56 protein-coding genes and 1 tRNA gene (2 of these 57 only partly in view) are annotated in these 54,745 nt (G+C 62.9%); 28 read left to right on the plus strand and 29 right to left on the minus strand.

All coding sequences use genetic code 11. From position 1 onward, the window contains the following. Nucleotides 1-65, minus strand: the 5' portion of a protein-coding gene (locus JL2886_RS17805; protein ID WP_082996122.1) for a DUF6455 family protein. It extends 205 nt beyond the left edge of the window; 65 of the gene's 270 nt are visible here — the first part of the coding sequence; its start codon is at nucleotides 63-65; the stop codon falls past the left edge of the window. A 791-nt stretch (nucleotides 66-856) separates the two neighbouring features. Between JL2886_RS17805 and JL2886_RS17810 the strand changes: the two genes are divergently transcribed. The 4 genes from JL2886_RS17810 (at nucleotide 857) to JL2886_RS17825 (ending at nucleotide 5,760) form a co-directional block, all read left to right on the plus strand. Further along, on the plus strand, nucleotides 857-3,655 hold the full coding sequence (locus JL2886_RS17810) for a glutamine-synthetase adenylyltransferase (RefSeq protein WP_065273220.1): 2,799 nt from the start codon (nucleotides 857-859) through the stop codon (nucleotides 3,653-3,655). Next, nucleotides 3,648-3,917 carry a hypothetical protein gene (locus JL2886_RS17815; protein WP_065273808.1) on the plus strand — a complete coding sequence of 90 codons (270 nt, stop codon included), beginning with the start codon at nucleotides 3,648-3,650 and terminating at the stop codon, nucleotides 3,915-3,917. The genes JL2886_RS17810 and JL2886_RS17815 overlap by 8 nt, the downstream gene beginning before the upstream one ends. Before the next feature lie 79 nt (nucleotides 3,918-3,996). Beyond that, on the plus strand, nucleotides 3,997-5,211 hold the full coding sequence (locus tag JL2886_RS17820; protein ID WP_065273221.1) for an RSP_2647 family RNA methyltransferase: 1,215 nt from the start codon (nucleotides 3,997-3,999) through the stop codon (nucleotides 5,209-5,211). Nucleotides 5,212-5,217: 6 nt separating this feature from the next. Further along, a complete protein-coding gene (locus JL2886_RS17825) occupies nucleotides 5,218-5,760 on the plus strand; it encodes an RSP_2648 family PIN domain-containing protein (RefSeq protein WP_065273222.1) in 543 nt (180 codons plus the stop codon). 2 nt (nucleotides 5,761-5,762) lie between these two features. Here JL2886_RS17825 and JL2886_RS17830 read toward each other — a convergent pair whose 3' ends face one another. From JL2886_RS17830 to JL2886_RS17855, 7 genes are all read right to left on the minus strand, one after another. Further along, nucleotides 5,763-6,755, minus strand: coding sequence for an LLM class flavin-dependent oxidoreductase (locus JL2886_RS17830; RefSeq protein WP_065273223.1), 993 nt, complete (start codon nucleotides 6,753-6,755; stop codon nucleotides 5,763-5,765). A 105-nt stretch (nucleotides 6,756-6,860) separates the two neighbouring features. Further along, nucleotides 6,861-7,547, minus strand: a complete 687-nt coding sequence (locus JL2886_RS17835) for a M48 family metallopeptidase (RefSeq protein WP_065273224.1) — start codon at nucleotides 7,545-7,547, stop codon at nucleotides 6,861-6,863. Between the two features lie 31 nt (nucleotides 7,548-7,578). After that, nucleotides 7,579-9,021, minus strand: a complete 1,443-nt coding sequence (locus tag JL2886_RS17840) for an HD-GYP domain-containing protein (protein ID WP_065273225.1) — start codon at nucleotides 9,019-9,021, stop codon at nucleotides 7,579-7,581. Nucleotides 9,022-9,169: 148 nt separating this feature from the next. Continuing rightward, nucleotides 9,170-10,354: a vWA domain-containing protein gene (locus JL2886_RS17845; protein ID WP_065273226.1), complete on the minus strand. Its 1,185-nt coding sequence runs from the start codon at nucleotides 10,352-10,354 to the stop codon at nucleotides 9,170-9,172. Nucleotides 10,355-10,373: 19 nt separating this feature from the next. Then, nucleotides 10,374-10,541 (minus strand): hypothetical protein, encoded by a 168-nt coding sequence (locus tag JL2886_RS19625; RefSeq protein ID WP_165832664.1) that lies wholly within the window; start codon nucleotides 10,539-10,541, stop codon nucleotides 10,374-10,376. Nucleotides 10,542-10,588: 47 nt separating this feature from the next. Continuing rightward, on the minus strand, nucleotides 10,589-11,974 hold the full coding sequence (locus JL2886_RS17850) for a DUF2927 domain-containing protein (RefSeq protein WP_065273227.1): 1,386 nt from the start codon (nucleotides 11,972-11,974) through the stop codon (nucleotides 10,589-10,591). A 180-nt stretch (nucleotides 11,975-12,154) separates the two neighbouring features. Continuing rightward, nucleotides 12,155-12,997 (minus strand): AAA family ATPase, encoded by an 843-nt coding sequence (locus tag JL2886_RS17855; protein ID WP_065273228.1) that lies wholly within the window; start codon nucleotides 12,995-12,997, stop codon nucleotides 12,155-12,157. Between the two features lie 198 nt (nucleotides 12,998-13,195). Here JL2886_RS17855 and dksA point away from each other — a divergent pair, with 198 nt between their 5' ends. Beyond that, nucleotides 13,196-13,618 carry an RNA polymerase-binding protein DksA gene (gene dksA, locus JL2886_RS17860; RefSeq protein WP_065273809.1) on the plus strand — a complete coding sequence of 141 codons (423 nt, stop codon included), beginning with the start codon at nucleotides 13,196-13,198 and terminating at the stop codon, nucleotides 13,616-13,618. A 99-nt stretch (nucleotides 13,619-13,717) separates the two neighbouring features. Then, nucleotides 13,718-14,896 (plus strand): FAD-dependent monooxygenase, encoded by a 1,179-nt coding sequence (locus JL2886_RS17865; protein ID WP_065273229.1) that lies wholly within the window; start codon nucleotides 13,718-13,720, stop codon nucleotides 14,894-14,896. Nucleotides 14,897-14,927: 31 nt separating this feature from the next. On the opposite strand, the gene xth is transcribed toward JL2886_RS17865, so the two are convergent. After that, nucleotides 14,928-15,734 (minus strand): exodeoxyribonuclease III, encoded by an 807-nt coding sequence (xth, locus tag JL2886_RS17870; protein WP_065273230.1) that lies wholly within the window; start codon nucleotides 15,732-15,734, stop codon nucleotides 14,928-14,930. 396 nt (nucleotides 15,735-16,130) lie between these two features. Here xth and JL2886_RS17875 point away from each other — a divergent pair, with 396 nt between their 5' ends. From JL2886_RS17875 to JL2886_RS17885, 3 genes are all read left to right on the plus strand, one after another. Continuing rightward, a complete protein-coding gene (locus JL2886_RS17875; protein WP_065273231.1) occupies nucleotides 16,131-16,490 on the plus strand; it encodes a DUF6749 family protein in 360 nt (119 codons plus the stop codon). A 153-nt stretch (nucleotides 16,491-16,643) separates the two neighbouring features. Then, nucleotides 16,644-17,705: a DUF6902 family protein gene (locus JL2886_RS17880; protein ID WP_065273232.1), complete on the plus strand. Its 1,062-nt coding sequence runs from the start codon at nucleotides 16,644-16,646 to the stop codon at nucleotides 17,703-17,705. Then, complete coding sequence (locus JL2886_RS17885) at nucleotides 17,705-18,661, plus strand: DMT family transporter (protein WP_065273233.1); 957 nt, start codon at nucleotides 17,705-17,707, stop codon at nucleotides 18,659-18,661. The genes JL2886_RS17880 and JL2886_RS17885 overlap by 1 nt, the downstream gene beginning before the upstream one ends. Nucleotides 18,662-18,756: 95 nt before the next feature. Here the strand turns inward: JL2886_RS17885 and JL2886_RS17890 are convergent, their stop codons facing one another. Continuing rightward, entirely contained in the window at nucleotides 18,757-19,080 is a 324-nt protein-coding gene (locus JL2886_RS17890) for a HesB/IscA family protein (protein WP_065273234.1), read from the minus strand. Between the two features lie 92 nt (nucleotides 19,081-19,172). On the opposite strand from JL2886_RS17890, the gene JL2886_RS17895 reads away from it, so the two are divergent. The 7 genes from JL2886_RS17895 to JL2886_RS17925 all read left to right on the plus strand — a co-directional run bounded on the left by JL2886_RS17895 (nucleotide 19,173) and on the right by JL2886_RS17925 (nucleotide 26,367). Beyond that, nucleotides 19,173-20,324 (plus strand): deoxyguanosinetriphosphate triphosphohydrolase, encoded by a 1,152-nt coding sequence (locus JL2886_RS17895; protein WP_065273235.1) that lies wholly within the window; start codon nucleotides 19,173-19,175, stop codon nucleotides 20,322-20,324. Between the two features lie 152 nt (nucleotides 20,325-20,476). Then, the gene (argS, locus tag JL2886_RS17900; protein WP_065273236.1) at nucleotides 20,477-22,222 is read left to right on the plus strand and encodes an arginine--tRNA ligase; all 1,746 of its coding nucleotides are present in this window, start codon (nucleotides 20,477-20,479) and stop codon (nucleotides 22,220-22,222) included. Between the two features lie 93 nt (nucleotides 22,223-22,315). After that, a complete protein-coding gene (locus JL2886_RS17905) occupies nucleotides 22,316-23,572 on the plus strand; it encodes an SPOR domain-containing protein (RefSeq protein ID WP_065273237.1) in 1,257 nt (418 codons plus the stop codon). After that, nucleotides 23,569-24,576: a beta-N-acetylhexosaminidase gene (nagZ, locus tag JL2886_RS17910; protein ID WP_065273238.1), complete on the plus strand. Its 1,008-nt coding sequence runs from the start codon at nucleotides 23,569-23,571 to the stop codon at nucleotides 24,574-24,576. Before JL2886_RS17905 ends, nagZ begins: the two co-directional genes overlap by 4 nt. Then, on the plus strand, nucleotides 24,569-25,366 hold the full coding sequence (locus JL2886_RS17915) for a segregation and condensation protein A (RefSeq protein WP_065273239.1): 798 nt from the start codon (nucleotides 24,569-24,571) through the stop codon (nucleotides 25,364-25,366). The genes nagZ and JL2886_RS17915 overlap by 8 nt, the downstream gene beginning before the upstream one ends. Continuing rightward, complete coding sequence (scpB, locus tag JL2886_RS17920) at nucleotides 25,366-26,043, plus strand: SMC-Scp complex subunit ScpB (RefSeq protein WP_065273240.1); 678 nt, start codon at nucleotides 25,366-25,368, stop codon at nucleotides 26,041-26,043. Before JL2886_RS17915 ends, scpB begins: the two co-directional genes overlap by 1 nt. Nucleotides 26,044-26,127: 84 nt before the next feature. Next, a complete protein-coding gene (locus JL2886_RS17925; RefSeq protein ID WP_065273241.1) occupies nucleotides 26,128-26,367 on the plus strand; it encodes a hypothetical protein in 240 nt (79 codons plus the stop codon). 28 nt (nucleotides 26,368-26,395) lie between these two features. Here the strand turns inward: JL2886_RS17925 and JL2886_RS17930 are convergent, their stop codons facing one another. The 8 genes from JL2886_RS17930 to JL2886_RS17965 form a co-directional block, all read right to left on the minus strand. Beyond that, a complete protein-coding gene (locus JL2886_RS17930) occupies nucleotides 26,396-27,481 on the minus strand; it encodes a 2'-deoxycytidine 5'-triphosphate deaminase (RefSeq protein ID WP_065273242.1) in 1,086 nt (361 codons plus the stop codon). A 136-nt stretch (nucleotides 27,482-27,617) separates the two neighbouring features. Further along, nucleotides 27,618-27,694, minus strand: a tRNA-Pro gene (locus tag JL2886_RS17935). Nucleotides 27,695-27,766: 72 nt separating this feature from the next. After that, on the minus strand, nucleotides 27,767-29,374 hold the full coding sequence (locus JL2886_RS19755; RefSeq protein WP_082996124.1) for a MerR family transcriptional regulator: 1,608 nt from the start codon (nucleotides 29,372-29,374) through the stop codon (nucleotides 27,767-27,769). 44 nt (nucleotides 29,375-29,418) lie between these two features. Continuing rightward, nucleotides 29,419-29,721, minus strand: a complete 303-nt coding sequence (gene ihfA / locus JL2886_RS17945) for an integration host factor subunit alpha (protein WP_065273243.1) — start codon at nucleotides 29,719-29,721, stop codon at nucleotides 29,419-29,421. Nucleotides 29,722-29,813: 92 nt separating this feature from the next. Next, a complete protein-coding gene (locus JL2886_RS17950) occupies nucleotides 29,814-30,785 on the minus strand; it encodes a beta-ketoacyl-ACP synthase III (protein WP_065273244.1) in 972 nt (323 codons plus the stop codon). A 21-nt stretch (nucleotides 30,786-30,806) separates the two neighbouring features. Beyond that, entirely contained in the window at nucleotides 30,807-31,916 is a 1,110-nt protein-coding gene (gene plsX, locus JL2886_RS17955; RefSeq protein WP_065273245.1) for a phosphate acyltransferase PlsX, read from the minus strand. 39 nt (nucleotides 31,917-31,955) lie between these two features. After that, on the minus strand, nucleotides 31,956-32,162 hold the full coding sequence (gene rpmF, locus JL2886_RS17960) for a 50S ribosomal protein L32 (RefSeq protein WP_065273246.1): 207 nt from the start codon (nucleotides 32,160-32,162) through the stop codon (nucleotides 31,956-31,958). A gap of 238 nt (nucleotides 32,163-32,400) precedes the next feature. Next, a complete protein-coding gene (locus JL2886_RS17965; protein ID WP_065273247.1) occupies nucleotides 32,401-32,937 on the minus strand; it encodes a YceD family protein in 537 nt (178 codons plus the stop codon). A gap of 98 nt (nucleotides 32,938-33,035) precedes the next feature. On the opposite strand from JL2886_RS17965, the gene JL2886_RS17970 reads away from it, so the two are divergent. The 3 genes from JL2886_RS17970 to JL2886_RS17980 all read left to right on the plus strand — a co-directional run bounded on the left by JL2886_RS17970 (nucleotide 33,036) and on the right by JL2886_RS17980 (nucleotide 36,276). Next, nucleotides 33,036-33,506 carry an outer membrane protein assembly factor BamE gene (locus JL2886_RS17970; RefSeq protein WP_065273248.1) on the plus strand — a complete coding sequence of 157 codons (471 nt, stop codon included), beginning with the start codon at nucleotides 33,036-33,038 and terminating at the stop codon, nucleotides 33,504-33,506. Nucleotides 33,507-33,635: 129 nt separating this feature from the next. Next, nucleotides 33,636-34,397: a GNAT family N-acetyltransferase gene (locus tag JL2886_RS17975; RefSeq protein ID WP_065273249.1), complete on the plus strand. Its 762-nt coding sequence runs from the start codon at nucleotides 33,636-33,638 to the stop codon at nucleotides 34,395-34,397. 91 nt (nucleotides 34,398-34,488) lie between these two features. Beyond that, complete coding sequence (locus tag JL2886_RS17980) at nucleotides 34,489-36,276, plus strand: ABC-F family ATP-binding cassette domain-containing protein (protein ID WP_197492376.1); 1,788 nt, start codon at nucleotides 34,489-34,491, stop codon at nucleotides 36,274-36,276. Between the two features lie 156 nt (nucleotides 36,277-36,432). On the opposite strand, the gene JL2886_RS17985 is transcribed toward JL2886_RS17980, so the two are convergent. Both JL2886_RS17985 and JL2886_RS17990 read right to left on the minus strand, forming a co-directional pair. Continuing rightward, complete coding sequence (locus tag JL2886_RS17985; protein WP_065273251.1) at nucleotides 36,433-37,188, minus strand: SDR family NAD(P)-dependent oxidoreductase; 756 nt, start codon at nucleotides 37,186-37,188, stop codon at nucleotides 36,433-36,435. A 51-nt stretch (nucleotides 37,189-37,239) separates the two neighbouring features. Next, nucleotides 37,240-38,181 carry a GNAT family N-acetyltransferase gene (locus JL2886_RS17990; protein WP_065273252.1) on the minus strand — a complete coding sequence of 314 codons (942 nt, stop codon included), beginning with the start codon at nucleotides 38,179-38,181 and terminating at the stop codon, nucleotides 37,240-37,242. A gap of 48 nt (nucleotides 38,182-38,229) precedes the next feature. On the opposite strand from JL2886_RS17990, the gene JL2886_RS19630 reads away from it, so the two are divergent. Next, nucleotides 38,230-38,367 carry a hypothetical protein gene (locus tag JL2886_RS19630; RefSeq protein WP_165832663.1) on the plus strand — a complete coding sequence of 46 codons (138 nt, stop codon included), beginning with the start codon at nucleotides 38,230-38,232 and terminating at the stop codon, nucleotides 38,365-38,367. Between the two features lie 162 nt (nucleotides 38,368-38,529). On the opposite strand, the gene tyrS is transcribed toward JL2886_RS19630, so the two are convergent. Then, entirely contained in the window at nucleotides 38,530-39,783 is a 1,254-nt protein-coding gene (gene tyrS, locus JL2886_RS17995) for a tyrosine--tRNA ligase (protein WP_065273253.1), read from the minus strand. Nucleotides 39,784-39,925: 142 nt separating this feature from the next. On the opposite strand from tyrS, the gene JL2886_RS18000 reads away from it, so the two are divergent. After that, nucleotides 39,926-41,038 (plus strand): anhydro-N-acetylmuramic acid kinase, encoded by a 1,113-nt coding sequence (locus JL2886_RS18000; protein ID WP_065273810.1) that lies wholly within the window; start codon nucleotides 39,926-39,928, stop codon nucleotides 41,036-41,038. 121 nt (nucleotides 41,039-41,159) lie between these two features. Here the strand turns inward: JL2886_RS18000 and JL2886_RS18005 are convergent, their stop codons facing one another. Next, nucleotides 41,160-41,579, minus strand: a complete 420-nt coding sequence (locus JL2886_RS18005) for a cupin domain-containing protein (protein WP_065273254.1) — start codon at nucleotides 41,577-41,579, stop codon at nucleotides 41,160-41,162. A 70-nt stretch (nucleotides 41,580-41,649) separates the two neighbouring features. Here JL2886_RS18005 and JL2886_RS18010 point away from each other — a divergent pair, with 70 nt between their 5' ends. After that, complete coding sequence (locus JL2886_RS18010; protein ID WP_065273255.1) at nucleotides 41,650-43,068, plus strand: protein adenylyltransferase SelO; 1,419 nt, start codon at nucleotides 41,650-41,652, stop codon at nucleotides 43,066-43,068. 167 nt (nucleotides 43,069-43,235) lie between these two features. On the opposite strand, the gene JL2886_RS18015 is transcribed toward JL2886_RS18010, so the two are convergent. Further along, nucleotides 43,236-44,144, minus strand: a complete 909-nt coding sequence (locus JL2886_RS18015) for a DMT family transporter (protein WP_065273256.1) — start codon at nucleotides 44,142-44,144, stop codon at nucleotides 43,236-43,238. Between the two features lie 148 nt (nucleotides 44,145-44,292). Here JL2886_RS18015 and JL2886_RS18020 point away from each other — a divergent pair, with 148 nt between their 5' ends. Beyond that, nucleotides 44,293-44,994: an endonuclease/exonuclease/phosphatase family protein gene (locus JL2886_RS18020; RefSeq protein ID WP_065273257.1), complete on the plus strand. Its 702-nt coding sequence runs from the start codon at nucleotides 44,293-44,295 to the stop codon at nucleotides 44,992-44,994. A gap of 77 nt (nucleotides 44,995-45,071) precedes the next feature. On the opposite strand, the gene JL2886_RS18025 is transcribed toward JL2886_RS18020, so the two are convergent. Next, nucleotides 45,072-46,403 carry a DEAD/DEAH box helicase gene (locus JL2886_RS18025; protein WP_065273258.1) on the minus strand — a complete coding sequence of 444 codons (1,332 nt, stop codon included), beginning with the start codon at nucleotides 46,401-46,403 and terminating at the stop codon, nucleotides 45,072-45,074. Between the two features lie 364 nt (nucleotides 46,404-46,767). Here JL2886_RS18025 and JL2886_RS18030 point away from each other — a divergent pair, with 364 nt between their 5' ends. From JL2886_RS18030 to eno, 3 genes are all read left to right on the plus strand, one after another. Further along, nucleotides 46,768-47,181 (plus strand): Fur family transcriptional regulator, encoded by a 414-nt coding sequence (locus JL2886_RS18030; protein WP_065273259.1) that lies wholly within the window; start codon nucleotides 46,768-46,770, stop codon nucleotides 47,179-47,181. A 150-nt stretch (nucleotides 47,182-47,331) separates the two neighbouring features. Beyond that, nucleotides 47,332-48,213 (plus strand): DMT family transporter, encoded by an 882-nt coding sequence (locus tag JL2886_RS18035; protein ID WP_065273260.1) that lies wholly within the window; start codon nucleotides 47,332-47,334, stop codon nucleotides 48,211-48,213. 160 nt (nucleotides 48,214-48,373) lie between these two features. Beyond that, the gene (gene eno, locus JL2886_RS18040) at nucleotides 48,374-49,648 is read left to right on the plus strand and encodes a phosphopyruvate hydratase (RefSeq protein ID WP_065273261.1); all 1,275 of its coding nucleotides are present in this window, start codon (nucleotides 48,374-48,376) and stop codon (nucleotides 49,646-49,648) included. Nucleotides 49,649-49,719: 71 nt separating this feature from the next. On the opposite strand, the gene JL2886_RS18045 is transcribed toward eno, so the two are convergent. The 5 genes from JL2886_RS18045 to mazG form a co-directional block, all read right to left on the minus strand. Continuing rightward, on the minus strand, nucleotides 49,720-49,968 hold the full coding sequence (locus JL2886_RS18045) for a DUF2798 domain-containing protein (RefSeq protein ID WP_065273262.1): 249 nt from the start codon (nucleotides 49,966-49,968) through the stop codon (nucleotides 49,720-49,722). Nucleotides 49,969-50,219: 251 nt separating this feature from the next. Beyond that, the gene (locus tag JL2886_RS18050) at nucleotides 50,220-50,495 is read right to left on the minus strand and encodes a glycine zipper 2TM domain-containing protein (RefSeq protein ID WP_065273263.1); all 276 of its coding nucleotides are present in this window, start codon (nucleotides 50,493-50,495) and stop codon (nucleotides 50,220-50,222) included. Between the two features lie 139 nt (nucleotides 50,496-50,634). Next, nucleotides 50,635-51,090 carry a GNAT family N-acetyltransferase gene (locus tag JL2886_RS18055; protein WP_065273264.1) on the minus strand — a complete coding sequence of 152 codons (456 nt, stop codon included), beginning with the start codon at nucleotides 51,088-51,090 and terminating at the stop codon, nucleotides 50,635-50,637. Next, nucleotides 51,087-52,028 (minus strand): nucleoside hydrolase, encoded by a 942-nt coding sequence (locus JL2886_RS18060; protein ID WP_065273265.1) that lies wholly within the window; start codon nucleotides 52,026-52,028, stop codon nucleotides 51,087-51,089. Before JL2886_RS18060 ends, JL2886_RS18055 begins: the two co-directional genes overlap by 4 nt. Nucleotides 52,029-52,060: 32 nt before the next feature. Beyond that, the gene (mazG, locus tag JL2886_RS18065; RefSeq protein WP_065273266.1) at nucleotides 52,061-52,885 is read right to left on the minus strand and encodes a nucleoside triphosphate pyrophosphohydrolase; all 825 of its coding nucleotides are present in this window, start codon (nucleotides 52,883-52,885) and stop codon (nucleotides 52,061-52,063) included. A gap of 62 nt (nucleotides 52,886-52,947) precedes the next feature. Between mazG and JL2886_RS18070 the strand changes: the two genes are divergently transcribed. Then, nucleotides 52,948-54,123 (plus strand): M20 aminoacylase family protein, encoded by a 1,176-nt coding sequence (locus JL2886_RS18070; RefSeq protein ID WP_065273267.1) that lies wholly within the window; start codon nucleotides 52,948-52,950, stop codon nucleotides 54,121-54,123. 108 nt (nucleotides 54,124-54,231) lie between these two features. Next, nucleotides 54,232-54,745, plus strand: the 5' portion of a protein-coding gene (gene speB, locus JL2886_RS18075; RefSeq protein WP_065273268.1) for an agmatinase. Its footprint extends 458 nt past the window's final position; only the first 514 of its 972 coding nucleotides appear in the window; its start codon is at nucleotides 54,232-54,234; its stop codon lies beyond the right edge, outside the window.

Genomic DNA, 54,745 nt, shown 5'->3' on the forward strand with positions numbered 1-54,745 from the left:
GTGGACATCAGGCCGATGGATTTGCTGAGGTACCCCGGCCTTGTCAGTTTTTCTGCTGTACTCATCAAAAAAGTGTCTCCGACCCACGCCAAAGGCGCGGCTGCTGTTGGTTCGTCGCGTGTTCAAGGCGACCATTCATGTCGAGACCGGCGGAGGAGCCGACCACGTCATCAGTTGCGTTTCCAATCTGACCGACAGCGACAGTTAAGGTGAAGAACGCGGCACGAATGGGGCACCAAAGCGCCAATCGGTAAGTTTCCGTAAAGACTAGTTACGATTTTATTCGAGCTGTCCTTATGGCGGTCACGCGACACGGCCTGAGAGAGAACCGGAGGATGGTACTCTCGCGCTCTCGGCCCGGTCTGTCCGTGTTCTGAGCTGGGGGTGTTTCTTGGACTTTTACGCCACGATGGGGGCGACCAGCCTGGTCAATGGGCGTTGCAAAAGAGATAGGCTTTTCTTGCGCGCTGCCCGCCCATTCCCCCGGCGCGGCCATGCTCATCGATGGTCCGGTTTGAACGACGGCTACTCGGTACGATACTCGCTACATCCGAAAGCCAAACCCTTTGGGAAGGCCCCAAAGGTGGGCATTTGGCTCTGGTTCCTGACAACGGCATACTGATTACTGGCACATTCGGGCAAGGGAGAGGAGCACAGCCACACCTCACTATAACGTGATACAACCCTGGGTGGTTATGGGGGTATTCCAGACCTCTGCGTGGTTTGCTGCTCCGCCTGGTCGTTGGCACCAGATTACCGCGCCCTTATGACCTGGTTCAGCGGGCCGGGGAGAGGGTGGGCAGGCGCCGCCAAAAGGCGCATTGACGCCGGTTTCACGGCAGCACAGAGTCCCGATATGAATGCTGCCTTTGACATCACCCGCCTGCCGCGCCCCTTTGATTCCGAACTGGGTGCAGAAACCCGTGCTCTGGTGCCGTCGGCTTCGGCCGAAGTGGCTGAGCTTCTGGCCGGGACCGGCGGCTCCAGCCCCTATCTGAAAGGTCTGATCACGCGGGAGGCAGCCTGGCTGCCCGAAGCCCTGGCAGATCCCGAGACGGCGCTGGAGGCCGTGTTTGCCGACTGCCGCGCCATGGCGCCCGATCAGCTGAAACCGGGGCTGCGTCAGGCCAAGCGGCGTGTGGCCCTGCTGACGGCGCTTTGCGATCTGGGCGGTGTCTGGCCGCTGGAACGGGTGACTGGCGCGCTGACCGATTTCGGTGCGCTTTGCGCCGATGTGGCGATCAAGTCGGAAATCGCCGCGCTGATCCGCCGCAAGAAACTGCCGGGAATGACTGAGGCAGATGTGGAAACTGCAGGCGGGTTGACCATCCTCGCGATGGGCAAGATGGGCGCGCATGAGCTGAACTACAGTTCTGACATCGATATGATCTGCCTCTTTGATGAAACCCGGTTCGACCCGGATGATTTCTATGAGGCGCGTCAGGGCATGGTGCGGGCTACTCGCAATATGTGCGCGCTGCTCAGTGACAAGACCGGCGATGGTTACGTCTTCCGTACCGATCTGCGCCTGCGCCCGGATCCCTCAGTGACGCCGGTCGCCATGGCGATGGAGGCGGCGGAGCGGTATTATGAGAGCCTCGGGCGCACCTGGGAACGTGCCGCCTATATCAAGGCGCGCGCCTGCGCCGGGGACATTGCCGCAGGCGAGCGGTTCCTTGCGGCATTGCGGCCCTTTATCTGGCGCCGCCATCTGGATTTCGCGGCTATCCAGGACGCCCACGACATGCGGCTCAGGATCCGGGAAAACAAGGGCACCGGCGGTGTGATCACCGTGCCGGGCCATGACATGAAACTGGGACGTGGCGGTATCCGCGAGATCGAGTTCTTCACCCAGACCCGGCAACTGATCGCGGGCGGACGCGATGAAAGCCTGCGCCTGCGTGGCACGGTCGAAGGGCTGGCGGCGCTGGCGGCGCGGGACTGGATCCCCGCCGATGTCGCTGCAACTCTTACCGATCACTACCGGTTCCACCGCGAGGTGGAGCACCGCATCCAGATGGTGCATGACGCCCAGACCCACCGGATGCCGCAATCCGAGGATGGCATCGCCCGCGTCGCCTGCCTGATGGGGCGCGATCCGGCTGAGCTTCAGTCGGAAATCCGCGACCGGCTGACCGAGGTGCATACCTTGACCGAAGGCTTTTTCGCCCCGGATGCAAAACCGGCGGCGGCGCCTGCGCTGCCCGAGGGGTTGGATGAGGCAGTGATTGCCCGCTGGCCCACCTATCCGGCGCTGCGCTCGGCCCGGGGCGCGCAGATCTTTGATCGGTTGAAACCGGATCTTCTGGCGCGTCTGGCGCGTACCGCAAAACCGGCTGAGGCGCTTTTGGCGCTGGATGGCTTCCTCGCTGGTCTGCCCGCCGGGGTGCAGCTGTTTTCCCTGTTCGAGGCCAATCCGCAGCTGCTGGATTTGCTGGTGGATATCGTCGGCACCTCTGGCGAGCTGGCGGCCTTCCTGTCGCGCAACGCGGGCGTGTTCGACGCGGTGATCGGCGGCTCCTTCTTCGATCCCTGGCCGGGCGGCGCCAAGCTGCAGCAGGATCTGGAGGCGCTTCTGGCCGCCGAAGGCGACTACGAAACCCAGCTCGACACCACCCGGCGCTGGTGCAAGGAATGGCATTTCCGCATCGGGGTGCATCATCTGCGCGGTCTGATCGATGCCGAGGCCGCGGGCGTGCAATACGCCGAATTGGCCGAGGCGGTGATCGCCGCATTGGTGCCCTGCGTCGAGGCGCAGTTTGCCGAAAAACACGGCGCCGCGCCCGGGCGCGGCGCGGCAGTGGTGGCGATGGGCTCGCTTGGGGCCGGGCGTATCAATGCGCAGTCCGACCTTGATGTGATCGTGATCTACGATCCGCAATCGGATGAAGGATCCGAAGGCAAGCGACCGCTGGCGACGCGCCCCTATTTTGCCCGGCTGACGCAGGCACTGATCACCGCGCTGACTGCGCCGATGGCGCAGGGGCGTCTTTATGAGGTCGACATGCGCCTGCGTCCCTCGGGCAATCAGGGGCCGGTGGCGACCAGTCTCGCCAGTTTCACCAACTACCAGCAGAACGAAGCCTGGGTCTGGGAGCATCTGGCGCTGACACGGGCACGCAGCATCGCCGGGCCTGCGGATCTGATCGCCGATATCGAAGACCTGCGTCGCGCGGTGCTGAGCGGCCCGCGTGAGCGGCTGCAGATCCTCACCGAGGTGGCCAACATGCGCGCCCGTATCGCGGCGGCCAAGGCCCCGGCGGGGGTCTGGGATGCCAAGACCGGGCCGGGCAGGATGATGGATATCGAACTCGTCGCGCAGGCTGGCGCGCTGCTCTCTGGTTCTGGGGCGCGGGATGTGGCGACTGGTCTGGACGGCGCCGTCGCATGTGGCTGGCTGGATGCCGCAGAAGGTACCAGACTGGCGCAGGCCTATCGCCTATTCTGGTCAGTGCAGACGGCGGCGCGGCTGCTGTCGGCCAAGGCGCTGGATACCGCAGCAATCGGTGAGGGCGGCGCGCAGTTCCTGTGCCGCAGCACCGGATTTGAAACGCTGCAGGGTTTGGAGCAGGACTTGGAAGACAGCTATGCGGCCTGTCGTGCGATGATCGACGGGGCGCTTGATCGGGAAGGTGCAAATGGCGCAGATGAGTGAGCAGGACCAGATGGACCCCAAGGGGCTGATCCGGGAATCCTTCCGGATCGACGGGATCGACATGTCGCAGTGCCGCAGTATCTTTCTGGACTGGGCGCTGAGCCTGCCCGGAGGGATTGACAACCGCGATGCGATGCAGCGCCTGCTTGCCAAATATGAGGACGGACAGCCGGACCACCCGATGGTCATCGTTCTGCGTGAGGGGCTCGCCGAGGTCGTGAAGCCGCGTCGGCGCGGCGGCTGGCGCAGTCGGGATCGCTAGGCGTTCGGTACCGCGCGCTATTACCGACTGGCGCGCTGCGGCCTCTTCCCCTCTATCTGCCTTGCAGCTATGAGGGGGCATGACAGACACAGCCTCCGCGCCGCAGCGCCCCCGCGTAAAACTGAAGCCCAAGGCCAATGCCCGTGCGATCCGGCATGGGTTTCCCTGGGTTTATGCCAATGAACTGGTCACCGACCGGCGCACCCGGAAACTGGCGCCGGGCACATTGGCAGTGCTTGAGGATGAGGCGATGCGGCCGCTGGGGCTGGTCTCGGTCAATCCTGACAGCAAGATCATCGGCCGGATGCTGGACCGCAACCCTGAGGCACAGATTGATCAGGCCTGGTTCGAGGCGCGCCTGTCGCGGGCGCAGGAAATGCGGACACAGCTATACGATGCGCCCTTCTATCGACTGGTCCACGCCGAGGCAGACGGGTTGCCGGGCATCGTAATCGATCGGTTTGGCGACTCTTGCGTGGTGCAGCCCAATGCGGCTTGGGCCGAAGCGCATCTTGAGGCGCTGACCGCCGCACTGGCCACCGTCACCGGCGCAGAGGTGATCCTGAAGAATGCCTCCGGCCGCACCCGGGGGCTGGAGGGGCTGGACGATGTCAATGCCACCCTGCAGGGCGAGACGCCGGACGCTCCGGTGCCGGTTCAGATGAATGGTGCCACCTATATGGCGGATCTGACTGGCGGGCAGAAAACCGGCCTGTTCTTCGATCAGCGCGAAAACCACGCCTTTGCTGCCCGGCTGGTGGCACCGGGCGCGCGGGTGCTGGATGTGTTTTCCCATGTCGGCGGTTTTGGCCTTGCCATGCTGGCGGCTGGCGCAGCCGAGGCAACCTGCGTTGATGGGTCTGCCGCGGCACTTGATCTGGCGGGGCAGGGCGCGGCTGCGTCGGGCTGGCAGGACCGGTTCACCGCCCGGCAGGGCGATGCCTTTGACGTTCTGGCGGCGCTGGGCAGTGAGGGCGCGCAATTTGACGTGGTAATCTGCGATCCGCCCGCCTTTGCACCGTCCAAGAACGCGCTTGAGGCGGGCCTGCGTGCCTATGAACGGGTGGCCAAACTGGCCGCGCCGCTGGTGGCGCCGGGCGGCTATCTGGGGCTCTGTTCCTGTTCGCACGCGGCGGATCTGACCCGCTTCCGCAACGCCTCGGCGCGCGGGATCGGCAAGGCCGGGCGGCGCGGGCAGCTCATTCACACCGGATACGCCGGGCCGGACCATCCGCAGATGCCACAGCTGGCCGAAAGCGGTTACCTCAAGGCCGTGTTCTTCCGGCTGGACTGATCGCGCGTGAAACTGCTCCTTGATACTTGCGTTCTTTATCCCACGGTGATGCGGGAGATGCTGCTGGGCGCGGCCCGGCTGGGGCTTTATGCGCCGCTCTGGTCCGAGCGTATCCTGGAGGAATGGCGCCGCGCGGCGCTGAAACTCGGCCCCGAAGGGGCGGCGCAGGCCGCGTCCGAAGTTGCGCTGTTACAGGCGAACTGGCCCGGTGCACTTGTGGCGCCCGCACCGGGAGTGGAGGCGCGGCTGTGGCTGCCGGATGCGGCGGATGTGCACGTGCTGGCCGCCGCCATTGCGGGGCATGCCGATGGCATCGTCACCATGAACGCCAAGGATTTTCCGCGCCACACCCTGTCCGAGGAAGGGTTGAAACGCATCGGCCCGGATGAGCTGCTTTATGATCTGTGGCTCAAGGAGCAGGCCGGGATGCAGTCGGTGGGCGAGGCCGTTCTGGATGAGGCTAACCGCCTGTCCGGCGGTGGCTGGCAGATGCGCCCCTTGCTGAAAAAGGCACGCCTGCCACGGCTGGCCAAGGCGCTGGCGGGCTGAAGCTAGATCTCTTTCAGGATTTCTGCGGCGATCTCGAACGAGTGCATCCGGGCCTGATGATCGTGGATCTGCCCGGTCAGGATCACCTCATCGGGCTGATAACGTGCAATGATCTCCGATAGCTGGCTGCGCACACTCTCTGGGCTGCCCACGGCGGTGATGCGCAGCGCCTCGTTCACACCTGCCAGAACATGCGGCTCCAGATGCGCGTTGATGTCATCCACCGGGGCGGGCAGCTTGCCCGGGCGACCCAGCCGCAGCCGGGCAAAGGCCTGCTGCATGGTGGTGCGCAGCCGGATGCCTTCGGCGTCGCTGTCGGCGGCAAAGACGTTTATCGCCATCATCGCGTGCGGCTTGTCCAGGAAGGCCGAAGGCTGGAAAGAGCGCCGGTAGACCTCCAGCGCCTCCTCCAGCGCCTGCGGCGCGAAATGGGAGGCAAAGGCATAGGGCAGGCCCAGATGCGCGGCCAGCTGCGCGCCATAAAGGCTGGAGCCGAGGATCCAGACAGGCACATTGGTGCCTTGGCCCGGGAAGGCGCGCACCGGCGCCTGCGGGTCCTCCGGCGCCATGAAGCCGATCAGATCGATCACATCCTGCGGAAAACTGTCGCCACTGGCAGCAGCCCCCATGCCGCGGCGCAGGGCACGGGCGGTCTGCATGTCGGTGCCGGGCGCCCGGCCCAGCCCCAGATCAATCCGGTCACCATAGAGGGAGGCCAGAGTACCGAAGGCCTCCGCCACCATATAGGGCGCATGGTTCGGCAGCATGATGCCGCCCGCGCCGATACGCATGGTGCTGGTCTGGCTGGCGATATGGCCGATCAGAACGGCAGTCGCGGCGCTGGCGATGCCGGGCATGTTGTGATGCTCGGCCAGCCAGTAACGGTGATAGCCTAGGCTTTCGGCCTTTTGCGCCAGTTCGGTGCTGTTCTTTAGCGCCTGCGGGATGGCAGAGCCTTCCGGAACCGGGGCAAGATCGAGCAGGGAATAGAGCATGAGCGCGGCCTTTTGATCGAGTGTTTTCCAAGATGTGGCGCCTCTTCCTGCGGGGCGCAAGGCGTGTGGCAGAGCAGGGAGGTACAAAGGCGGTATGACCTTCCGTCAGGCCTTGGCCCAGTCCGCCTCCAGCCGTTCGATGGCGGCGATGCGCTGTTCGGTCTTGGGGTGGCTCATCAGCCAGGCTGGTGCCATGCCCGCGCGCGACTGGGTCAGTTCCTCAAGCTTGCGGAATAGACTTTTTTGCGGTTCGACCCCGATGCCTGCCTTCATCAGCAGGGCGGCTGCATATTCATCCGCCTCGTATTCATCCCCACGCGACAGCCGCGCTGCCAGAAGATTTGCCAGAAGCCCGGCAATCCAGGGGCCGACAAAGGGGATATAGCGCCCGAGGATCATCATCAGCGCGGTCCTGAGGGCGTTCTGGCCGGAAAAGTCGATGATGCGTTTCTTTGAATGCCCCAGCGCCACATGCCCCAGTTCATGCGCGATGACCGAGGCGAGCTCTGCATCGCTGACATCGCCCGCCTGATACTTGGCGTAGAACCCGCGGGTGATGAAGATACGTCCATCGGGGGCTGCAAGACCGTTCACAGGGTCGACCTCGTAGATGAAGACGGGGATATCCGCCACCTCCAGCGCCGCCGCCATCTGGTCGGTCAGCCGTTTCAGTTTCGGGTCCGCAAGCCGGGTTGAACGGGCATCAAGTTCGCGGTGGGTCCGCCAGACCGAAATCCGGTAGGAGACGAGGCCATAGAGCACGGCCAGCAGAATGGGAGTGAGACGCAGCATGAGGTAGATATGGGGCGGGCAAGCCCCGCGCTCAAGCGGATTGTTGGCCGCTTTTCGTTGAAACCTGCGCGAGGCTATCCCATTCGCAGTCGCCCTGCAGGGACGTCGCAGGCCAGCCGCTGGCCGTGATCGCATCCTGTAGCGCGGCATAGCAATCCGGATCGATACCGGTGCCGGACATCTTGTCCATGATCTTATAGGCTTCCTCCAGTGGCATCGCATCGCGATAGGGGCGGTCGGCGGTCAGCGCGTCAAAGACGTCGGCAACGGCCATGATCCGCATGTCCCGCGTCAGCGCCTCTCCCTGAAGCCCATAGGGATAGCCCTTGCCATCGGGGCGTTCGTGGTGGGCCACGATCACTTCGGCCATCCGCCGGAAGGCGCCAACCCGGCTCAGCACGTCATAGCCCCAGACCGGATGCTTGCGGACGATATCCATCTCGTCCATCGTCAGCTTGCCCGGCTTGTCCAGAATGGTGTTCGAAATGCCCAGCTTGCCAATATCATGCAGCAGCGCGGCGCGGGTCATCCACCGGGTGTGGCAGGTCGCCAGCCCCAGCTGTTCACAGATCATGCGGGTATAGCGGGCGACACGTTGGGAATGGCCGTGGGTAAAGGGACTTTTAGCGTCGATCACCAGCGAAAAGGCATGACTGATCTCATCAAGGTAGTCCTCGTTCACCTCTGCCGTGTGCAGGGCATGGGCGCAGGAGAACACCTGTTGCTCCAGTTCCGGTGACAGCAGGTCATGGGCGAAACCGGGGTCACGGATCAGGCTGGTGAAGACGCGGACCAGATCGGGGTCGAACCAGACGCCGGCGCGGTTTTCCATCTCCCGCGCGGCAGCTTCGGCGCCGAAATCCAGGGTAAAAACATCCGTCACCTGCGCCATCAGGGCGATGCGCGACAGGAGCGGGATCTGATCGCCCTGCTGGCCCAGAGGCCGCCCACCGCCGTCCCAATGTTCATCAAGTGAGGCGATCGCTTCGGCCACCTCTTCGGAAAACCGCATGCGGCGGGCGATTTCCGCCCCGCGGCCGCAGCGATTGCGGACCAGCTCCTGCCCGATTTCGTCCCGGTGTCCGATTACATGGCGCAATGTCTTCAGCCGCGTCAGGGGCGACGCCCCCCGGGCTGCGCTGCGCAGCACGAAGGGCATGCCTTCGCGGCAGCCTTTGACGCGTTTGAAGGTCCGTTTGAAGGCCAGATCATCCATCATGTAGAGTTCGTTGATCCGGGCCGCGTTAGAACTGCAACCGGTGTCTTTCATCAGCAGGGTGAAATACAGATCGGTGCGCATTTGCGGCGGCAGGTCCAGCGCCTCGGCCACCTGCATGCCGATCCAGGCGCAGCGGATGCAATGGCCCTTGGGCTGGCCTTCGGTCATATCCAGCGCGTGGCTGAGTGCGCCAAGGACTTCTCCAAGATGAAGCTCCGGCCCGGCGGTGCCGTCAAAGTTTGTGCCAGTGGTCATTAAATGGCTGTACTCGATAGGGATGCAGAACTGGGCATCGACGCTAATCGCGCGTGTTTGACGATTGATTAACGGTTTCCCGCGTCCGAAATCAAAATACGCAGGAATTTATTTAAGTTGGTGTGAAGTGCAGCCTGCAAGCCGGAGCTTACCGGGTCAGCTCGCGCATGCCTTTTTCCAGCCCGTGCAGAGTCATCGGCACCATGCTGTCCTCGAAAATCTCGCGGATCATGCCGATGGAATGGGTATGGTCCCAGTATTTCTCTGGCACCGGGTTGATCCAGAGATTGGATTTCCAGTGTTCGCGCGCGCGTTGCAACCACACCTGTCCAGCCTCCTGGTTCCAATGCTCATTGGCGCCGCCCGGATAGGCGATTTCATAGGGCGACATCGAGGCATCGCCGACGAAGATGCATTTGTAGTCCGGCCCATAGGTGCGCAGCACCTCGTGCGTCGGCGTTTGTGCATCCCAGCGGCGGCGGTTGTCGCGCCAGACGCCTTCGTAAAGACAGTTGTGAAAGTAGAAGTATTCCAAGTGCTTGAACTCAGACCGCGCGGCCGAGAACAGCTCTTCCACCACCTTGATATGCGGATCCATCGAACCGCCCACGTCAAGGAACAGCAGCACCTTCACGGCGTTGTGCCGCTCGGGCCGGGTTTTCACGTCCAGATAGCCATGTTCGGCGGTGGCGCGGATGGTATTGTCGAGATCAAGCTCTTCTTGCGCCCCTTCGCGGACCCAGCGGCGCAGGCGCTTCAGGGCGACCTTGATGTTGCGGGTGCCAAGCTCCACATCGCCATCGAGGTTCTTGAACTCGCGCTTGTCCCAGACCTTCACCGCGCGGCGATGGCGGCTTTCCTTCTGGCCGATGCGCACCCCTTCGGGATTATAACCATAGGCGCCAAAGGGCGAGGTGCCGGCGGTGCCGACCCATTTGTTGCCGCCCTGATGGCGCCCTTCCTGTTCCTTCAGGCGCTCTTTCAGGGTTTCCATCAGCTTGTCAAAACCGCCAAGCGCCTCGATCTCAGCCTGTTCTTCTGGCGAAAGATGCTTTTCCGCCATCTTGCGCAGCCAGTCTTCGGGGATGTCCACGGCGTCCAGAACGGCTGAGGCGGGCAGTGCCTCCAGCCCTTCGAATGTGGCGGCAAAGGCGCGGTCGAACTTGTCGATATTGCGCTCGTCCTTCACCATGGCGGCGCGCGCCAGGTAGTAAAAGGCGTCAAGATCGTAGGTCACCAGCCCTTTTTTCATGCCTTCCAGAAAGGTCAGGTACTCCCGCAGCGAAACGGGGACCGAGGCCTGGCGCAGGTTTTCGAAAAAGGGTTGAAACATCTGGGACCTTTCTGGGCAGTTACACCGCCATCCGGTGAATGATCAGGGTGGCGAGCATCCCGACAATACCAAAGGCAATGGCATAGACAGCGCCATATTGCAGCATGTCGGCGAGATTGCCGTTACGTTTCCGGGCCGTCAGCGCACCTGTCAGCGCCCCCAGCAGCAATGCAGCGATTACGATCATTTTGTCAGTCCGCCTGTGTCATATGTTCCATGGATCCCCGGCCGGTCTTAGTGCGGGCGCAGATTTGCGACCTCCCGCAGCTTGGCCCGGACGGCCCAATCCGGGCCGAACCCGTAGCGTGCCCATCCAAGGCTGTCCAGCCTGACCGCGGAGGCGGCGTCGAATTGCCCCGCAAGGTCTAGCGCTTCGGCCTGCATCATCAAGGCCGTGGACAGCAGCGCGGCGTTTTCATAGCGGGCTGCGATCTCGGGAACCGGTTCCAGCAGCGTCAGGGCCGCATCGGGCTGGCCTCGGGCGATGGCGTAGGCCGCCATGCGTGGGCGGATGCGGGCCTGGTGCAGCTCCGTGCCGGGCTGACCGCGCAGGATTTCCATTGCGGAGGCAAACAGGGCCTGGGCGCTGTCTGGGGCATCGGCCTGTATCAGGCGGCCCAGAACATAAAGCCCCTGTGCTTGCCTATGGTCCCGCCAGCCACTGGCGCGGCCGATTTCCACGGCGGTGCGGGCCGCCAGCCTGCGCTCTGACAGGCGGGTGTCGGGGCCAAGCGCGGTTTCGATGGCGGCGATCCAGCGGCGCGGCGTTGCGGGCAGCGGGCGGGGCGGGATGCCCTGGCCGCGAGGGTTCAATCGCGCCAGGATGCCGGGCAGGCGGGCGGCGACCTCGGCACGGGTCATGCCCGTCCTCAATTCCGGCGCATAGGTGGCGCGCAGGATCAGCATGTCAAAGCCGGTCAGAACGGTGTGCACATTGTCATCGTTAAAGACGGAATCCGACAGCCGGTACAGATCGTTCAGCGGGCCAAGCGCCTGCGCCAGCTCTTCGTGCAGGCAGTCGCGCAGCTCTTGTGGGCTGACGTCGCTGGGCAGGAACAGCGCCAGATTGTCCCGCTGGCGCATCCGGGTCCAGTCGGTGTCCGGGCTGCGCCGCTTGCGGCGGAAATCCCTCAGCGATGTGACGTTAGGCACCACGAAACAGGCCGCCTTGGGCAGAGCCTTGCGGATCGCCTTGCGCGAGACGGTTTCGATTGTGATCCGGGCGCTGTCACCATTCGCCCGGGTGATGTCGATCCCGGCCTCATTGCGCAATCGTGCCAGAAGGCGGGTCAGTTCGTGCTCGAAGCCGGGGGGCGGGGCGCCTGTTACCCGCAGCGTGATGGGGCCGTCAAACCGGGTAAAGACGGGCAGGGTGCCGCCGCCTTCGAGATTGAAATGCAGATCCAGGAAATCCCGCGCGATATCGCGGTTTGCCCGTTGTGGTGGCTGAGGGTGCGCGGCGGCGAATGCCTTGGCCGGGGGCAATGTGCTGTCGGCGATGGCAGCGCGGCCGGGCTGGCTGCCGTCAAAGGTGCCGGTGCAGCCCACAAGCGCAGCGCAGGCGAGGGCAAGCAGGATCCGGGGCGCCCGGGCAGTGTCACGATGCGTTCTTCTGAACAAAAACGGCGGTCTCCGGAAAAACGGGCTGGCGGGATGCTGCGGTGCCATCAGGCGGCGACGCCCCGGCAAGGATAAGCTATCGCGAAAATAAGTAAACGCAGCATCAAAACGCAGGAACGACCGCCGCTACTGCCGAAATGGGCGGCAGCGGTGAGGTCAAGAGTGGTGCCCTGGTAAGCGTCAGCCTCGGCGCCCGCGTGCCATGAAGGCCAGCCGTTCGAACAGATGCACGTCCTGTTCATTCTTCAAGAGCGCCCCATGCAGCTTAGGCAGCGCATCGGCGCCGTCGCGCGCGAGATCCTCGGGGGTCAGATCCTCGGCCAGCAGCAGCTTCAGCCAGTCGATGACTTCGGAGGTCGACGGCTTCTTCTTCAGACCCGCGGTGTCGCGGATTTCGTAGAACTGGGTCAGCGCCGTGGTCAGCAGGCTTTCCTTGATGCCAGGATGGTGCACTTCGACGATCTTTTTCATCGTCTCGGCATCGGGGAAGCGGATGTAATGGAAGAAACAACGGCGCAGGAAGGCGTCCGGCAGTTCTTTTTCATTGTTCGAGGTGATGATCATGATCGGGCGCTGCTTGGCGCGGATCGTCTCGCCGGTCTCGTAGACGTGGAACTCCATCTTATCGAGTTCCTGCAAGAGGTCGTTGGGGAATTCGATGTCGGCCTTGTCGATCTCGTCGATCAGCAGCACCACCTTTTCGTCGGCCTCGAAGGCCTCCCAAAGCTTGCCCTTCTTGATGTAGTTCTTGACGTCATGCACGCGTTCATCGCCCAGCTGGCTGTCGCGAAGGCGGCTGACGGCATCGTATTCATAAAGGCCTTGTTGCGCGCGGGTGGTGGATTTCACGTTCCACTCGATCATCCGCAGACCCAGAGCGTCCGCCACCTGTTTGGCCAGCTCGGTCTTGCCGGTTCCCGGCTCCCCCTTGACCAGCAGTGGCCGCTCCAGCGTGACGGCGGCGTTGACCGCCACTTTCAGGTCATCTGTTGCAACGTAATCCTTGGTGCCCTGAAATTGCATGTCTGTCCTGCGTCCTCTGGTTACTCTGTGCCCGTTTCCGGGCTGCAATGATGCGGTTTGGTCGCTTTTAACCCGGCTGGTTTACTATTGTGTAGTGACAATCTGCGCGGCAGGGGATAAACGCTGCGGCATGGGGAGCCGCAATGTTTGGAACGATTTGAAGAGACCAGCATTATGGGCCAGACCGAAGGAGCCGAGATGAAGCAAGAAATGTTTCTGCCGGAAGACTATCGTCCGGCCGAAGACGAGCCTTTCATGAACGAAAGGCAATCTGAATATTTTCGTCGTAAGCTGCTGAACTGGAAGCACGAGCTGCTTGCAGAGAGCCGCGACACTATCGAAGGATTGCAGGACAACACCCGAAACATTCCCGACGTTGCAGACCGCGCAAGCGAAGAGACGGACCGTGCTCTTGAACTGCGCACCCGCGACCGCCAGCGCAAACTGGTTGCAAAGATCGACGCGGCCATCCGGCGCATTGATGAAGGCGAATACGGTTATTGCGAAGTAACCGGCGAACCGATCTCGCTGAAACGCCTGGACGCCCGCCCCATCGCCACCATGAGCCTGGAAGCGCAGGAACGCCACGAGCGCCGCGAAAAAGTTCACCGCGACGACTGATCGTCTCTCGGCGAAGGCAGAAACATTGACGTCGGGGCCTGTGGCTCCGGCGTTTTTCGTTTAAGGGAAACCGGACCGGAGAATCTGCGTAGGCGACCCATGGAACTGACGGATAAGAAAATCACCATTGTGGGCGCTGGTATTGGCGGTCTTGCGGCGGCGGTCGCCCTGCGCCGCAAGGGTGCGCGGGTCACGGTTCTGGAGCAGGCCGAGGCGATTTCCGAAGTGGGTGCCGGGTTGCAGATCACCCCGAACGGTCTGGCGGTGCTGCAGGCGCTTGACCTGGCCGAGGATCTGGCCTGGACTGCCCCGCGGGCCCGCGCTGTGGTGCTGCGCAGCCATGCCAAAGGGGATGAGGTTCTGCGCCTCGATCTGGAGCAATACGCGGCGGATCTGCGATACTATTTTGTGCACCGGTCGGATCTGATCGGCCTTCTGGCGGATGCCGCCCGGCAAGAGGGCGTGAAGGTGCGCCTATTGCAAAAGGTCGAACGGGTCGAACCTGGGCCGGAGCCGATGGTGCATCTGGCCAATGGGGCGGGCTGTGGCGGTGATCTGGTGATCGGCGCAGACGGGCTACATTCGCGGGTGCGCGCGGCACTCAACGCCCCGCGGCAGCCGTTCTTCACCGGGCAGGTCGCCTGGCGCGCCATCGTGCCGAACCATATCGGCCTGACGGCTGAGGCGCAGGTCTTCATGGGGCCGGGCCGCCATCTGGTGGCCTATCCGCTGCGGGACGGCTCCATCGTCAACCTTGTCGCCGCGCAGGAGCGGCGCGGCTGGGCCGAGGAAGGCTGGAACTTCAAGGACGATCCGGACAATCTGCGCCGCGCCTTTGCCGGATTTGGCGGCGATGCAAAGGATCTCTTGGACGCGGCCGAGGATGTGGCGCTCTGGGGGCTGTTCCGGCACCCGGTGGCAGAGCATTGGTATGGCGACTCCATGGCGCTGTTGGGCGATGCCGCCCATCCGACGCTGCCCTTTATGGCGCAGGGGGCCAATCTGGCGCTTGAGGATGCCTGGACGCTCTGCGCCGCGCTGGAAGAGGCCACTGACATGCAGACCGGATTGGCGCTTTATCAGAACCGTCGCCGCGCCCGCGCGGAAAAAGTGGTGGCCGCCGCCACCGGCAATGCTTGGAAATACCACCTGCGCCCGCCGCTTAACTGGCCTGTGCACCGGGTGCTGAAACTGGCTGGACGGCTGGCGCCGCAGATGATGGTGGGGCAGTTCGACTGGATCTACCGCCACGATGTGACAGCGCCGCAGCCGGGCTGACCTGGCCGGGCGGAGGCACCGCGCCTGGGCCTCAGATGTCGAGGTCGACCCAGACGGGTACGTGATCCGACGGTTTTTCCCGCCCGCGCACGTCCTTGTCGATCTGGCAATCCGTCAGCAGATCCGCCGCCTGCGGGGTCAGCAGGAAATGGTCGATGCGGATCCCGTCGTTGCGGTTCCAGGCCCCGGCCTGATAATCCCAGAAGGAATAATGGCCCGGCCCCTGATGGCGGGCGCGGAAGGCTTCGGTAAAGCCGAGGTTGACGATCCGCTGGAAGGCGGCGCGGCTTTCGGGGCGGTGCAGGGCGTCCTCGGCCCAGGCCTCGGGGCGTTTTGCATCCTCGGGCTGGGGGATGATGTTGTAATCCCCGGCCATCAGTGCGGGCATCTCATCGGCCAGAAGATCCTTGGCGCGATTGCGCAGCCGCTCCATCCACGCGAGTTTATAGGCGTATTTGCCGCCGGGCAACGGGCTGCCATCGTCGGTCAGCTCCACCGGGTTGCCGTTGGGCAGGTAAAGCCCACAGATGCGGATCGCCTGTTTTCCGACCACGGTGGCCTCGATCCAGCGTGCCTGCTCGTCGCTGTCATCGCCGGGCAAGCCGCGGCTGACATCTTCCAGCGGCAGTTTTGAAAGGATCGCCACTCCGTTGAAGCTTTTCTGACCATGGGTTTCGACGTTGTAACCACGTTCTTCGAAAATCTCGCGCGGGAAGGCGCCGTCGACCGATTTGATTTCCTGCAGCAGAACCACATCCGGCTGCGCCTCATCAAGCCAGTCAGGCAGGGCATTGGCGCGGGCTTTGATGCCGTTGATGTTGAACGTGGCGATTTTCATGTCGGATCTCCAGGCGCGCCCGGCGACCGCAGGGGTGCGGGCGGGGCATTTGGGGTTGCCGATCTATCGCCCAAACAGGGGGCCAGAGCAAGGGCTGGCCACGGAGGGGCGAATCACTTATGCGGGCTGGCGCTGACGGGTGAAAGGCTCGTTTTGCGACTTTGCATGTATCCACCTAGGGTTGTTGTTTTTGGCCTTGCAGGACTGCCTTTGTGGATAAGGATTAGTATAAGGTGTGTATGGTTTTAAATACCTGTAATTAAACGGTAATTTGCAATTCAAAGTTAAAGTGATTGTCGCGGAAAAAGCAACCTGAAATTGCAGATTCCGGTTTTGGAATTGCCAACTCCGTGCCAGCGTTTTGGTGGCGATAATGCCCAACACTCGGAGGTTTCCATGACTGCTTTGCTCAAGAAAAATGACGTTCAATCTGCCGCTACTTCATCCGCTGAGGCTGCTGCTGCCAGCCTGTTTGGCGGCGAAGCTGTCGAGATGTTTTCGTCCGGATCGGCGCCCTCTGCAGACCTGATGACAGGCGGCGGTGCGGAGATGTTCAGCTCCGGTTCCGCGCCGTGTGCGGCGGATAGTTTTGGCGGTGAGGCGGTTTCGCTGTTCAGCTCGGGCTCTGCACCGGTTGCGGATGGCAGCCAGTCCAGCGGCGCGCTGACCGGTCTTTTTTCCTCTGGCTCGGCGCCGCAGGCCCGGGCGCGCACCGATCAGGGGGATGTCACCGGCCTGTTTTCCTCGGGCAGCTGAGGCAGGTGCCCCTATAAAACCGCACCATAAACAGGGGCGATGATCATGACCTGATCATCCAAAAGCGGGGGCACCGCCGATCCGATCCGGGGGTGCCCGCAATACCGATCCTTCCACCACCCACTGCACAGCGCACAAAAGGAGCTCGCCTCCATGGCACAGGTTCTTGCCTTTCCGACAGACCGTATTCGGCCCCAGGGGGGCAATCTGGCTGTGCTAAGCGATACCTTCGCGCGGCAACGGCACAGCCGGGAGAATGTGTTCTGGCTGAAGGAAAACGCCGAACTGCTGAATATTCTCGAATGCACGGGGGCAGAGATGCCGGTCGCGGCACTTGCACCTTTCGAGGCGTTTTACGAGACGGCAGAGCGGCGGCTGAGTTTCTTTCGGCAATACTACCGTTTCATCCTGTCCATCTGTCTGGATCTGGAGGATCTGGGATTTGCTGGCGGCAAGGGCGAAGAGATGGCCGCCTGGGTTGAGGGCAGCGATCTGGTGGACGCCGAATTGTCCGACCTGCAACGGGCCGAGGCACGGCGGCTGCTGGCGCGTCGGGGGATCATGCTGGACTTGCCTGGGCTGGATCAGCGTCTGCATGATTTCATCGAAACCTCGCAGACCTTTGCGCTGCCGAACAAGAAGGCGGGATATGAGCTCACCCATATCGTGTTCTACCTGTCAGAATACGGTCGCAGGGATCCGAGGCTGAGCCAGGCAGCGCTGCGCAGTCTGGAGTACGCCGGGGTGGTGTCATTTCTCGATCAGGATGCGGATCTGCTGGCCGAGGTCTGCATCGCGCTGCGCTATGCCGGGGGAGAGGTGCCTATGATCTGGGAGGACTGGCTGGCCGCGCAAACCGATGGTTTCGCCGTAATACCGCAGGGCTTTACCGGCGGGGGCGATGACTATCACTGCTATTTTGTCTGCAACTGGCTGCGCGGCCTGAGTGGCGGGAAGGCCTTTGATTGCCGCCTGCCGCAGGGCGCGACACACCTGAAGGCGCCTGAGGGCGCCGGGGTTCTGCGCAGCCTGTCCATGGCTCTTTATGAGGCAGACGTGGCGCGCGGCGGGGACTGGGCGTTGGCACGGGACAGGCTGGCGTCAGGGTTGGATCCGGCGCAGCGAAACGTACTGGCGCAAGCCGAAAACAGCTGCGCCTGCTTCGGGCAGTTCTTCGAAGGCTTCCTGCGCAGCGGCCATGCGGGGCGGGCGTGATGGGATTGCCCTTTGCCCTGACCGGCGCGGTGTTCGCTGTTCTTTATACCGGGTTCATAGCTTCGGCCGATGGCATTACCAAGCTGTTGGCGGGCGGCTATGCCCCGGCGCAGATTTATGCTCTGTCCGGGGCGGTTGTGGCGGGGCTTTGCGCCGCGACCACACTCATGCGTAGCGGCGCCCGGTCGCTACCGGACGGACTGCGCACGGACTGCCGCTTGGCCATGGGACTGCGGTCCGCGGCTACGGTGGCGGCGGCCTTGTGTTTCTTCTATGCCTTCCGCTTGCTGCCTTTTGCCGAGGTGTTCATCTTCATCGGACTGATGCCGCTTCTGGCCGGGCTGATGTCGGCGCCGATCCTGCGCGAGCGGGTGCGTCCCGGCGCCTGGCTGGCGCTGGCGGCGGGTTTTGGTGGGGTGATCTGCGTCTTTCCGGGCGGCCTTTCCAGCCTGACCGCAGGCCACGCGGTGGCGCTGGGGGCCTCTGCGCTGGGGACGCTGTCGATCACCCTGTCACGCTATATCGGTCGGCATGAGCAGAACGTGCTGGCGCAGGTGCTCTATCCCAATCTGGCGCTCAGCCTTGTCATGCTGCCGGTGCTGCCCTTTGTCTGGCTGCCAATGCCAATGGTGGATGTCGTCTGGGCGCTGAGCTATGCCGGTCTGCTGTTCGGGGCGCGTTGGCTGCTGGTGGCGGCGCTAAGACGGTTGCCATCCTATGCGGTGACGCCGCTGATGAACCTGCAATTCGTCTGGATGGTATTGATCGGCGCGCTTGGGTTTGGCGAGGTGCCGGAGCAGAGCACCTGGATGGGGGCTGGGGTGATTGCCGCCTCGGGGATCTATCTTGTCTGGGATCAGCTAACCCCGGGTGGCAATGTCTGGAGTAAGTCGATGATCAATGCGCGGCGGCAGGTCCGGCACCGCGCAGGCGTGGCGATGCGCACGGACCCGTAATCCGGTCGTCGCCTACCAGATCTTTCCGAGGCGTGGAAATATTCTTTAACGATCGGGGCAACGACGCGAGCGTGGCGATGCCCAGATGAGGAGATTTACATCGAGAAGGAGGTGCCGCAGCCGCAGCTGGAGGTGGCATTCGGGTTCTCGATGGTGAAGCGCGCACCGATCAACTCTTCGGTGAAATCGATAACTGCGTTTTCCAGAAACGGCAGCGAAACCGCATCCACCACAACCTTTTCACCGCCGCCTTCGAGCACCAGATCCTCGGGCGTCGGGGTGTCGAGGCCGATCTCATACTGGAAACCGGAACAACCGCCCCCTTCGACGGCGACCCGCAAGGCCTGGCCCTGACCGGCGGCGCCGATCTCGGCGAGGCGCGCAAAGGCGCGTTCTGTGACTTTTGGGGGCAATTGCATATATTTTCTCCCAAATATGTGGTGCCGCGTGCTAACCCATATATAGAAAGTCCTGGGCGGGCGACAAGATTTGCGAAGGATAAAGATCAGAAATGAATGCGCCTTTTGCGACGATGCCAAATCGGAGCCGTGGCCGGTTGGTCGCCGAGGAAGAAAGCTACTTCCGCTCTCCCTTTCAACGGGACCGTGACCGCATCATCCACGCCAGCGCCTTTCGCAGGCTCAAGCACAAGACGCAGGTCTTTGTCGAACACGAAGGTGACAACTACCGCACCCGGCTGACCCATTCGATCGAGGTCGGGCAGGTGGCGCGGACGATTGCCGGGGCGCTGGGGCTCAATCAAGAACTGACCGAGGCGGTCGCGCTGGCGCATGATCTGGGGCACACGCCCTTTGGCCATACGGGCGAGGATGCGCTGCATGCGTTGATGGCACCCTATGGCGGCTTTGATCACAACGCGCAGGCGATCCGCATCGTCACCAGCCTTGAACGCCACTATGCCAATTTCGACGGGCTGAACCTGACTTGGGAAACGCTGGAGGCCATCGCAAAGCATAATGGCCCGGTCACTGGCCCGCTGCCCTGGGCGCTGGCCGAATTCAACGACACCATGGATCTGGAGCTCAGCACCCACGCCAGCGCCGAAGCGCAGGTGGCGGCACTGGCCGATGATATCGCCTATAACAATCACGATTTGCACGACGGGTTGCGGGCAGAGTTGTTTAGCGATGCGGAAATCGCCGATCTGCCCATCGTCGGGTCGGCCTATCGCGAGGTGGACCTGCGCTATCCTGGGCTTGAGCTGAACCGGCGCCGACACGAGGCGCTGCGGCGCGTCTTTGGCGTGATGGTCGAAGATGTAATCGCGACCTCTCGCGGCCTGTTGCAGAAGGCCGGGGTGCAAAGCGTCGAAGATGTGCGCGCGCTGGGCGCGCCGGTAGTGGCCTTTTCCGACGGGTTGTGGAGGGATCTGAAGGAGATCCGTGCGTTCCTGTTCCAGCGCATGTACCGGGCGCCGAAGGTCATGAAGAAACGCGCCGAGGTGGCGCAGGTGGTCGAAGCGTTGTTTCCCTATTTTCTGGCCAACCCCTATCAGATGCCGGAGCGCTGGCACGCCGAGATCCGCGCTGCGGACAGCCAGACCGTTCTTGCGCGTCTGGTGTCGGATTACATCGCGGGCATGACGGACCGGTTTGCGCTGCAGGAACATGACCGGCTGATCCTGGGGAAACCTGTGGCCTAGCGCAGTGGACTGGCGCGCATGAGGGCCGTTCGGGCGTTGCGGACCAGTTTGCGCTGCCCATTGGGGCATGACAGGCCTTGTGGCGGTCGCTGATGGTTGACCCCTGACGCAGGCGTGGGTATCCGCTAGATCAAACCAATAGGACGCCCGATATGAACCTCTTCAACGATATCCGCTCGCTTGTGATCGACAGCCTGAACGCGTTGACCGCCGACGGCACGCTGCCCGAGGGGCTTTCTTTCGACAACGTGGCGGTGGAGCCGCCCCGCGATCCGGCGCATGGGGATATGGCGACCAATGCAGCCATGGTGCTGGCAAAACCAGCCAAGAAAAAGCCGCGCGACATTGCCGAGGCACTGGCGGCACATCTGGCGCAGGATGATCGGATCACCTCTGCCGAAGTGGCTGGTCCGGGCTTTTTGAACCTGCGTCTTGCACCGTCCGTCTGGCAGGGTGTGCTGAGTTCCGTTCTGGCGGATGGCACGGCCTATGGGAAGTCCGAGCTGGGGCAGGGCAAACGGGTCAACGTGGAATATGTTTCCGCCAACCCGACCGGCCCGCTGCACGTGGGGCACACGCGCGGTGCGGTCTTCGGCGACGCGCTGGCCTCGCTGCTGGCCTATGCGGGTTATGACGTCACCCGCGAATATTATATCAACGATGGCGGCGGTCAGGTCGATGTGCTCGCCCGTTCCGTCTACCTGCGCTATCTTGAGGCGCACGGCCAGGAGGTCGCATTCGAGGATGGAACCTATCCCGGCGATTACCTGATCGAGGTCGGCCAGGCGCTGAAGGACAGGGTAGGCGACGCCTATGTCGGCAAAGGCGAAGACGTCTGGCTGCAGGAAGTGCGCAATTTCGCTACCGACGCGATGATGGATCTGATCCGCGAGGATCTGAAGCTGCTCGGCATCGAAATGGATGTCTTCTTCTCCGAGAAATCGCTTTATGGCACCGGCAAGATCGAAGCCGCGCTGGAAAGTCTTGATGCCAAGGGGCTCATCTACCAAGGCGTGCTGGAGCCGCCGAAAGGCAAGAAGCCGGAAGACTGGGAGCCGCGTGAGCAGACCCTCTTCAAATCCACCGAACACGGCGATGACGTGGATCGTCCGGTGAAGAAATCTGATGGCGCCTGGACCTATTTCGCCCCCGATATCGCCTATCACTATGACAAGGTGGAGCGTGGCTTTGACGAGTTGATCGACATCTTTGGCGCCGATCACGGCGGCTATGTGAAGCGCATGAAGGCTGCCGTGTCGGCTCTGTCCGATGGCAAGGTACCGCTGGATATCAAGCTGTGCCAATTGGTGAAGCTGTTCAAGGACGGTCAGGAATTCAAGATGTCCAAACGGGCAGGGACGTTCGTCACCCTGCGCGACGTGGTCGAGGCCGTGGGCCCTGATGTGACCCGCTTCATGCTGCTCACCCGCAAGAACGATCAGGGCTTTGACTTTGATCTCGACAAGGCGCTGGAGCAGTCCAAAGACAACCCGGTCTTCTACGTGCAATATGCCAATGCGCGGATCTGCTCGACCCTGCGCAAGGCGGAAGAGGCGGGAATCGCTTCTGATGATGCGGCCCTAGCCGATGCGGATCTGTCGCTGCTGGCCGCTCCGGCGCAACTGTCGGTGGCCCGCAAGCTGGCGGAATGGCCGCGCCTGGTGGAAATTGCTGCCCGCAGCAACGAGCCACACCGCGTAGCCTTCTACCTCTACGATCTGGCTTCGGATCTGCACGGCCTGTACCATCTCGGCAAAAGCGACAAAGGTTTACGATTTGTTAATGAGAGCAGCCAATCGGCAACACATGCCAATTTGGCACTTGCACGGGCCGTTTCCATTGTCATTTCCGCTGGTCTTGGTATTCTTGGCGTGACCCCGGCGGAAGAGATGCGATAAAAATACGCACAGACCGCCGGAACGAGGCAGTTCAAGAGACCCGAAAATGCGGCGCAGGTGATGTGGCGCATGAAACGGGCAGTGAGGCGGATAATGGCGTATTTTACGCAGGCGGGCACGCGCCCGGCCTATGACCAGAGCGGAGTCGCAGATGGCGATTCTGCCGGTGGTGTTCAGTATCAGCGACAGCAGCAGTTCGGTGCCTATGACCCGTCGGTCCAGCCGCAGGCACAGCAGAGTTTTGTTCCACCCCAAGCCACCGCAGCCCCTGCCGCGTCCTATGCACCGCAGGGTTTTGGTGGCTTTGATCCGGCGCAGGCCGATGGGACCGGCTATGAGGCGGATGCCTATATGGCCGATGATTACGGCTACGCCGAGGATGCTGCGCCTGCCGGGCGGGCAGGATTTGGCCGGATGGCCGGAATGCTCGGTGCGGTCGCTTCGCTGGCGCTGGTCGTCGGGATCGGTGTCTGGGGCTACAAGCTGGTGATGCGCGATGTCAGCGGCGTGCCTGTGGTGCGCGCGGTCGAAGGGCCGATGCGCGTGCAGCCGGAAAACCCCGGTGGCCGTCCGGCAGACCATCAGGGGCTGGCAGTGAACGCCGTGGCCGCAACCGGCACTGCCGAGGATCCAGCCGAGCGTCTGGTGCTGGCGCCGCAACCCATTGAGCTGACTGAGGACGACCGGCCGATGTCGGAACTGGCGCAGCAGGCCGAACAGAACCGCGCCGACCGCGAGGCGCCCGCTGTTTCGGATCAGTCTCTGGCCGCCTATCAAAGCGGTGACATTAACGCCCTAGTGGCTGAACTTACCGATGGGGTAACGCCTCTTGGTGCAGAGACATCGGATGCAGCGCCGGAGCAAGTTTCCAATGCCTCTGTCGCGGCCCCCGAGATCGTACAGCCGCAGCCCCTGAAACCGGTTGAAATCGCCGCTGTTTCATCCGCGCCGCAACCCTCTGCCGCGCTGTTGAAGGCCCCGGGCGTCAAGGTTTCGCTGCGCCCGAACCTGCGGCCTGCGCGGTTCACCCCCGCAGCTGCCCCGGCCGCAACTCCCAGCTCTGCTGTCGCGATCGAGGTTTCTGCCGACAGCCTGCCCGCAGGTACGCGGCTGGCGCAGCTTGGCGCTTATGAAAGTGCTGAGGTCGCCCGCTCGGAGTGGGACCGGATCTATGCGCAGTTCGACGACTACCTTGCCGACAAGAAACGGGTGATCCAGCGCGCCGAAAGCGGTGGCCGCACCTTCTACCGTCTGCGGGCCATGGGCTTTGACGGGCTGTCCGATGCCCGCCGGTTCTGCTCTGCACTGGTGGCAGGCAATGCCGACTGCATCCCCGTGACCACCCGATGACAGGATTTGGCGCGACTATTCTGGATGCAGAGGGGCTGCGCCTCACCCAGAATGAAAAGGCCCTGTTCCGCGATGCGGATCCTTTTGGCTTTATCCTGTTTGCCCGCAATATCAGCTCTGCAGATCAGGTCCGTGCCCTCTGCGGAGAGCTCCGCGATTCCGTGGGCCGCGATTGCCTGATCACCATTGATCAGGAAGGCGGCCGGGTGCAGCGCCTGCGCCCGCCACTGGGGCGCGACTGGCTGCCGCCGATGGAACACGCGGTTCAGGCTGGTGACGGCGCCGAACGGGCCATGTATCTGCGCTATCGCCTGATTGCGCATGAGTTGCACGCGCTTGGCATCGACAGCAACTGCGCCCCGATTGCAGATATCGCCTCTGCCGACACTCACCCGTTTCTGCGCAATCGCTGCTATGGTGAGGCTTTGCCAGATGTGACCGTACTGGCTCGCGCGGTGGCCGAGGCGCATCTTGATGGCGGCGTGGTGCCGGTTCTGAAACATATTCCCGGCCATGGCCGCGCGGTGGCGGACAGCCATCTGGACCTTCCGCATGTGGCTGCACCCGCTGCCGATTTGGAGGCAACGGATTTCGCGGCCTTCCGGGCGCTGAATGACCTCCCGATGGCAATGACGGCGCATATCGTCTTTGACGCGCTTGATCCGCGCCCCGCGACCCTGTCGCCCCCGATGATGGAGCGGATCCGCAAGGGCATAGGCTTTGACGGGCTGATCATGACCGACGATATCTCGATGAAGGCCCTGCAGGGGGCACCGGCAGATATCGCCGGGCAGTCCCGCGCGGCGGGCTGCGATATCGTTCTGCTGTGCAATGCCGATCTTGCCGTGCGTACGCAGGTGGCAGAGGCTGCCGGAACCCTGGATGAGGTGGGGCAAAACCGCGCCCTGCGGGCCATCGCGGCGCGTAAAACCCCCGCTGCGCTTGACATAGAGGCTGCCGAGGCCGAACTTGCTGCCCTGATGGGCGGAAAGGTTTATGTCTGAAGAGTCACTTTTTCCGGAAGAGATTCAGCCCTCGGTCGAGGATCGGCTGGCGGCTGAGGCGCTGATTGTCGATGTCGACGGCTATGAGGGGCCGCTCGACCTGTTGTTGACGCTGTCGCGTACCCAGAAGGTGGATCTGCGGCGTATTTCGGTTCTGGAGCTTGCCCGGCAATATCTTAGTTTCGTGGAGCGTGCCAAGGAGCTGCGGATCGAACTGGCCGCTGATTACCTGGTGATGGCGGCCTGGCTGGCCTTCCTGAAATCGCGGCTGTTGCTCCCCCCCGACCCCGAAGAAGAAGGCCCCTCGGGCGAGGAACTGGCGGCGCATCTGGCGTTCCAGCTGGAGCGGCTTCAGGCCATGCGCGATGCGGCGGCGCGGCTGATGGGGCGTGACCAGTTGGGGCGGGATTTCTTTTCCCGTGGGCAAAGCGAAACGGTCGAACGTATCCGCACCGTGACCTATAGCGCCAACCTTCTCGACCTGATGCAGGGCTATGCCAGGATCCGCACCCGCGACGATTTTCGCCCCTTTGTGATGGACCGGGATTCGGTCTTCACCATGGAGGAGGCGTTGGAGCGGATGCGCGGTCTCATTGGTTTTACCGGCAGCTGGACCGATATGCTGAGCTACCTGCCGGATGGCTGGCACAGTGATCCCGTGAAACGGCGCTCGGCCACGGCGGCGACCTTTGCCGCCTCCCTGCAGCTGGTCAAGGAAGGCCAGCTGGAAATCCGCCAGAACGAGACCTTTGCGCCGATTCAGTTGCGCCACCTGAACGGGAATACCTGATGGAAGATTTCAGCAACCAGGCGCCGGACAAGGCGCAGCAGGAGTCGGACAGCCTGTTCGATGCCCCGCCCATGGCCGAGCAGGAGCGCATGGTCGAGGCGGTGCTGTTCGCCAGTACCGAGCCTGTCACCCTCCGTGATCTGGAGGCCCGCATGCCGCATGGCTGCAACCCGGGGGAGGCGCTGGAATACCTGCGCAAACGCTACGAGGGGCGCGGTGTCAGGGTGGTGCGCGTGGGCGATGCCTGGGCAATCCGCACGGCGCCGGACCTTGGCTTCCTGATGCAGAAGGAAATCGTCGAGACCCGCAAGCTGAGCCGCGCTGCAATCGAAACCCTGGCTATCATCGCCTATCATCAGCCGGTGACGCGGGCCGAGATCGAAGAGATCCGCGGCGTATCGGTGTCCCGGGGTACCATTGATCAGCTTCTGGAAATGGAGTGGATCCGCCTTGGTCGCCGCCGTATGACGCCGGGCCGCCCGGTGACATTCGTGGTGACACCGGTGTTCCTGGATCACTTTGGTTTGGAAAGCGCCCGTGACCTGCCGGGGTTGAAGGAACTGCGCTCTGCCGGGCTGCTGGAAAGCCGCCCGCCGCCGGGCAGCTTCCCGACGGGGCAGGGTGGTGACGACGGGGACGAGGATCCCGAGGAGCAGCCAGAGCTGTTCGAAAGCTGACGATTTCGTGTGCGGGGGCAGCCTGCCAAGAAATCGTCCCATTCCGATGTCACAATGACATTTGAACGGAACCGGAGCCTATTGATGAACGTCGAATCCATTCTCAACATGATCATGCGCCGCCTTGTCGGGCGGGCCGTTAACTCCGGCGTGGATGCGGGGCTCAATGCGCTGTCGGGGCGCAGTGGAAAACGCGGGCGGGGCGGGCAGGCGGAAAACCGACCCGAGACACCGGCAGAGGCGGAAGAACGCGCTGAACGCGAAAGGATCCGCGAGATGCGGCAGGAGCGGCGTGCGCGGCGCGCCCAGCGGGACAACCGCTGAGCTTTTCCGCCTGGGGGCGCTTCCGGCGTCAGCTGGATTGTGGCTGTTTGAAGTGCTTGGACAGTTTCAGTCCCTGTCCCTGATAGTTGGAGGCTATGCCCGCGCCATAAAGCTGCTGAGGCACCTCAGCCATACGTTCATAAACCAATCGACCGACGACTTGCCCGTGTTCCAGCACGAAAGGCGCTTCGTGGCAGCGCACCTCAAGCACGCCACGCGATCCAGCTCCGCCCACTGAAGCGTGACCGAAGCCGGGATCGAAAAAGCCCGCGTAATGCACCCGAAATTCCCCGACCATGGCCAGATATGGCGCCATTTCGGCGGCATAGGCCGGCGGGATATGCACGGCCTCGCGGCTGACAAGGATGTAAAAGGCGCCGGGATCCAGAATGATGCGGCCCTTGGTGGTGCGCACCTCTTCCCAGTAATCCTGCGGATCGTATTCGCCGATCCGGTCCAGATCGATCACCCCGGTATGCGGTTTGGCCCGGTAGCCCACTAGATCGGTACCTGGCAGTTGCAGGTCCACGGAAAAGCCCAAGCCATCCTCGATCACCGCCTCACCATCCACCAGCGGGCTTTCTGCGTGCAGCGCGCTGAGTTCCTGATCGCTCAGCACCGCCTGACCGGTGCGGAACCGGATCTGATTGAGCCGCATGCCGGGGCGCACCAGCACGGAGAAGGAACGCGGGCATATCTCGGCATAAAGCGGCCCGGTGTAACCCGGCTTGATGCGGTCGAATTCCTCGCCGCCATCGGTAATGGTGCGCGTGAGCAGGTCCAGCCGCCCGGTTGAGCTTTTGGCATTGGCCACGGCGGAGACGTCATGCGGCAGGGCCAACCCTTCGAGGAGCGGCACCACGTAGACGCAGCCCTTTTCCAGAACAGCACCGCCATCCAGATCAATGCGGTGCATTTCAAATTCAGAGAGGCGATCAGCGACCGTGTTGCCGTGTCCAGAGAGGAAGGAGGCGCGCACGCGGTAGGCCACGTGACCCAGCCGGAGGTCCAGACTTGCAGGCTGGATTTGCCCGTCGATCAAAGGCTCGGACAGGGTGATCTCGCCCTGCTGCAGCATGGTTTCCAGTGTCTGGCTGGGTAAAACGCCTGTCATTGTCTTTCTCCCGTCTGGCCGGGCATCCGCCCGGTCGGGCTGCTGTTCAAGACGACCCAGATGATGGTCCCGATCTGTAACCCCAGGCTACACATACACAAAACGCCTGGGTGCGCAAACACCCAGGCGTTTCGTATGGTCGGGCTAGCAGGACTCGAACCTGCGACCTTCCGTCCCCCAGACGGACGCGCTACCAGGCTGCGCCATAGCCCGTTGAAGCGCTTTCTACCGTTTTTCCCGGCGGGGGCAAGAGGCATTGCCAAGTTTTTCCGCTGCTTTGGAAAATTAATGTGCTTCCAGCCATTGGCGCAGCTCGGCGGCGCATTCGGCAACTTCGGCGCGCACTTCGGGCCGCAGTTCCGTTGTCTGCGACAACAGGGCCAGAACACCGGGACGCAGGCTGACCTGGGCGGCCAGATTTTCGTCGGGCACGGAAATGATTCGCGGCTTGGATTCCTCCATCGGGAGATCCCCGGTCGGGGGGAAGCCTGCTTCGGGCGCATCGGTTGCCGCGTCCTGCTCCGCATCGTCCGGCAGGCCTGGAGGGGCAAATCCTTCCCGCGGTGCATCTGCATCCATGGCATCCTGCAGGGCTGCATCTGCGTCGGATTCGGCCAGTTCCTCGCCCAGTTGCTCTGAGAGTTCCTCAGGCAGGATGGCTTCGACAGGGGCTTGCTCGGATGCGGGTTCAGGCTCGTCATGCTCCGTAGCCATAGCCTCAGTCGGCGCTTCCTCGGCCATCAGGTCGGCGTGGGCATCGCCCAATTCGGCGGGCTCGCTCTCACCCAATGGCGTGGGAGCGTCGAGGTGGCTGGTGAGCGGCACAGCAGGGTCAATCAGCGCGGTTGGCGGCTCGGTCTCGTCCGGTGCGAAGCCGACCTCGAAGCCAGGCTCCGCCTGATCTTCGGTTGGCACAAGCGCTTCTGCATCCGGATTCGGCGCCGACTGGACCTCGCTGTCGGTGTCATCCGTGGTGCTGTCCGACTCGCCTGCGAAGGGGGCCGGTTCGGCTGTTGCCTCCGGCGCGGCGGTTTCCTCGATCACCGGGTCTGCCTCGCATTCCGGGGCAGGGGCGTCGTGGCCGCCAAGGTCCATCATGATCTGTGCAGGTTCCGGCTCTGTGGAGACGGGCTGCACCTCGTCGAAAGGCAGGCTTTCTTCGCCGCTCAGGTCGTCTTGTGGCGGGGGAAGCTCTTCCGACAGGTCAGAGGCAATAGGTTGATCCGCCGATGTGTCGGGCTCCGCATTGGGGGCCTCGGACAGGGCATCGTCGGCCTCCGCCTGCACCAGTGGCGCCTCATCCTGATCCAGCTCCGAGATGGTCTCTGGAATGCTCTCAGCTTGCGATGCACTGGGCTGGGCGCCCGCCTGGCTTTCGTCAGCGACCTCGGCAAAGGGATCAAATTGTTCCTGTTCGAAAAACGGCAGATGGCTGGCGGGGCGCGGCGAGTCTTCTTCCGCTCCTGCGCTTTCGCTCGTGATCTCGGGGGCGCCCTCGACGCTGGGTCCTGGCGTTGCGCCAGCGCCGGGATGCGCTGCGGCAGATTCTGTGGCTGCATTGCTCTGGGCGAACCCACCGCCGGATCCGGTTCCGTCCGGTTCTCCGGGGGAGGCCGTATCAAGGCTATGGGACATCTCGGAGACATGGGTAATGCCAAGGTCGCGCAGAATTGCCTGAACTTCCTTGATGGACATGCCATCGTCATGCAGCAGTTTGCGAATGCCACCCAGGAGCAGCATGTCCGCAGGGCGATAGTATCTGCGCCCACCGGCTCGCTTGACCGGTTTTACCTGGGTGAATTTGCTTTCCCAGAAGCGCAGGACATGCGCTTGCACCCCCAGCCATTCCGCCACTTCGCTGATGGTGCGGAAGGCGTCTGGTGATTTGGACATGGGTATTGATTCCGTTGGTTCTGGACCGGTCGGGGCAGCCGTCTTCAGCTGCGGTTGCCGTCAGCGACTCGGTCTTTCATCAGATGGGAGGGCCGGAAGGTCAGCACACGACGTGGCTGAATCGGAACCTCTTCACCGGTTTTGGGATTGCGCCCCACACGTGCCGTCTTGTCCCGGACGCTAAAGGTGCCGAAAGAAGAGATTTTCACCTGCTCCCCGCGGACAAGGGCGTCTGACATGTGCTGCAGCATGCTTTCAACCAGTTGCGCGCTTTCGTTGCGGGAGAGGCCAACCTCGCGGAAAACGGCCTCGCTCAGATCCATTCGCGTCAGAGTTTTTTCGCTCATACCAGTCCCCGTTGTTTGCTCAAGCATAGGGGGTGGGGAATTTCACTGTCAATATCAATGAATTGCGTGCTGCGAGATTGCGCTGGCCCGTGCTACCAGCGCAGCACGACCGCGCCCCAGGCCAATCCGCCGCCGATCGCCTCGGTGACGATCAGGTCGCCGGGCTTGATCTGGCCGCGTTCCTTGCCGACCGACAGGGCCAGTGGAATCGACGCAGCAGAGGTGTTGCCGTGGTCCTGAACGGTCACCACAACGTTATCGAGGCTGAGGCCCATCTTCTTGGCGGTGCCCTGAATGATGCGGATATTGGCCTGATGCGGCACGATCCAGTCCACGTCTTCGGCGCCAAGGCCCGCGCGTTCCAGAGCTGTGGTTGCGGTCTTGGCCAGTTTCTCCACGGCATGGCGGAAAACCTGGTTGCCCTGCATGCGCAGATGGCCGGTCGATTGGGTGGAAACACCGCCGTCTACATAAAGCAAATCCTTGTAGCGCCCGTCCGAATTCAGATCGGTGGCCAGAATCCCGCGGTCATCGCTGGTGCCCGCGCCGGTCTGTGCCTCCAGAATCAGCGCGCCGGCGCCATCACCGAAGAGCACGCAGGTCGACCGGTCGGTCCAGTCCATGATGCGAGAGAAGGTTTCGGCGCCAATCACCATAACCCGGTCAGCCTGACCGGAGGCGATCAATGCGTTTGCGTTGCAGAGCGCATAGACGAAGCCGGCGCAGACCGCCTGCACGTCAAAGGCAAAGCCGCGGGTCATTTCCAGCTGCGCCTGCACCATGGTGGCCGCCGAAGGGAAGGTCAGGTCGGCAGTCGAGGTGGCCACGATGATCGCGTCGATATCGTCAGCCACAAGACCGGCATCGGAGAGCGCGGCCTTGGCCGCTGCGGTTGCCATCGAGGAGGTGGTTTCGCCCTCTTCGGCGAAATGGCGGCGTTCAATCCCGGAGCGGGAGCGAATCCATTCGTCCGTGGTGTCCAGGGTGGCTTCGAATTCCGCGTTTTCGACCACGCGTTTAGGGAGATAATGGCCGGTGCCTACAACTACTGCACGTCGCGTCATTCTGTGACTGCCTTCTTGGTCTTATTTTGTTGAGATCCGGTCGTCGTCGTCGGAGCCTGCGGCATCTTGGGTAAGCTCAACGGCGGATGCAACCCGCGCGGCCAGTTTTTCGGCAAAACCCTGCTCGGCCAGACGGAAGGCCAGTTTCACCGCGGCCGATACCCCGGTGGCATCGGCGCCGCCGTGGGATTTTACCACGGTGCCGTTTAGGCCCAGAAACACGCCACCATTGGCGCGCCGCGGATCGATCCGTTTTGCCAGCCGCGACAGAGAGGTATAGGCCAGCAGCGCCGCGATCTTGGACAGGAAGGAATATTCAAAGGCCTCGCGCAGGGCCGAGCGGACCAGGCTGGCGGTGCCTTCACCGGTCTTGATCGCGACGTTTCCGGTAAAGCCGTCGGTGACGATGACATCTGCCACATTGCCGGGGATATCGCTGCCTTCGACAAAGCCGACAAATTCATAATCGGCGATCCCGGCATTTTCGGCGATCAATGCGTGGGCTTCTTTCAGCTCGGCGCGGCCCTTGTGTTCCTCGGTGCCGACGTTGAGCAGGCCAACCCGGGGGCGGGCAATGTCCATGGAATTACGAGTATAGGAGGTGCCCATCAGCGCGTATTGCAGCAGATCCTGCGCGTCGGCGCGCACATCGGCGCCCACATCCAGCATCACGTTAAACCCCTGCGGGTTCCGTGATGGCCAGAGAATCGCAATCGCGGGGCGGTTGACGCCCGGCACCTTGCGCAGGCGCAGCATACTGAGCGCCATCAGCGCGCCGGTATTGCCGCAAGAGACGACCCCGGCGGCTTCGCCGTTCTTCACGGCGTCCAATGCGGACCACATCGAGGTGCCCTTGCCATTGCGCATGACCTGGCTGGGCTTGTCGTCCATGGTGACAACGCTGTCGACATGACGAATAACGACGCGATCCGCCAGGATGCGCCGTTTGGCAACCAAGGGTGCCAATTCGTCTTCGGGGCCATGTAGAATGAATCCGATATTCGGGTTCTTCTCGGCGGATTTCGCGATACCGGCCACCACTACGGCAGGGCCGGCATCTCCGCCCATGGCATCGACAGAAATCACAATTTTACCAGTCTGCGCTTTGGATTGATCGGGTTTGCCCGTCATAGGTAAAGCCTGCCTGGCGTTATGTGATCAAAGGAGGGCTTACGCCGCGTCCTCATCCATGTCGATTTCGTCGTTCGCTGCAACGATTTCTTTATCGTCGTAGTGGCCGCAGGACGGGCACACGTGGTGCGGACGCTTCAGTTCGCCGCAGCTGGAGCATTCGTTCGGGTTTGCAGCAACCAGGGCATCGTGCGCGCGACGGTTGTTGCGGCGCGATTTGGATACTTTGTTCTGTTGGACGGCCATGTCTCAACCTTTGTCTGCTTGGCGCCTTGGGGCCATCCCCGCCGCGCGATTTCATTGTTTTGTCGTGATCGGTGTGACGTGCGTGTAGGCCGCAGCCTCTCCGATGTCCAACCAAAAATTCCGATGAGCGCGCGAAAATACTGCGAATCCTCTGCGGCGCAAGCGGTTTTTTAGGGCAGGCGGGGCGTCAGTACCAGCAGGAAGTTCACCATACGGTATTTTTCCGCCTCATTTACCGTCAGTCGTCGCCTTTCAACTGTTCCTTGAGAGCCGAAAGGGCGGCAAAGGGGCGGGTGTCTTCGTCGCGCATGGGTTTAACACCCGGTTCAGCGAACACTGCTTCGCCCAGTTCCTGACCTTCTTTGCGCGGGTAAGCGGGAATCGCCAGGGTCAGTGCCTCAATCATTACTTCATAGGGATCGATGCTGCTGCCCAGCGGTTCGATGGTTTCATCCTCGGTCATTTCTGCTTCGGCGTCTTCCGGCTCCTCGTAGGATGCCATGTACTGTCGCCGCACTTTCTGGTCGATCCGGGTGGTGACCGGATCCAGCGTGACCACGCAGTCCTGCACCACGGTGGCGCCCAGGGTGCCGGTCAGCACCCAGTCCCGGCGCCCGCTGGCGCGGATCTCGCCTTCGAACCGCAGCTTGCGCAGGCTGTTGACCTCCAGATCCCGCGCCAAGTCAGCCAGGGCTTCGGCATCGGGGCGGATATCAAAGGGCGTCGGGGCGTTCTGCGGCAGATCCGCGACCCGGAAAGCAGTGCTGTCAGCCATTTTGCAAACTTTCGTTTCTTGAACCAGAAGGCTGCATTAGGTAATCGGGATGGGCGGCGTAATCAAGCCGGGGTCGCGGCAGTCTTTCGGGGGGCATCATGGGTGCACAGTCTATCAAGCTGAAATCAGCGGCAAAGCTGGCGGCGACACTGCTGCTGTGCGGATCCTTGACCGCCTGCGCGGCCAGCTATCGCAAGCACGGCTATGTGCCATCCGAGGAAGATCTGGCAGAGGTGGTCGTCGGCGTGGACAGCCGAGACTCGGTTGCGGAGAGCATCGGTATTCCGTCGTCTTCCGGCGTGCTGAACGAAAGCGGCTACTACTATGTGTCCACCCGGATGCGCCATTATGGCGCTGCGGAGCCGAAGCCTGTGTCCCGCGAACTGGTTGCGGTCAACTTTGACACGCGCGGCGTCGTTAGCGGCATCCAGCGTTTCGGGCTTGAGGATGGCCGGGTGATCCCGCTGCAGCGCCGGGTCACATCCTCCAGCATCGAAGATAAGACCTTCCTGCGTCAGTTGATCGGCAACCTGGGCAACTTCTCCCCGGATGCAATCCTCGACCAGTAAGCAGGTATGGCCATGGGCTGCGGTATCTGTCGTGCGGTTGTGATCAGGGGATGCTAGTCTGACTGCGCCCTATGGAAACGCGGGTGGGGTGCCGGATGAGAGGTTTGGCGGCCACATGGGGGATCGGCAATGGCGCAGTCTGCAACGCTGCTGACGGAAACACTCCTCAGCAAAGGCCGTTATCTGGCCCGGTTCGCAGGGACAGATGCGGATCTTCACGCGGCGCAAGAGTTGCGCAGCCAATGCTTTGGTACTGTGAAGCCGGATCGTGATCCCTATGATTCCCGCTGCCGCCACATACTGATCGAAGAGCGGGACACCAGGGCACTGATTGGGTGTTTCCGGATGCTGACGCTGGAGAGCGGTCAGGACATTCCCCAAAGCTATGCAGCCCAATACTATGACCTGTCCCGGCTCAGTTCCTATGAGGGGCGCATGGCTGAGGTCGGGCGGTTCTGCATTCGGGAAGGCGCCGCGGATGCAGACATCCTGCGCATCGCCTGGGGGGCGATCACCGCCCTGGTGGACGCCGAAGATATCCGGATGCTGTTCGGGTGCAGTTCCTTCGCAGGTACGGAAGCTGCGCCCTATCTCGACACTTTTGCCCTCTTGAGGCAGCGCCATCTGGCGCCCGGCATGTGGCAGCCTGTGATCAAGGCGCCGCAGGTGGTGCGGTTTGACAGCCTCCCAGCGCGCGTGCCCGACCAGAAGGTGGCCCTGCGCCATATGCCGCCTTTGTTGCGGACCTATCTGTTGATGGGAGGCTGGGTCAGCGATCACGCGGTGGTGGATGAGGGCCTCAATACGCTGCATGTCTTTACCGGCGTCGATGTTGGTGCCATTCCGGAGACGCGCAAACGCCTGCTGCGCGCTGTAGCAGCCCCGGTGTAGCCGATTTCCACGGCTCCCAGCCGTGGTCGGCGTTGACGGCGCGCGCGGGCCGGTTTAGCTGGCTTTCATGGCACGAATTCCTCTTTTGCAGATGTCCGGCATATCGCTCACCTTTGGTGGCGATCCGGTGTTTTCCGATCTCGACCTCGTGGTGCAACCCGGTGACCGGGTTGCCCTTGTGGGCCGCAACGGCTCGGGTAAATCCACCCTGATGAAGGTGATGGCGGGTCTCGTCGAACCGGATCAGGGCAGCATCGTGGTGCCGCCAGGTAAATCGGTGGGCTATATGGAGCAGGACCCGCAGATGACCGGGTTTGCGACGCTTGGTGATTTCGCCGCCAGCGCCCTGGAGCCGGGCGAGATGTACCGGGTGGAGCGCGCAGGCGAGGGGCTGAAGTTTGATCCTGCGCGCCCGGTCGAGACTGCCTCGGGCGGGGAACGGCGCCGCGCGGCCCTGGCCAAGCTGATGGCTGAAGCGCCCGATCTGATGCTGCTGGATGAACCGACCAACCATCTGGACATCGAGGCGATCACCTGGCTCGAAGGGGAGTTGAAATCCACCCGCGCGGCCTACGTGCTGATCTCTCACGACCGGGCCTTCCTGCGCGCGCTGACCCGCGCCACCCTGTGGGTCGACCGGGGGCAAGTGCGGCGTCAGGAAAAGGGATTTGACGCCTTCGAGGCCTGGCGCGACAAGATCTGGGAAGAAGAAGACCAGCAGCGGCACAAGCTGAACCGTTTGATCAAGTCCGAAAGCCGCTGGGCCGTCGAAGGTATTTCGGCTCGGCGCAAACGCAACATGGGCCGGGTGCGGGCGCTGCAGGACCTGAAGGCCGAGCGCGCGTCGCAGATTAAACGCCAGGGCGCGGCCGAACTGGCGCTGGATGCCGGACCCAAGTCAGGCCGCAAGGTGATCGAAGCCGAGGGCCTTTCCAAGGCCTTTGATGATAAGACTATTGTCTCGAACTTCTCGCTGAAGGTGCAGCGCGGCGATCGCGTCGCCTTTGTGGGACCCAACGGCGCGGGCAAGACGACGCTGCTGAAGATGCTGCTTGGGCTGGAAGAGCCGGACGCGGGCAGCGTGACCCTTGGCACCAATCTGGAGATTGCCCTGTTCGATCAGACCCGCGATCAGCTCGATCCCGATGCCAGCCTCTGGGAAAACCTGACAACGGATCCGGCGCTGGGGATTTCCGGCAAGGCCGATCAGGTTATGGTGCGGGGACAGCCCAAACATGTGGTGGGCTACCTCAAGGAATTCCTGTTCGATGAACGGCAGGCGCGGGCGCCGGTGCGCTCCCTGTCAGGCGGGGAAAAGGCGCGGTTGTTGCTGGCCCGGCTGATGGCGCGGCAAAGCAACCTTGTGGTGCTGGACGAACCGACCAACGATCTTGATGTGGAAACGCTGGACCTGCTGCAGGAACTGCTCGACGCCTATGATGGCACCGTGCTGCTGGTCAGCCACGACCGGGATTTTCTGGACCGCGTTGCCACCACCACCATCGCCATGGAGGGCGACGGGCGCGCCACGGCTTATGCGGGCGGCTGGAGCGATTACCTGTCCCAACGCGCACCGAAAGAGGCGGAGGAAAAGGTCGAAAAGTCAAAACCTTCCAAGCCAAAGCCCAAACAGGAGGCGGCGCCGAAGGAAGGTCTCAGCTTCAAGGAAAAACACCGGCTTGAGGCCCTGCCGGATGAGATCGACCGGCTGGAGCAGGAGATCGCCAAGCTGGAACAGCTGATGGCAGATCCCGAGCTGTTCACCCGCGAGCCGGTGAAGTTCAAGAAAGCCACCGAAGCCCTTGTAGAGCGTCAGGAAAAACTGGCGGCTGCAGAGGAAGAGTGGCTGGAGCTGGAGGAAAAGGCGGGCGATGCCTGAGTGGATTTGTTTCGTGTGCGAAACATTGTCTAAAATCAGCATCTTATCGTTGACTGTTCATTTAGATATGCGGTAATTAGACTGCCGCAAGAAAAGGGGCGCCTGATACGGCGCCCCTTTAATATTTTCTGTTAGCGTATTGTTAACCCGCTATTTTCAACGCATGCGCAGGGCGCCATCGACGCGGATCACCTCGCCATTGAGGTAACCCATCTCGACGATGAAACCTGCAAGGCGGCCGTATTCCGCCGGATCGCCAAGGCGCGGCGGGTTCGGTACATCGGCGGCCAGCTGCTGTTGCACTTCTTCGGGCAGACCGGCCAGCATCGGGGTCATGAAGATGCCCGGTGCGATGGTCATCACCCGGATGCCCGAGGACGCCAGATCCCGCGCCATCGGCAGGCACATGCCGACGACACCGCCCTTGGAAGCGGAATAGGCAACCTGGCCTTTCTGGCCGTCAAAGGCCGCGATGGACGCAGTGTTAATGATCACGCCACGGGCGCCATCGGGCTCTGGGTCGTTCTTGGCGATCTCTACCGCCGCCAGCCGTGCCACGTTGAAGGTGCCGACGAGGTTGATGTCGATGGTGCGCTTGTAGGCATCCAGCGGATGCGCGCCGTCCTTGCCGACGGTCTTGATGCCATAGGCGATGCCGGCGCAGTTCACGCAGGCGGAGATCCGGCCCATCTTCTCGGCAGCAAAGGCAATCGCTGCGGCAACCGAGTCTTCGTCGGTGACGTCGGTCTGAACGAAGAAACCACCGATCTCGGCGGCGACTTTCTCGCCACGCTCGGCGTCGCGGTCAAGGATGGTGACCTTGGCACCGCCTTCTGCAAAATGGCGGGCAGTCGCCTCGCCAAGGCCGGATGCGCCGCCGGTGATTACCGCGCATGTCTGGTCAAGTTTCATGAGCAGGGGTCCTCCCAGTATCTGAACATGTGTTCAAATAAACATGGGGGATCAGATCTGTCCAGCGGTACCCGCCGTCATCATGCGCCGGTCCAGCCGCGCCAGTGGCGCCAGCAGGCGACCCATCGGCGGCCAGAAAATCCAGGTGCCACCAAGACCGTGCAGGTCGGCGCCGGTGCCAAGTTTGAACCGTGCGAGGCCAGGCGCGTCTTCGGTGTTGATAACGCCAAGATCCAGGCTCTTGCAGCCCTGGGCGGACAGCCAGCTCATCGCTTCCCACATCAGAAGGTTATGGGCCGACAGCTGTTTGCCGCGGTCGCTGCTGTGGGACAGGTGATAGGTGGCATGCTGTCCGTGGCGCAGCACCAGAATCGCCGCGACAGGTTCCTTGCCCTCGAAGGCCTGGAACAGTTTCGCCATGCCGGGATTGGCCTGCGCATAGGCCAGCGTCAGGCCGACGGGCCAGCTGCGATAGCCGCGTTCGGTTTGCTTTGCCTGATCGGCCGCAAACAGCCAGTGAGTCGGATCCACCGGCATGTTCTGCCGCGTCAGGCGCAGGGATTGCGATTCACCGTGTTTCAGCCGATTGCGCCATTTCTGATGCAGCGCGGCGCGGCGGGCGTCGGGGCAGGGCGCCAGCCCCAGCCGGGCGACGCTGGCGGGGCCCATCAGAGGCACCGCGCCGTGGCGGGCCAGCTCGGGTGTGGGGGTTTCCGGTGACAGGATCACCGGCGTGCGGCGCAGGCCTTCTTCCTGCAGCATTTCCAGCAGGCGCAGGGGTTTGTGCACCGTGGCGCGGTTGACCATGGCGACGTCGATGCGGCCCCAGAACCGTTGCCGCAGGACGGTGGTATTGTTCATCCGCTCCAGGACCAACGGATCCTGCCCGGTCGCCCGCAGCGCGCGCAGAAATTCTTCGGATTGGGGCAGGGTGTTGTGCCGTCCGGGCTGGATCGAGGTCTGGGCCGTTTCGGCAGGAATGAAATCAAACATGCCTATATGTTTACCGAGTGGAAACCTAATTCAGGGTTAATGGGGCGCATGAAAAAACAGTCCCAAGTTCTGGGCCGATGCGCCCCCAGCCCCCGGATCACCAAGACCGCAGCCCTTCTTGTGGCGACGGGCCTGTCGGTTCCGGTCTTCATCCTGCTGACGCTGGCGGAGTTTCTGTTCTTCTAGCCCTGCCGCCGGGTGCGGTGTGCTCTGCGCTCAATAACGGGGCACTCCCACTCCCGTGGGAGGAGAAGGGCCGACACGGCAGGCAAAGCAGCGCAGGCAGCAACAAAAAAGAGGCAGGAAGCCCTGCCTCTTTAACGTTCTTCATCACATAGCCAGTGGCGCTTAGTCCGCCAGCTGCACCAGCGCGTGGCGTTTCTTGCCCGCGCTCAGCTTGATCGGAGAGGCCAGTGCGCCCGCGTCGATCATCAGGCCTGCATCGCTCAGCGGGGCATCGTCGATGCGCGCGCCATTCTCGGAAATCAGCCGCTTGGCCTCCTTGCCGGATTTCGCGAGACCCGATTTCACGATCAACTGCACGATCGAGATCCCGTCACCCAGATCCGCAGGCGTCAGGGTCAAGGTCGGCAGGTCGTCCCCGACGCCACCCTTCTCGAACACCTCGCGCGCGGTGGCCTCGGCAGCGGCGGCCGCGTCGGCGCCGTGCAGTAGGGTGGTCACCTCATTGGCGAGGATCACCTTGGCCTCGTTGATCTCGGACCCGGCCAGCGCGCCCAGACGCTCGCATTCGTCCAGTGGCATCTCGGTGTAAAGCTTGAGGAACCGGCCTACGTCCGCATCGGTGGTGTTGCGCCAGAACTGCCAGAACTCATAAGGGGAGAGCATATCCGGGTTCAGCCAGACCGCGCCGTTCTGCGACTTGCCCATCTTCTTGCCGTCCGAAGTGGTCAGCAGCGGCGAGGTCAGACCGTAGATCTCGTGATCCAGCACCCGGCGGGTCAGGTCGATACCGTTGACGATATTGCCCCATTGGTCCGATCCGCCCATCTGCAGGATGCAGCCATAGCGGCGGTTCAGTTCCAAAAAGTCATAGGCCTGCAGGATCATGTAGTTGAATTCGAGGAAGCTGAGCGATTGTTCCCGGTCCAGCCGCGATTTCACGCTTTCAAAGGACAGCATCCGGTTGACCGAGAAATGCCGCCCGATGTCGCGCAGGAACTCAAGGTAGTTGAGATCGCTTAGCCATTCGTCGTTGTTGATCATCATGGCGCCATTCGGGCCGTCGCCAAAATCGACATAGGCCGAAAACACCTTTTTGATTCCGGCGATATTGTCGTCGATCTGTTCGGGCGTCAGCAACGGGCGTTCATCGGCACGGAAGGAGGGATCGCCCACCTTCGTGGTGCCGCCGCCCATCAGGGTGATCGGCTTGTGGCCGGTCTTTTGCAGCCAGCGCAGCATCATGATCTGGATCAGCGATCCCACGTGCAGCGATTTCGCTGTGGCGTCAAAGCCGATATAGCCGGACTGGCCAGGGGTCATCAACGCCTCGTCCAGACCTTGATAGTCCGTACAGTCGGCGAGAAACCCGCGCTCCATCATCACGGTGATGAAATCCGATTTGGGATGATAGGTCATGGCATGCCTCGGCTTGTCTATTGCGACGTGGTGTATAAAACGCAAAAGGGGCACATGGAACCTGCTTTTGCGCAGAAAATCCATGCGCGTTGGGCAGTCTGCAGGCAGGCGGGCCCGGTTGATCTGGCTGAAGGGCAGGGAAATGACACGAGCGATTGCAAAAACCGGTAGGGTGATCGCGCTTGGCGCCATGAGTGGCACCTCGCTGGATGGCGTTGATGCGGCGCTGGTCGAGACCGACGGAGAGCGGATCTTTGCTTTTGGTGACAGTGGTTACCGTCCCTATAGCGAGGCGGAGCGCGCGGTGCTGCGCGCGGGGCTCGGCCATTGGTCGGGGCCAGAGGTTGAGGCCGCAGGCGTTCTGACCGATCAGGTCCATGCCGAGCTTTTGTCCGGGTTTCCCGCCGCGCAGATTGTCGGATTTCACGGTCAGACCCTGGCCCATGCGCCGCGGCGGCAGGGTACGCTGCAGGTGGGCGATGGCGCGGCCCTGGCCGAGGCGTTGGGACGGCCCGTGATCTGGGACTTCCGCTCTGATGACGTGGCCCTTGGCGGTGAGGGCGCGCCGCTGGCGCCATTCTTTCACTTTGCCTGCGCCAAATACATCGGCGCGACGCGCCCGCTATGCTTTCTGAACCTCGGCGGGGTCGGCAATCTCACCTATGTGGACCCGCGGTTCGAGCGGCCCGAAGATCCCGGCGCGCTCTTGGCCTTTGACACCGGGCCAGCCAATGCGCCGCTCAACGACCTTCTGCAAGCGCGGCTGGGGTTGCCGTTTGACAAGGATGGCGCGATTGCCCGCAAGGGGCAGGTCGAAGAGGGCGCGCTGGAGCTGTTCCTGGCCGAGGGGTTCTTTGCAAAGATGCCGCCGAAGTCGCTGGATCGGAACGATTTTGCCGAAATGGTGGAGCTGGTGGGGGAGCTGAGCGATGCGGATGCCGCAGCGACGCTGACCGCCATGTGCGCCGCCGCCGTGGCGCAGGGGATGGAGCATTGCCCCGCGCCGCCCGAGATGGTGCTGGTCACTGGTGGCGGGCGGCAGAACCCGGTGCTGATGGAGATGCTGCGGGTCTCGCTCGATTGCCCGGTCAAACCGGTCGAGGACGTTGGCCTTGATGGCGACATGCTGGAGGCCCAGGCCTTTGCCCATCTGGCGGTGCGGGTGGCGCGGGGCATGCCGACCTCCTGTCCCGGCACCACTGGCGTGCGCGCCTGTGTCGGCGGTGGTGTGGTGAGCGTGCCGGGCGAGGGGTAGGTGGCCTTCATGTAGAACGAAGGGGCGGGCCTGACCCTGGGAGGGGGCGAATGCGCCCTCCCGTGGGGAGGGTCGGGCGCGACCCGGCCTTGCGGCCGTGTCAGAGGGGCGCGCCAAAGGGTTATGCGCGCGGAATATCAAATTCTGGCGCGGCCAGCTCAAAGCCTTCGAACTGGAACCCAGGTGATACGGTGCAACTGACCAGCGTATAGTCTCCGCTCGTGCGGGCAGCCTGCCAGTGGCCTGTGGGCACGATCAGCTGCGGCGCGCCCTTCGTCAGATCCGGGGTCAAAAGGTGATCTGTGGCGGGGCCTTCATCTGTTTCGGACAGCGACAGCACCAGCGGCGCGCCTGCGTGATACAGCCAGATCTCGGCCGCATCGACGCGGTGCCAGTGGCTGGCCTCACCCGCTTTGAGCAGAAAATAGATGCAAGTGCCGGTGGGGCGACCCTCGTTCTCGGCAACCCAGGTCTGCCGGTACCAGCCGCCCTCGGGGTGGGGTTCCAGTTTCAGCTGTTCGATGATCTGATCCGCCGTCATCCGCGCCTCTTTCCTGCTGTCTGTACCTGTTTGATCTGGCAATCCGTGGCTTGCCGCATATGTTTGGGCCATGACATTGCACATCCCCTTTGACAACACATACGCGCAGCTTGCGCCTCAGTTCTACAGCAAACAGGCGCCGGAACCGGTGTCCGCGCCCCGCCTGCTTGCCTTCAACAACGATCTGGCACAGCTCATGGGCATCACCCCGGGCGATCTGCCGGAGATGGCCGAGGTGTTCGGCGGCAACCGCATCCCCGAGGGGGCCGATCCGCTGGCGCAGCTTTATGCCGGGCATCAGTTCGGCAATTTCAATCCGCAGCTGGGGGATGGGCGCGCGATCCTTTTGGGCGAAACCATTGGCAGCGACGGCAAGCGCCGGGATATCCAGCTCAAAGGCTCAGGCCGTACCCCCTATTCGCGTCAAGGCGACGGGCGCGCGTGGCTGGGGCCTGTGTTGCGGGAATATGTGGTGTCCGAGGCGATGCATGCGCTTGGCATCCCCACCACCCGGGCGCTGGCTGCTGTGGAAACCGGCGATCCCGTCTGGCGCGAGGGTGCCAAGCCCGGCGCGGTGCTGACACGGGTGGCGGCAAGCCATCTGCGGGTGGGAACCTTCCAGATCTTTGCTGCGCGCGGTGATGTCGCGGCGCTGCAGCGGCTGACGCAATACGCCATTGATCGGCACTACCCGGATGCCCAGGGCCCCATGGGCCTGTTGCGCGCGGTGCGCGATGCGCAGGCGCGGCTGGTGGCGCAATGGATGTCGGTGGGCTTTATCCACGGCGTGATGAATACCGACAACTGCGCCATTTCGGGCGAGACGATCGATTACGGCCCCTGCGCCTTCATGGATACGTACAACCCTTCGCAGGTCTTCAGTTCGATCGACCGGATGGGGCGATATGCTTATGACAACCAGCCGGGAATAATCGTCTGGAACCTGGCGCAGCTGGCCACGGCGTTGATCCAGCAGCTGGACGATCCGCAGGCGGGTGTGGAGGAAGCCACCGAGATCGTGCATGCCATGCCGGGGGTGATCGAGCGCGAATGGCTCAGCCGCTTTGCCGCAAAGGTCGGCATCGCCAGGCCGCAAGAGGGCGATATGGCGCTGATCGAGGATCTGCTGGAGCGCATGGCGGCGGGTCAGGCGGATTTCACCAACGCCTTCCGGGCGCTAGCTGGTGAGAATGCCAGTGACCAGTTCCTTGACCCTGCGGCCTTTGACAGCTGGGCGATGGGCTGGCGGCAGCGGCTTGAGACAGAGGAAAACCCCGAGGCGCTGATGCGGCAGATCAACCCGGCCTTCATACCGCGCAACCACCGTATCGAAGAGATGATAGCGGCCGCGGTCGATGGCGACATGGCGCCGTTTGAACGGCTCAATCTGGTGCTGGCGCGCCCCTTTGAGGATCAGCCAGAGCACGCGGAGCTGAAAAACCCGCCGCGCCCTGAAGAGGTGGTCGCAGCAACCTTCTGCGGCACCTAAGGCAGAGAAGCAGGGGCCGCGCTCCCGCGCGGGCTCGGCCTCCTTGCGGAGGCGCTCTCCCCCTTGGGCCCGGCGCCGTGCTGCGCACGGCGCGCGCGCCATGGCGCGCCAGACCCAACGGGAGCGGATACATCTGTGATGCCTCCGCGACGGGCGGGAGAGCTTGCTTATCCGATTGTGGTGCGTTTGTCGGGGCGGTTGATCAGGAAGACGCCTGCCGCCACCAGCGCCAGTGCAAGCCAGACCTCATAAGATAGTCTCTCGCCAAGGATCAGCCAACCCATCACCACCGCCAGCACCGGCGACAGGAAGCTGAAGGAGGCAACCGACCCGGCCTTGTAGATGGTGAACAGCCAGAACCACAGCAGGTATCCGAGGCTGGCAATCGCAATGGCCTGAAACAGCACGCCTGCGATATGGATCGGCTCGGGTGCGCGCAGCAGCGGCCCGAAAAGCGGCGACAGCGCCAGCAACAGCACGGCCGAGACCGCCAGTTGGTAGACCAGCTGCGTCACCGCGGGCACCCGCGACAAGGGCGTTGCCCGCACGCAGAAGGCCAGCCCGGCCCAGCACAGCGTCGAGATCAGCGCCAGCACATCGCCCAGAACCGAAGCGCCGCTGGCATCCCGGTCCAGCACCGCCAGAACCACACCGCCCATCGCCAGCACCAGGCCAACAACGCGCAACCCGCTCAGTCGCTCTCCCGGCAGCCACAGATGCGCGGCCAGCGCCAGCCACACGGGCATCGAGTTGAAAATGATCGTCACCCGTGACACCGATGAGACATCCAGCGCCCAGAACAGGCAGATGAATTCACCAGTGAATAAGAGGCCCACCACGATGCCCCAGCCGTGAATGCCCGCTGGCATGCCGCCTTCGGGTCGCAGCCGGGAGCGGCGCAGCCAGACCCAGATGAGGATCACCGCCAGCGCGATGAGCGAGCGCAGCCCGGCCTGGAACACCGGGCCAAAGCCACCGTTGGCGATCTTGATAACAACCTGATTGAAGCCAAGAAGGGCGGCAAAGCCGGTCAGGGCAAGGGCGCCCGCGGCGTCCATGGATCTCTTTTCTGTCATGGGCGCATCAGCACCGGGAGGTAACGGACTGTCAAGCAAGACGTTTCGCCAAAATCGGCTGCAATCGTGCGCGCCTTGACGCAGGCAAGGCGATCTTGGCTTGCACCGGCTGTGCGGGCGATGAACACTGGCTGGGAAAGGAGCCCCCATGCCCGAGACCACCCTGCGTCTGGCCAGTTACAACATTCAGAAATGCGTTGGTCTGGATCTGCGCCGCCAGCCACGCCGTATCCTGAACGTGCTGGAGGACATGGGCGCGCGGATCGTGCTGTTGCAGGAGGCGGACAAGCGTCTGCCGCCCCGGCCCGCGGCGCTGCCGCATTTCGTTCTGAACGAGGCGGGTTGGCAGGATGTGGATCTGGGCGGTGCCGGATCGCTGGGCTGGCACGGCAATGCGGTGATCTGGAAGGGCCAGGGCATTTCCCTGCGCGACAAGGGCCACATCGACCTGCCAGGCCTGGAGCCGCGCGGCGCGGTCTGGGCGGCCTTTGACACCCCCATCGGCCCCTTGCGGGTGGTTGGCGCGCACCTGGGGCTCACCGGGCGGGCGCGGCGGGCGCAGGTGCGGCATCTGGCACAACACAGCGCGAAATGGACCGATATGCCGACGGTCTGGGGCGGTGATTTCAACGACTGGTCGCGCAGCTCGGTTCTGGACCGGCTGGCGCCAATGATGCGGTTCCTGCCGCCTGCACCTAGCTTTCCGGCGCTGCGACCGCTTGGCGCGCTGGACCGAATTGCCCATAGCACAGGTCTGGAGGTGGTGCGGGCTGGGGTGCATCAGGCGCAGCCAGCGCACATTGCCTCGGACCACCTGCCGGTCTGGGCGGATCTGCGGCGCGCCGGTTAGGCATCCGCCGCACAAAGAAAACCGCCACGCAATGGCGCGGCGGCTTCCGATTCTTCTGATCTGTTAGCAGCTTTGGCTTAGCTGGAGCGACGGCGCTGGCCGCCTTGTCCGTTGCCCTGGCCGCTGCCACCTTGACCGCCGCTTTGACCCTGGCCACCGCGGCCCCCGCCGCCGCCACGACGCCGACGGTTGCCACCGGGGCGTCCGCCGCCGCCGGGTTTGCCGCCGCCACCCGGGCCGCCACGACGCCCCTTGGGCGCTGCCGGATCGGGCAGCACCTCCCACGGGCGGCCCGAGGCGACCGGAATGGTGATCTTCATGGTCTTCTGGATCGCCTTCAGCTCATCCATCTCGTCCGGTGCGCAGAATGCGACGGCCTGACCGTCCTTGCCCGCGCGTGCGGTGCGGCCGATGCGGTGCACATAGGCATCCGGCACGTTGGGCAGTTCGTAGTTGTAGACGTATTTCACGTCCGGGATATCCAGACCCCGCGCCGCCACATCGGTGGCCACCAGCACCTTGATCTCACCGGACTTGAAGGCGGCAAGGGCACGTTCGCGCTGGCCCTGGCTCTTGTTGCCGTGGATCGCCGCGGCGGCAAAACCCGCCTTGTCCAGCACCCGCATCAGCTTTTCCATGCCGTGTTTGGTGCGGCCAAAGACCAGCGTGCGCTCGTCCTTGTGCTCGGTCAGCAGCTCTTTCAGCAGGCTCAGCTTTTCTGCCTTGGCGATGAAATGCACCGATTGGGTGACCTTGGCCGCCGGTTTGCCCGGAGGGGTCACTTCGATGCGCACCGGGCGCTGCAGGTAGGAGTTGGCGATCTCGTTCATCTGTTTCGGCATGGTGGCAGAGAACAGCATGGTCTGGCGCTCTTCCGGCAGCAGGGCCGAGATCTTGCGCAGGGCGTGGATGAACCCGAGGTCCAGCATCTGGTCGGCCTCGTCCAGCACCAGGAAGTCGCAGGAGCCAAGATCCAGCGCGTTACGGTCCAGAATGTCCAGCAGGCGGCCGGGGGTGGCCACCAGAATATCGGTGCCGCGGGCAATACGCTGGATCTGCGGGTTGATCGAAACACCGCCGACCACCAGGCCGATCTTCATCGGGGAGCCTTCGGTCAGCCCTTTGAGGGTCGCGGCGATCTGGTTGGCCAGTTCGCGGGTCGGCGCCAGAACCAGACCGCGCACGGTCTTGGCCGCCGGTTTGCGGCCATAGTCCTGCATGCGGGTGATCAGCGGAATGCCAAAGGCGGCGGTCTTGCCGGTACCGGTCTGGGCCAAACCTAGTACGTCCTCGCCGTTCAGGGCATGGGGAATGGCGCGCGCCTGAATCGGGGTCGGATCCTTCAGACCCATGTCATCAAGGCGGGCGAGAAGCTGCTGCGGCAGCCCCATAGTCGAAAATTCAGTCACTTGTCGTCCTTTCGCGGCCTTTGCATCACGCAAAAGACCGGTGCCGCAGCTCCGGGACCGCGTCCCGGATTGCGGAGATGGGTGGGGCAGGGACCTCGGGCGGGGGCTGGCCGGATGCCAGGCCGCTGGCCTCTGCAAACGCCCCACGCGTGATTTTGGGAACACGGGCATATCACTAAGACGCCGGGAAATGCCTGCACCTCAGGTGCAACCGGGCCGTCTCTGCTCACGCGGCAGGGATGGATGCCTGACGCCCAAATGGAGGCCCCGGCCCGGAATGTCAATGGGCACGACAGGTGATTTGACGGTTTGCGCCCCGAGCTTGGTTCGTTACACAGGGAGCCCAGAAACGGAGAGGACTGCGATGGCAGAATCGATTATCGCCCGCTGCGAGGCCAAGGGCCTGCGTATGACCGGCCAGCGCCGTGTGATTGCGCGCGCCCTGCAGGACAGCGATGATCATCCGGATGTGGAGGAGCTCTACGCCCGGGCCAGCGCGCTGGATGCCGGGATTTCCCTGGCCACGGTATATCGCACGGTAAAGCTGTTCGAAGAGGCCGGCATTCTGGACCGGCTGGAATTTGGCGACGGCCGCGCCCGTTACGAGGACGCGGACCGCGAGCATCACGACCACCTGATCGACATCAACACTGGTGAAGTGATCGAATTCTGCGACCCCGAGATCGAAGCGCTGCAGGAAAAGATCGCGGCCAAGCTTGGATACCAGCTGAAGGGGCACAAGCTGGAACTTTACGGCGTGCCGACAAAAAAGAGCTGACAAGCCGCATTCATCACGATGCGTGATGATTAACATCACAACATGTTGCGTCATCCTGTCGCGAAACCGCTTGCCGGTGGCGGCAATGCTGGGCATGCCCGGATTTGCAGGGCGCCTATAGCGGGGGCCTGGCACAGGAAGGGCGCGCGCATGAACAACATCAACGGTATTCTTCTGGTCATCGGAGCGATGGCAGCCTTCACCCTGGAGGATATGTTCATCAAGACCCTGTCCGAGGGGCTTCCGGTAGGGCAGATCCTGATCCTTCTGGGGCTCGGCAGCGGCAGCGTCTTTGCAGTTCTGGCGAAATTGCAGGGGCACCGGATCTTTGCCCCGCGCGCCTGGCGCCGGAGGCCGGTGCTGCGCGCCCTGACCGAGGCGCTGGCTGCGGTCAGCTTTGCCACATCGCTGGCGCTGGTGGATATTTCCGTTGTGGCCGCCGTGTTTCAGGCAACGCCTTTGGTCATCACTATGGGCGCGGCGCTGTTTCTGGGTGAGCAGGTCGGCTGGCGGCGCTGGAGCGCGATCCTTGTTGGTTTCGCCGGGGTTCTGATGATCATCCGGCCGGGGCTCAGCGGATTTGAGCCTGCTGCCCTGCTGGTGCTGGTCTCGGTTGGGGCGGTTGCCGCGCGGGATCTGCTGACACGTGTGATGGACAGTGCCGTGCCCTCCACCGTGGTCAGTTTTCAGGCCTTTGCAGCCGTCATTCCGGCGGCGGCGCTGCTCTTGGTGCTGACGCCCGGAGAGGCGCGGGCGCTGGAGGGGGGCGAAACGCTGATGATGCTGGGCGGCGTTCTGTTCGGTGTGTTGGGTTACTACGGTATCGTTTCGGCGATGCGGGTCGGAGATGCCTCGGCTGTGACGCCCTTCCGCTATACGCGGCTTGTCTTTTCGCTGCTGGCGGGCGTCATCATGTTCAACGAACGCCCCGATGCCATGACCCTGGCCGGGGCCGGGCTGATCATCGCCTCTGGCCTATATACCTTCCTGCGCGAACGCCGACTGGCCCGCGCCGTTCCGGCGGCGGCCTGATCAGGCACATCGCCGCAGCTGCAAAACTGTTGGCGCAAACAGCGAATTGTTAGCCCTAACCGGTGAAATAAAGGCGCGTTAGCGATAACGGAAACGGTTTACAATCTGCCCTCGGCTGTTATGACGCTGGCAACCAATTGCCACAGTCAGGAACCGACCGATGAGCACCATTATCGACATTCACGCCCGCGAAATCCTTGACAGCCGGGGCAACCCGACCGTCGAGGTTGATGTGATCCTCGAAGACGGCACCATGGGCCGCGCCGCTGTCCCCTCGGGCGCGTCGACCGGCGCCCATGAAGCAGTGGAAAAGCGCGACGGCGACAAGAGCCGTTACATGGGCAAGGGCGTTCTGGAGGCCGTGGCCGCCGTCAACGGTGAGATCGCCGAAGAGCTGGTCGGCTTTGACGCGACCGAGCAGGTTGCCATCGACAGCGCGATGATCGAACTGGACGGCACCGCAAACAAGGGCCGCCTGGGCGCCAATGCCATCTTGGGCGTATCGCTGGCCGTGGCCAAGGCGGCTGCCGATTTCACCACCCAGCCGCTGTTCCGCTATGTGGGCGGTACCTCGGCGCGGGTTCTGCCGGTGCCGATGATGAATATCATCAACGGCGGCGAACATGCCGACAACCCGATCGACATTCAGGAATTCATGATCATGCCGGTGGCAGCGGAGAATATCCGTGACGCCGTGCGCATGGGCGCCGAAGTTTTCCACACGCTGAAGAAAGAGCTGACCGCAGCGGGCCTCAGCACGGGGATCGGCGACGAGGGCGGCTTTGCTCCCAATATCGCATCGACTCGTGAAGCGCTGGATTTCGTTCTGAAGTCCATCGAGAAGGCAGGCTACCGCCCGGGTGAGGACATTTATCTGGCGCTCGATTGTGCTGCGACCGAATACTACAAGGACGGCAAATACGTCCTGTCGGGCGAAGGCAAGACCCTGTCGAGCGATGAAAACGTCGCTTACCTGTCGGCGCTGGTGAACGATTACCCGATCATCTCGATCGAAGACGGCATGGGCGAAGATGACTGGGACGGCTGGAAAGCCCTGACCGACGCCATCGGCGACAAGGTGCAGCTGGTGGGTGACGATCTGTTTGTGACCAACCCGGCGCGTCTGGCCGAAGGCATCCAGCGCGGCTCGGCCAACTCGATGCTGGTGAAGGTGAACCAGATCGGCTCGCTCACCGAAACCCTGCGGGCCGTCGACATGGCGCACCGCGCGGGCTTTACCAACGTGATGTCGCACCGCTCGGGCGAGACTGAGGATGCCACCATTGCTGATCTTGCGGTTGCCACCAACTGCGGCCAGATCAAGACCGGCTCGCTGGCGCGTTCCGACCGGCTCGCGAAATACAACCAGCTGATCCGCATCGAAGAAGTGCTGGGCGAAGTGGCCGAATACGCAGGCCGTTCGATCCTGAAGTAAGGATCAGGCGACAGATCTGATGAAAGGCCCCGTCGGTATCGGCGGGGCCTTTTGCGTGTCCTGCGGGCGGTTCACCCGGCGCTGCGTGACAGCGTCAGGATGCTGATCAGGCGGCTGGCCAGGAAAAAGGCGAGTGGGCCGACGCCCAGCGACAGGACAAAGGCGATGGGCATCGCGATCACGAACCGTCCCAGCCAGAGACCAACCCATCCGGGCGCAAAGCCGGTGGGAAAGGCGGTGAAGATACCGGTCATCAGAAAGGCCATCATCAGAGCGATGAAGAACTGGGCGAGGATGACTGTCGTTTTGGGGTGAGGCATGAACGCACTCCGTTTTCTATCTGTGTAAACGGGATGCGACGGGTCATTTCACGATATACCGCAGCACCCCGGTGACGGGGACTGCTGCGGGTTCAGGCAGGGATGTCCAGCCTGACTAACTCTTGCAGGCGCCGCTTTAGGGCGGCGTCCCGCAAGGGCCGGGATAACCGGACCGGCCCTGCGTTTTTCAGCGTAAGCCTCGCTAGCACCCGGTCAGGGCACCGGTCAAGGCGCGCGGTGTCAGATTGCGATCAGGGGCAGGGCGCTTCGTAATAGGTGCCGTCGCCGCGGGCATAGGCGCAGGTGTTTGTGGCCTGGTTCTGGGCCACCACGGTGCCAGCTGCCGCACCGGCAAGGGCAGCGATGATGCGCCAGTTCTTGTTGGCATCCAGCGCCTCGGCGGCGATCAGACCGGCAGCGGCGCCGCCGGTGACACCAACGACGGTGCGTTGTTCGGTGGTCAGGTTCTCGCAGCCGGTCAGGGCTAGAACGGCAGCAGCGGCGAGTGCGGTGAGTTTTTCTTTCATCGGACATCTCCTGTCAGTGGTCTGAGGGGGAGTATTGCGCCGATTTCAGCGCCCCGATCTGTTCTGGATCAACTTTTGGGAAAAATCCGAAGGACACGCCCAAAGTGGCGAAAACCTGCCTGATGCGCTGTTTGGGGCCTCAGGGGATGAGTCTCTTGCTCATCAGTATCTCGCCTTCGCGCGGCTGAAAACGGGCGCGGGCGTAAAGGCGCTGTGCCTGTTCATTGGCCTGATCGACGGTGAGGTGCAGCGCCGTGATCCCGGCTTCGGCCAGGGTTTTGGGCAATTCTGTCAGCACTTCGGTGGCAATGCCGCGGCCGCGTACGGCGGGGCGGATGTAGATCTCATCCACCATGCCGTCCATGCCGCCAAAGGCGACCGACCAACTGAAGGTGACCACGATATAGCCAATGGGCGCACGGGTGGGGCCGATAATATAGACTGCGCCATAAGGCATGCCCTCCAGCAGCGGCGCGATTGCCGCTTCGCGCTGCTCGGCGCTGCTGTCGAGGCCCGTCTCCTCGTGGCAGGCCGCAACCAAGGGCAGCAACTTGCCCAGATGCTCGGGCTTGGCAAGATGCAGGGCGGCGCTCATAGCCGGGCCAGACGGTCGGTGATCAGGGCGAAAAAGCCGTCCGCGTCCACATCCCCCATGAACATGGCATTGGGCGCGTGGTCGGTGACGCCCCACCAGTCGGCGACAGTCATGCCGAGGGTCAGCTCCGATCCGGTTTCGACCTGAACGTTCACGTGACGACCTGAAAAGAGATCAGGTTGCAGCAGATGTGCGATGACGCAGGGATCGTGCAGCGGCCCGCCTTCGGAGCCGTATTTGGCCACATCAAACCGTTCAAAGAAGTCCAGCATATCGGCGGTGAAATGACCTGCACGAGTATCCAAAGCGCGGATCGCAGCGACTCGGGGCCGGGTTGCCAGCGCCTTGTGGGTGACATCCAGCGGCATCACAACCAGCGGCACGCCGGAGGTAAAGACGGTCTCAGCCGCCTCGGGGTCGACGTAGATGTTGAATTCGGCGGCGGGGGTGACATTGCCTACTTCGAAATAGGCGCCGCCCATCAGCACGATTTCCTGCACCCGGTCGATGATGTCGGGCGCCTTTTTGAAGGCCGTCGCGATATTGGTCAGCGGTCCCAGCGGGCACAGGGTGACCGAGCCGGGGGCATGGCGGCGCAGGTTGTGGATGATGAAATCCACTGCGTGCCCGTCGGTCAGCGGCAGTTGGGGCTCCCACAGCTCGGGGCCATCAAGACCGGTCTTGCCGTGCACATGTTCCGCCGTCACCAGCGGCCGGGCCAGTGGCGCATCGCAGCCCGCCAGCACCGGCACATCACTGCGCCCGGCGACTTCGCAGATCATGCGGGCGTTCTTCTGCGTGAGCGATAGCGGCACGTTGCCAGCGACGCAGGTGATGCCCAGCACTTCCAGCTCGTCGGGGCTGGCCAGCGCCAGCAGCAGGGCAACGGCATCGTCCTGGCCGGGATCCGTGTCGATGATGATCTTGCGTGCGGTCATGAAAGGTCTTTCTGTATCTCTTTTGGTCACGGTCAGGTGGCTTTGGCGCGCTGGGCTTCCTTTTCGGCATCCCACAGGGCGTCCATCTCTTCAAGCGTGCTGTCCTCGGGGCGTTTGCCCAGATCGGCCAGACGCGCTTCGACGCCTTCGAACCGGCGGATGAATTTTGCGTTGGCGCGGCGCAGGGCGGCCTCGGGCTCCACCCCCAGATGGCGGCCCAGATTGGCCATGACGAACATCAGATCGCCGAATTCCTCTTCCACCGCGTCCTGTGTCAGCTCGTCTCGCGCCTCCACCAGTTCGGCGGCCTCTTCCTGGATCTTGTCGATCACGTGGCTGGCATCGGGCCAGTCGAAACCCACCCGGGCGGCGCGTTTTTGCAGCTTATGCGCCCGCAGCAGTGCGGGTAGACCGACAGCGACGCCATCCAGCGTGCCCTGTTGCGCCTTGCCCGCGCGTTCTGCGGCCTTGATCGCCTCCCAGTCGCGGGTCTGCTGCTCGGGGGATTTATCACGCGATTCGTCACCAAAGACATGCGGATGACGGCTGACCATCTTGTTCGACATGGTGGTGACCACGTCCTGAAAGGTGAAATGCCCGGCTTCCTCGGCCATTTGCGCGTGAAAGACGGATTGGAACAGCAGATCGCCCAGCTCTCCCTTCAGTTCGTCCCAGGCTTCGCGCTCGATCGCATCGGCGACCTCATAAGCCTCTTCGATGGTATAGGGCGCGATGGTGGCGAAATCCTGCGCCACATCCCAGGGGCAGCCCGTTTTGGGATTCCGCAGGGCGCGCATGATTTCTAAAAGTCGTTCGATTCCGGCGGTTTCGTCGTGGATGAGCTCTGTATCGGCCATTGCAGCTGCCTATTGATCGGTGTCAGATGCATCATCCCGAGTCTGACCAAGGAGTCCACCCCATGCCGGTCGTCAACCGCATCGCCGATTTTGCCACTGATATGACCGCATGGCGGCGCCATCTGCACCAGATCCCGGAGCTGGCGCTGGATCTGCCCAAGACCGCCGCCTTCGTGGCCGAGCGTCTGCGCGAATTCGGTGTAGATGAGCTGCACGAGGGCATCGCCCAGACCGGCATGGTGGCGATCATCAACGGGCAGGGGCATGACGCGCCGGATGCGCCGACGATTGGCCTGCGCGCCGATATGGATGCACTGCCCATCCCCGAGGAAACCGGCGTCGAATATGTCTCGGGCCACGCGGGCAACATGCACGCCTGCGGCCATGACGGACACACCACCATGCTGCTGGGCGCAGCGAAATACCTCGCCGAGACGCGTAATTTCAGTGGCCGCGTCGCGCTGATCTTCCAACCCGCCGAAGAGGCCATCGGCGGTGCCCGTATCATGGTAGAAGAAGGCGTGATGGAGCAATTCAACATCGGCGAGGTCTACGCGCTGCACAATCTGCCGGGGCTGGCCGAGGGCAGTTTCCTGACCACGCCGGGGCCGATCATGGCGGCGGTGGATACCTTCCATGTGCGTATTCAGGGGGTTGGCGGGCACGGCGCCATGCCGCACGAGACCCGCGATCCGGTGATGGCGGCCTGCGGCATTGCCCAGGCGATACAGACCATCGTCAGCCGTAATCACTATGCGCTTCAGGATCTGGTGGTCTCGGTCACCCAGATCCATACCGGCACCGTCGACAACGTCATTCCCGACACGGCCTATATCAACGGCACCGTCCGCACCTTTGATCCGGAAGTGCAGGACATGGTGATGCGCCGCATGGAGGAGATCGTGGCGGGGCAGGCGGTCTCTTACGGCGTCGAAGCGACGCTGGATTACGAGGTCGGCTATCCCGCGACCATCAACGATGCGGACAAGGCGGATTTTGCTGTCGGCGTCGCGCGCGAAATCGTCGGCGAGGACCGGGTTGTCCCCGATGCCACCCGCGACATGGGGGCCGAGGATTTCTCTTACATGCTGAACGCGCGCCCCGGCGCCTATCTGTATATCGGCCAAGGCGATACCGCCGGGCTGCACCACCCCAAGTATGACTTTAATGATGCCATCGCACCCGTCGGGGCGTCCTTTTTCGCCCGTCTGGTGGAGCGCGCACAACCCGCAGCGTGACTGGCTTGCAAGGGCGGGTATTCATACCACCCTCAGCAGGTGACAACATAGTTTCAGTCGGGTATTCCCGGCTGAAACGGGGTTAACAACTTGTAACGGGGCAGGCCGATGGCATTGGAAGACGCAAAGACCCAGGTGGATCAGGCTTTCACCCGCGAAGACCTGAAGGGGCTCAGCTATGAGAACACCTTTGGCGGGGCACCGTCCTTTGCGCGCCGCCGCTACACCAAGGATCTAAGCGCCGCGGATATCGCCGTTACCGGCGTGCCCTTTGATCAGGCGGTGACCAACCGCCCCGGCACCCGGCTGGGCCCGCGCGCGATCCGCGAAGCGAGCCTCTTGCAAAGTCCCGATGCCCCCTATGGCTGGGGCTTTGATCCCCTCAGCGAGCTGGCGATTGCGGATTACGGCGATCTGGCCTTTGACTATGCCAATGTCACGGCCTTTCCCGGCACCCTGCAGGCCCATATCAAGGGCATTCTCGACAGCGACACCGCTTCGGTCACGCTGGGCGGCGATCACTACATCAGCTTTCCCATCCTGAAAGCCTATGCCGAGAAATACGGTCCGATCTCGCTGTTGCAGTTTGATGCCCATACCGACACTTGGGCTGATGATGATT

The sequence above is a fragment of the Phaeobacter gallaeciensis genome (genome assembly GCF_001678945.1).
In the GTDB taxonomy this organism is placed as follows: Bacteria; Pseudomonadota; Alphaproteobacteria; order Rhodobacterales; family Rhodobacteraceae; genus Phycobacter; species Phycobacter gallaeciensis_A.

Excerpts from the sequence above, each read along its gene's own strand:
- JL2886_RS17810 (WP_065273220.1), top strand. The coding sequence starts at position 857 with ATGAATGCTGCCTTTGACATCACCCGCCTGCCGCGCCCCTTTGATTCC.
- JL2886_RS17815 (WP_065273808.1), top strand. The coding sequence starts at position 3,648 with ATGAGTGAGCAGGACCAGATGGACCCCAAGGGGCTGATCCGGGAATCC.
- JL2886_RS17820 (WP_065273221.1), top strand. The coding sequence starts at position 3,997 with ATGACAGACACAGCCTCCGCGCCGCAGCGCCCCCGCGTAAAACTGAAG.
- JL2886_RS17830 (WP_065273223.1), bottom strand. The coding sequence starts at position 6,755 with ATGCTCTATTCCCTGCTCGATCTTGCCCCGGTTCCGGAAGGCTCTGCC.
- JL2886_RS17835 (WP_065273224.1), bottom strand. The coding sequence starts at position 7,547 with ATGCTGCGTCTCACTCCCATTCTGCTGGCCGTGCTCTATGGCCTCGTC.
- JL2886_RS17840 (WP_065273225.1), bottom strand. The coding sequence starts at position 9,021 with ATGACCACTGGCACAAACTTTGACGGCACCGCCGGGCCGGAGCTTCAT.
- JL2886_RS17845 (WP_065273226.1), bottom strand. The coding sequence starts at position 10,354 with ATGTTTCAACCCTTTTTCGAAAACCTGCGCCAGGCCTCGGTCCCCGTT.
- JL2886_RS19625 (WP_165832664.1), bottom strand. The coding sequence starts at position 10,541 with ATGATCGTAATCGCTGCATTGCTGCTGGGGGCGCTGACAGGTGCGCTG.
- JL2886_RS17855 (WP_065273228.1), bottom strand. The coding sequence starts at position 12,997 with ATGCAATTTCAGGGCACCAAGGATTACGTTGCAACAGATGACCTGAAA.
- dksA (WP_065273809.1), top strand. The coding sequence starts at position 13,196 with ATGAAGCAAGAAATGTTTCTGCCGGAAGACTATCGTCCGGCCGAAGAC.
- JL2886_RS17865 (WP_065273229.1), top strand. The coding sequence starts at position 13,718 with ATGGAACTGACGGATAAGAAAATCACCATTGTGGGCGCTGGTATTGGC.
- xth (WP_065273230.1), bottom strand. The coding sequence starts at position 15,734 with ATGAAAATCGCCACGTTCAACATCAACGGCATCAAAGCCCGCGCCAAT.
- JL2886_RS17875 (WP_065273231.1), top strand. The coding sequence starts at position 16,131 with ATGACTGCTTTGCTCAAGAAAAATGACGTTCAATCTGCCGCTACTTCA.
- JL2886_RS17880 (WP_065273232.1), top strand. The coding sequence starts at position 16,644 with ATGGCACAGGTTCTTGCCTTTCCGACAGACCGTATTCGGCCCCAGGGG.
- JL2886_RS17885 (WP_065273233.1), top strand. The coding sequence starts at position 17,705 with ATGGGATTGCCCTTTGCCCTGACCGGCGCGGTGTTCGCTGTTCTTTAT.
- JL2886_RS17890 (WP_065273234.1), bottom strand. The coding sequence starts at position 19,080 with ATGCAATTGCCCCCAAAAGTCACAGAACGCGCCTTTGCGCGCCTCGCC.
- JL2886_RS17895 (WP_065273235.1), top strand. The coding sequence starts at position 19,173 with ATGAATGCGCCTTTTGCGACGATGCCAAATCGGAGCCGTGGCCGGTTG.
- argS (WP_065273236.1), top strand. The coding sequence starts at position 20,477 with ATGAACCTCTTCAACGATATCCGCTCGCTTGTGATCGACAGCCTGAAC.
- JL2886_RS17905 (WP_065273237.1), top strand. The coding sequence starts at position 22,316 with ATGGCGTATTTTACGCAGGCGGGCACGCGCCCGGCCTATGACCAGAGC.
- nagZ (WP_065273238.1), top strand. The coding sequence starts at position 23,569 with ATGACAGGATTTGGCGCGACTATTCTGGATGCAGAGGGGCTGCGCCTC.
- JL2886_RS17915 (WP_065273239.1), top strand. The coding sequence starts at position 24,569 with ATGTCTGAAGAGTCACTTTTTCCGGAAGAGATTCAGCCCTCGGTCGAG.
- scpB (WP_065273240.1), top strand. The coding sequence starts at position 25,366 with ATGGAAGATTTCAGCAACCAGGCGCCGGACAAGGCGCAGCAGGAGTCG.
- JL2886_RS17925 (WP_065273241.1), top strand. The coding sequence starts at position 26,128 with ATGAACGTCGAATCCATTCTCAACATGATCATGCGCCGCCTTGTCGGG.
- JL2886_RS17930 (WP_065273242.1), bottom strand. The coding sequence starts at position 27,481 with ATGACAGGCGTTTTACCCAGCCAGACACTGGAAACCATGCTGCAGCAG.
- JL2886_RS19755 (WP_082996124.1), bottom strand. The coding sequence starts at position 29,374 with ATGTCCAAATCACCAGACGCCTTCCGCACCATCAGCGAAGTGGCGGAA.
- ihfA (WP_065273243.1), bottom strand. The coding sequence starts at position 29,721 with ATGAGCGAAAAAACTCTGACGCGAATGGATCTGAGCGAGGCCGTTTTC.
- JL2886_RS17950 (WP_065273244.1), bottom strand. The coding sequence starts at position 30,785 with ATGACGCGACGTGCAGTAGTTGTAGGCACCGGCCATTATCTCCCTAAA.
- plsX (WP_065273245.1), bottom strand. The coding sequence starts at position 31,916 with ATGACGGGCAAACCCGATCAATCCAAAGCGCAGACTGGTAAAATTGTG.
- rpmF (WP_065273246.1), bottom strand. The coding sequence starts at position 32,162 with ATGGCCGTCCAACAGAACAAAGTATCCAAATCGCGCCGCAACAACCGT.
- JL2886_RS17965 (WP_065273247.1), bottom strand. The coding sequence starts at position 32,937 with ATGGCTGACAGCACTGCTTTCCGGGTCGCGGATCTGCCGCAGAACGCC.
- JL2886_RS17970 (WP_065273248.1), top strand. The coding sequence starts at position 33,036 with ATGGGTGCACAGTCTATCAAGCTGAAATCAGCGGCAAAGCTGGCGGCG.
- JL2886_RS17975 (WP_065273249.1), top strand. The coding sequence starts at position 33,636 with ATGGCGCAGTCTGCAACGCTGCTGACGGAAACACTCCTCAGCAAAGGC.
- JL2886_RS17980 (WP_197492376.1), top strand. The coding sequence starts at position 34,489 with ATGTCCGGCATATCGCTCACCTTTGGTGGCGATCCGGTGTTTTCCGAT.
- JL2886_RS17985 (WP_065273251.1), bottom strand. The coding sequence starts at position 37,188 with ATGAAACTTGACCAGACATGCGCGGTAATCACCGGCGGCGCATCCGGC.
- JL2886_RS17990 (WP_065273252.1), bottom strand. The coding sequence starts at position 38,181 with ATGTTTGATTTCATTCCTGCCGAAACGGCCCAGACCTCGATCCAGCCC.
- JL2886_RS19630 (WP_165832663.1), top strand. The coding sequence starts at position 38,230 with ATGAAAAAACAGTCCCAAGTTCTGGGCCGATGCGCCCCCAGCCCCCGG.
- tyrS (WP_065273253.1), bottom strand. The coding sequence starts at position 39,783 with ATGACCTATCATCCCAAATCGGATTTCATCACCGTGATGATGGAGCGC.
- JL2886_RS18000 (WP_065273810.1), top strand. The coding sequence starts at position 39,926 with ATGACACGAGCGATTGCAAAAACCGGTAGGGTGATCGCGCTTGGCGCC.
- JL2886_RS18005 (WP_065273254.1), bottom strand. The coding sequence starts at position 41,579 with ATGACGGCGGATCAGATCATCGAACAGCTGAAACTGGAACCCCACCCC.
- JL2886_RS18010 (WP_065273255.1), top strand. The coding sequence starts at position 41,650 with ATGACATTGCACATCCCCTTTGACAACACATACGCGCAGCTTGCGCCT.
- JL2886_RS18015 (WP_065273256.1), bottom strand. The coding sequence starts at position 44,144 with ATGACAGAAAAGAGATCCATGGACGCCGCGGGCGCCCTTGCCCTGACC.
- JL2886_RS18020 (WP_065273257.1), top strand. The coding sequence starts at position 44,293 with ATGCCCGAGACCACCCTGCGTCTGGCCAGTTACAACATTCAGAAATGC.
- JL2886_RS18030 (WP_065273259.1), top strand. The coding sequence starts at position 46,768 with ATGGCAGAATCGATTATCGCCCGCTGCGAGGCCAAGGGCCTGCGTATG.
- JL2886_RS18035 (WP_065273260.1), top strand. The coding sequence starts at position 47,332 with ATGAACAACATCAACGGTATTCTTCTGGTCATCGGAGCGATGGCAGCC.
- eno (WP_065273261.1), top strand. The coding sequence starts at position 48,374 with ATGAGCACCATTATCGACATTCACGCCCGCGAAATCCTTGACAGCCGG.
- JL2886_RS18045 (WP_065273262.1), bottom strand. The coding sequence starts at position 49,968 with ATGCCTCACCCCAAAACGACAGTCATCCTCGCCCAGTTCTTCATCGCT.
- JL2886_RS18050 (WP_065273263.1), bottom strand. The coding sequence starts at position 50,495 with ATGAAAGAAAAACTCACCGCACTCGCCGCTGCTGCCGTTCTAGCCCTG.
- JL2886_RS18055 (WP_065273264.1), bottom strand. The coding sequence starts at position 51,090 with ATGAGCGCCGCCCTGCATCTTGCCAAGCCCGAGCATCTGGGCAAGTTG.
- JL2886_RS18060 (WP_065273265.1), bottom strand. The coding sequence starts at position 52,028 with ATGACCGCACGCAAGATCATCATCGACACGGATCCCGGCCAGGACGAT.
- mazG (WP_065273266.1), bottom strand. The coding sequence starts at position 52,885 with ATGGCCGATACAGAGCTCATCCACGACGAAACCGCCGGAATCGAACGA.
- JL2886_RS18070 (WP_065273267.1), top strand. The coding sequence starts at position 52,948 with ATGCCGGTCGTCAACCGCATCGCCGATTTTGCCACTGATATGACCGCA.